This window comes from Planosporangium thailandense (assembly GCF_011947195.1).
In the GTDB taxonomy this organism is placed as follows: domain Bacteria; phylum Actinomycetota; class Actinomycetes; order Mycobacteriales; family Micromonosporaceae; genus Planosporangium; species Planosporangium thailandense.
Window position 1 is genome coordinate 115343 of record NZ_JAATVY010000015.1, and the last position, 42327, is coordinate 157669.

Below are 42327 nucleotides of genomic sequence, written 5' to 3' on the forward strand. Positions count from 1 at the left end.
GATCTGTCGCGTGCGGCGCGACGCGCCGACCTCGCCTCGGCGCTGACCGGTTGCCGGGTCATACCGCAGCGCGGTGACGGCCTCGGCGCGAGGTTGGCGAACGCCCACGCGGACGCCGGCCCGGCCACGGTCGTGCAGATCGGTATGGACACCCCGCAGGTCACGCCGGCGCTGCTGGGAGAGGCGCTGGACGCACTCGGCGCCGCGGACGCCGTACTCGGGCCGGCCGCCGATGGTGGCTGGTGGGCGCTCGGACTGCGCGACCCGGTGTACGCGGCGGCGCTGCGTGACGTGCCGATGTCCACCCCGCACACGGGTCGGCTCACCCTCGAGGCGCTGCGGGCCCGGGGGCTGAGGGTTGCGCCGCTGCCGGTGCTGACCGATGTGGACACCATGACGGACGCGCGGAAGGTGGCGGCGGCATCACCGGCCACCCGCTTCGCCGCCTCGCTCGGCGGCTTCTTCGACGATGCGCTGCACGGCAACGAATGCTGGCTGGTCGACGGCGGCGGCAACCGGGAGATGGTGCCGGTAAGGCGCTGGCGCGGTGCGCCCGAGTGCACCGAGCGCACGCTCATCGAGCGCTGCGGCGGCCCTACCCTCGACATCGGATGCGGGCCCGGCCGGCTGGCCGCCGCGCTGACCGCCCGAGGCGTCACCGCGCTGGGCATCGACACCTCGGCCGTAGCGGTCGACCTGACCCGCCGGCGCGGGGCCGCCGCGCTGCGCCGCGACGTGTTCGCGACCGTGCCCGGCGAGGGTCGGTGGCGGCATGTGCTGCTCTTCGACGGCAACATCGGCATCGGCGGCGATCCCGTCACGCTGCTGCGCCGCTGCGCCGACCTGCTGGAGGCTGGCGGTACAGCCCTCGTCGAACTGGACTCCCCCGGCACCGGGCTGTGGCGGGGCGCCGCGAGGTTGGAACACGTCGGTGCGGCCGGTCCGGCATTCCCGTGGGCCCGGCTGGGCGCTGACGCGGTGCACGCCGCGGCTGCCTGCGCCGGCCTGACGGTACACGGCCTGCGCTGCGCCGAGGGCCGCTGGTTCGCCGAGCTGGCGCGGCCATGAGACGAGCCGGTGCGGCCATGAGACGAGCCGGTGCGGCCATGCGACTCGTGTTCCGGTCGGTCAACCACGACGTGAGCGTCAGCGCCCGGCTCGGCCGCTGGCTGGGCGTGGCGTTCGCGTTGTGCTTTCTCACCGGACTGGCCAGCCACGCCGTCCAGCACACCGAGCTGCCCTGGCCGACGCGTCCGGTCGGCCTTTACCGGGTCACCCAGGGCGTGCACGTCCTGTCCGGAGTAGCCGCGGTGCCGCTGCTGCTGGCCAAGCTCTGGAGCGTCTACCCGAAGCTGTTCGAACGGCCCCGGCTTCGCACGCTCCCCGAGCGCGGCGCGGTCCTCGTGCTGATCGCGGCAGCGTTCTTCGAACTCGTAACCGGCGGCTTCAACGTCGCCAAGTCGTACCCGTGGAGCTTCTTCTTCCCCACCGCGCACTACGCGGTCGCCTGGATCCTGGCCGGCGGCTTGCTAGTACACATTGGATTGCGGCTACCGGCGATACACACCGGGCTCGCCACGCCGGTCGATCCGCGGCGGCGCGCGTTCCTGCGTACGACGGGGCTGGCGGCGGGTGCGGCGCTGCTGGCCACGGCCGGCGGCACCGTGCCGCTGCTGCGGCGGGTGTCGCTCCTCGCCTGGCGCTCCCCTACCGGCGTTCCGGTCAACCGCACCGCCGCCGCGGCGGGCATCAGCATCGGACCGGACTGGCGGCTCACCGTCGGATCCGCGGCGTTCACCTACGCCGACCTGCTGGCCCTGCCGCAGCATACGGCGACGCTGCCGATCGCCTGTGTGGAAGGCTGGAGCGCCTCCGCGACCTGGAGCGGTGTCCGCGTCCGCGACCTGCTCGCCGCCGCCGGCGTACCGGTCCACCGCCCGGTACGCGTCATCTCCCTCGACGAGGGCCGCTACGGCCGGTCGACCCTCCCCACCGCCCATGTCAATGATCCGCTCACGCTGCTCGCGCTGCGCATGAACGGCCGGGTGCTCAGCCCCGACCACGGGTACCCGTGCCGCCTCATCACCGCGAGCCGTCCCGGCGTGCTCCAGACCAAGTGGGTCAGCAGAATCGAGGCGGCATGATCCGGCGAATCCTCGTCCTTACCGGCGTCGCGGCGGCCGGCTACGGCGCGTCGCTGCTGCTTCCCCAGATCTGGGCGGTGCTGCCCTGGCTCGCCGGCGGGCCGCTGGTTCACGACCTTCTGGTCGCGCCGCTCATCGGCGGCGTCGGTGCGCTCGCCGGCCGCCGCCGCACCGTCGCGGCGGCGCTCGCGGTCAGTGGCACGCTGCTGCTGATCGCCGTGCCGCTGATCTGGCGACCGCGCCCGGCCGCGCCCAACCCCGGCCTGCTGGACCGGGACTACGCCACCGGTCTCGCGGTCATGCTCGGCATCGTGTGGGCCCTCGCCGCGCTCACGGCGCTGTGGCGCGCCATGGGCGGGTGGCCGACGACACCCCGTCGGTTACCGCGAAGCGGTCGAGAGGTCAGGAGAGCATCGTGAAGTCGGCGAAGTCGAAGCCCGGGGAGACAACGCAGGACACGAGAACCTCGTCGTCGGCGGCAGGTCTTCCGGATTGCCACTCGTCGGCGGGAACCAGGACCTGGGGTCGTTGTCCGGCCGCGATGTCCGGCCCGAGAACAACCGTCCTCGGATCAGGGTCCGGCGTCTCACCCGTCCCGCCGAGCTGGAGCACCAGCGGAGCGCCACGATGCCACAACCACAGTTCGGGAGACCGTACGCGGTGCCAGCGGGACTCCTGGCCAGGCTCGAGAAGAAAGTAGATGGCGGTGCAGCTCGCGCGCTCGCCGTGGTAGCCGGCCGGACTGAAGTACCGGTCGCTGGCCCACGTCTGGCGGTACCAACCGCCCTCGGGATGGGGCTCCAGGTCGAGCAACCGAGCGGTGCCGGGAGGCTCGGATGTCCCGCTCCTCGGCCCGCGCGAACCAGGCGGCGATCCCATGCGTGGCCTTCCCGTCGGAACCAAACCGACCGAGTGTCGCACCCGGCGGGCGGCTTGAACAGGTACCCGGGCCCACGATGTTGCCAAATGACAAACATCGATTAGTCCATGGAGATTTTTCTACATGCCTGCGAGGCTTCATGCACCTCCATTCAGGTACCACACCACCGGTGAGGAACCATGTCCCCCGACAGGAGCGTCAACCGCCGCGCCGCAGCCGGTCCCCGGCGCTGGCTCGCCCTGGCGGCCGCCTGCGCCGCGCTGGCCGTCCCGACCGTGGCCGCGACGCGGCCGGCGCCCGCGCGGGCCGCGTCGCGGACGCTGACGATCGCGACCAACGGCAGCGTGGACTCGCTCAGCCCCTTCCTGGCCCAGCGCGCCCTGCCCACCTACATCCACCGACTGGTGTACGACTTCCTGACCAACTACGACGCGCACGACTTCCACCCGGTCCCGGCCATGGCGACCGCGTGGTCGACCTCAGCCGACAAGCTGGTCTGGACGTTCACCATCCGCGACGGCATGACCTGGTCGGACGGGCAGCCGGTGACCGCCGACGACGTCGCCTGGACCTACCGGCTGATGATGACCAACCGGGACGCGGCCACCGCCAACGGCAACTTCGTCGCCAACTTCAGGTCCGTGACCGCGCCCGATCCGCGTACGGTCGTCGTCACGCTGAACCAGCCCCAGGCCACGATGCTCGCCCTCGACGTCCCGGTCGTGCCCCGGCACGTGTGGGAGTCGCACGTGGCCGACATCGGCACGTTCAACAACGACACCCGGTTCCCGGTCGTCGGCGACGGGCCGTTCATCCTGTCCGGCTACGCCAAGAACCAGTACATCGAGCTGACCGCCAACCCGACCTACTGGCGCGGCCGGCCGGCGTTCGACCGGCTGGTCTTCAAGTACTACAAGGACTCCGACGCCGCGGTCGAGGCGCTGCGCAAGGGCGAGGTGGACTTCGTCGACCATCTCACGCCGGCCCAGTACGACGCGCTGCGCACCGCGCGGCACACGACGCTCAACCGGTCCCCGGGCAAGTCGTTCTACGCGCTGGCCGTCAACCCGGGCGCCACGACCACCTCCGGCCAGGCGTTCGGCGACGGCAACCCGGCACTGCACGACCAGCGGGTACGCCAGGCGATCATGCACGCGATCGACACCGGCGCCCTGGTCCGCCGGACGTTGGGCGGCTACGGCGAGGCCGGCGGTGGGTACCTGCCGCCCATCTTCACGGCCAACCACTGGCGCCCCGACGCGTCTGCCGCGTACGCCTACGACCCCGACCGGGCCAACCGGCTGCTCGACGCCGCCGGCTACCACCGGGGCGCCGACGGCCGGCGGACCACCCCTGACGGCCGGCCGCTCACCCTGCGGCTGCTCGGCCAGACCCAGCGCCCGGCCGACGCGCAGAACGCCACCTACGTGGCCGAGTGGCTCAAGGCGGTCGGCATCGAGGTCACGACCAGGATCGTCGACCAGGGGATGCTGGGCGACATCGAGACCGCCGGCAACTACGACCTCGCGTTCGACAGCTGGATCACCAACCCCGACCCGGACTACGTACTGTCGATCCAGACCTGCGGCGCCCGCCCGGCCACGGCCGGCGCCACCTTCCCCGGCGACGACTTCATCTGCGACCCCGACTACGACGCGCTGTACGCCCGTCAGATCGCCGAGTACGACCCGGCGGCGCGGGCGGCGATCGTCCGGCAGATGCAGCAGCGGCTGTACGCCGACGCGTACATCGACGTGCTGTACTACCCGGACATCCTGGAGGCGTACCGGTCCGACCGGATCGCCGGGATGGACCGGCAGCCCCAGCCGCGCGGGATGTACAGCGGCCAGGACGGCTACTGGAGCTGGTGGTCGGCGAAGCCCGGGAAGCGTTCGGCGTCCCCCACCGGCCCGGCCGTGCTCGCCGGTGGCGTCGCCGCCCTGGTGATCCTCGGCGTCGGTGGCGGCCTCGTGGTCGCGCGCCGCCGTCGCGCGGCCGCAGACGACCGCGAGTAGGGGGTACCCGTGGCGCGGTATCTCGCCGCCAAGCTCGCCGGCGCGTCCGTCAGCCTGGTGGCCGTGGCGCTCACCGCGTTCTTCCTGTTCCGGGTGCTCCCCGGCGACCCGGTGCGGGCGCTCACCCGCGGCCGCCCGACCAGCGCGGCGCAGCTCGCCCAGCTACGCCACCAGCTCGGCGTCGACCGGCCGCTCGCCGCCCAGTTCGCCGACTACCTGCTCCGCCTGACCCACGGCGACCTCGGCACCTCCTACCAGTACAAGACGTCCGTGACCGGGCTCATCGGCGAGCATCTGTGGGCCACCGTGTACCTGGTCGGCACCGCCACCCTGCTGTCGGCCGTACTCGGCCTGCGCAGCGGCATCCGCAGCGCCTGGCGGCACGGAAGCGTCGGCGACCGGGTCCGTACCGGGGTCGCGGTCGTGCTCTGGTCGGTACCGTCCTTCTGGCTCGGCCTGCTGCTGATCGTCGTGCTCGCCGTCGGCGTGGGACCGGTACCCGGACTGTTCCCGACCGGCGGGGCGAGCACCCCGGGTACCCACGGCGCCGTCGCGGTGCTCACCGACCGGCTGACCCACCTCGCCCTGCCGTGCCTGACCCTGGTCGCGGTCATCTACGCGCAGTACGCCCTGACCATGCGGGCGTCCCTGCTCGACGAGATGGGCAGCGACTACCTCACCACCGCCCGGGCCAAGGGGCTGCGCGACGACCAGGTGCGGCGTCGGCACGCGGTACCGAACGCGCTGCTGCCCACCGTGACGCTCATCTTCGTCAACGTCGGCTTCGTGGTGTCCGGATCGGTGCTGGTGGAGACCGTCTTCTCCTGGCCCGGTCTGGGCAGCCTGTTCTACGAGGCGCTCAGCGTGCCCGATCTGCCCCTGCTGGAGGGGCTGTTCGTCGTCTTCTCCGCGGCGGTGATCCTCATGAACCTGCTCGCCGACCTGCTCTACCCGGTCCTCGACCCCCGTGTGCGTACGGCATGACGGCGGCCGACCCCGCACCGATGAGCCGGGGCGACCGGCGCCGGTCGCTGGTCCGGCTCGGCCGCGCGTACGCCCGCAACCGCGCCGGCGTCGCCGCCGCGTGCCTGTTGCTGGCGACCGTCGGCGCCGCCGTGGCCGCGCCGCTCTTCGTCGGCGCGGCCGACCTCAGCGCGGTCCACGCGCCGGGCGCCCCGCTCCGGCCGCCGTCGGCGCGCTTCCCGCTGGGCACCGACGGCTACGGCCGGTCCATGCTGGCCGTCACGGTCTGGGGAGCGCGGATCTCGCTGGCCGTCGGCCTGCTCGCCACGGTGGTGTCGGTCGGGATCGGCGCGCTGGTCGGCATCTGCGCCGGACACTTCCGCGGCTGGACCGAGACGGTGCTGATGCGCGTCACCGACTGGTTCCTGGTCCTGCCCACCCTGGTGCTGGCCGCGGCGCTGGCCAGCGTCCTGCCGCCGGGTACGGCCACGGTCGTGGTGGCCATCGGGGTCACCTCGTGGGCGACCACCGCCCGCCTGGTCCGGGCGCAGACGCTGACCGTCGAGGCCCGGCCCTACATCGAGCGCGCCAGGGCGCTCGGTGGCGACCACTGGCACGTGACGACCCGCCACGTGCTGCCCAACGTCGCACCGCTGGTCCTGGCGCAGACCACGCTCACCGTCTCCGGTGCGATCCTCGCCGAGTCCACGTTGGCGTTCCTCGGCCTCGGCGACCCGACCGCCGTGTCCTGGGGTACCACCCTGCAACTGGCCCGTCAGGTCGGTGCGGTCAGCGCCGGCGACTGGTGGGTGCTGCTGCCGCCCGGCCTGGCCATCGCCGGCGTGTGCCTCGCCTTCACGGTGTGCGGCCGGGCCCTGGAGGCCGTGCTCAACCCCCGGCTGGCCGGGCGGCGATGACCTACCGACGGCACTTTTCCACAGAGCTGCAACAGTAGACGAAAACTATTGACGACCATCGTTGCCGCTGCGGATAGTCGCCCTTGACACCCATCCCCGGGTACCCGACGAAGGAGGCACCATGCCCGGCAGGTCGTACCCGAGACTCGCCGCGGCCGCCGCGGCGGGCCTGCTCGCCGCCACCACCGGTGCCGCGGACGGCGCCGCCGCCGGCCCCCCGGCCGACGCGCGCACGGATCTCCACGCCTGGTCCACCCGGCACGACTTCGCCGCCGGTACCGCCGCCGGGGTCGCGATCCTCGCCGGCCTGCGCCCCGGCATCGTCGTCGGCGAGCCGGCCGGCACCGTCACCTACCACGACCCGTACCTGCACACCGACCGCGCCTACCAGTACGGCACCTGGACCTCGCCGGTACACCGGCTGGAGTTCGGCGCGACCGAACTGGTGTCCTCGTGGAACGCCCAGACCCCGGCCGGGACCTGGCTGACGGTCGAACTGGACGCCACCATGGAGGACGGCGCCCGCACCGGCTGGCTGGACATGGGCCACTGGGCCGCCGGCGACGCCGACATCCGCCGCGCCTCGGTCAGCCCGGACGCGCCGCCGTACGGCCGGGTCGACACCGACACCTTCACCGCCGCCACCGGCCACCGCGTACACGCGTACCGGCTGCGCGTCACCCTGTACCGCGCCGCCGGCACCCTCGCCACGCCGCGCCTGTGGCGGCTCGGCGCCGTCGCCTCCACGGTGCCCGACCGGTCGCAGGTGCCGCCCAGCCGCCCCGGGCCGGCGTCCCGGGCCGGGATCGAGCTGCCCGTCCCCGCGTACTCGCAGCGCATCCACGCCGGGGAGTACCCGCAGTGGGACGGCGGCGGCGAGGCGTGGTGCAGTCCCACGTCGACGGAGATGGTCGTCGAGTACTGGGGCCGGTACCCGAGCCCGGAGCAGCTCGCCGACGTCGACCCGCGCTACGCCGACCCCAGCGTCGACGTCGCCGCCCGGGGCACCTACGACTACGCCTACCAGGGCACCGGGAACTGGCCGTTCAACACCGCGTACGCCGCCAGCTACGGCCTGGACGCCGACGTGGTACGGCTGCGCTCGCTCGACGACGTGGAGCGCCTCGTCGCCGCCGGCTTCCCCGTCGTCACCTCGCAGGCCTTCGACGCCGGCGAGATCCCCGGCGTCGATTACCGCGTCGACGGCCACCTGTGGGTCGTGGTCGGCTTCACCTCCAGCGGCGACGTCGTCGTCAACGACCCGGCGTCGGACTCTGACGTGCAGGTCCGGCACGTGTTCCCCCGGCGCGCGTTCGAGAACGTCTGGCTGCGTACCCGGTGGACCCGCGCTGACGGCTCGACCGGCCACGGCTCGGGCGGCATCGCGTACCTCATCCGGCCGCACCTGGCGGCGCCGCCGCCGGTCGCCGCGCCGGAGGAGCGCCATGGCTGAACCGAGCGCCACGGCTGAACCGCTCGCCACGGCTGAACCGCTCGCCGACGCGCACACCGCGGACGAGGCGGTCCGGTTCTGCTCCGACCTCATCCGCATCGACACCGCCAACCGGGGCGGCGGCGACGGCGTCGAGCGCCGGGCGGCCGAGTACGTCGCGGAACGCCTCGCCGACGCGGGCTTCGACCCGGTGATCCTGGAGTCGGCGCCGGGCCGCGCGAACGTCGTCACCCGGATCGCCGGCACCGAACCCGGCCGGCCGGCCCTGCTCGTGCACGGTCACCTCGACGTCGTACCGGCCGACCCGGCGCAGTGGCGGGTACCGCCCACCTCCGGCGAGATCGCCGACGGGGTGATCTGGGGCCGGGGCGCCGTCGACATGAAGAACGCCGTCGCGATGCTCCTCGCGCTGCTGCGGTCCTGGGCCCGGCACGGTCGCCGCCCCCGTCGCGACCTCGTCGTGGCGTTCACCGCCGACGAGGAGGACACGGCCGCCTTCGGCGCCCGGTTCCTGGTCGACCGGCACGCCGGGCTCTTCGACGGCTGCACCGAGGCGATCGGCGAGTCCGGCGGCTACGCGTACCACGTCGATGCCGGCGCCGACGCCGACCCCGACGCCGGGGTCCGGCTCTATCCGATCGGCGCCGCCGAGCGCGGTACCGCCTGGGTGAAGCTGACCGCCCGGGGTACCGCCGGCCACGGCTCGCGCGTGCACCCCGACAACGCGGTGGCCGCGCTCGCGGCGGCGGTGGTACGCATCGCCGAGTACGAGTGGCCGGTCCGGCTCATCCCGACCGTGCGCGCCTGCCTGGCCGGCATCGCCGCCGCCCTCGGCCCACCCACCGGCGACCCGGCCGATCTCGACGAGACGGCTGCCGCGGCGCTCGCCGACGCCCTCGGCGCCGCGGCCGCCCTGGTGGCCCCGACCCTGCGCAACAGCGCCAACCCGACGGTCCTGCAGGCCGGGTCCACGGTCAACGTCGTGCCGGGCTCGGCCGTCGGGTACGTCGACGGCCGGGTCCTGCCCGGCCACCTGGCGGAGTTCGAGGCCACCCTCGACCGCCTGACCGGCCCGCGCGTGACGTGGGAGTACGCGCACCGCGAGCGCCCGCTCGACGCGCCCCTTGCCACCCCGACCGTGGCGGCGATGGCGGCGGCGCTGCGCGCCGAGGACCCGGCCGCGCACGTCGTGCCGTACTGCCTGGCCGGCGGTACCGACGCCAAACACTTCGCCGCCCTGGGCATCACCGGCTACGGCTTCACCCCGCTGGGCCTGCCTCCGGGCTACGACTACCACGCCATGTTCCACGGCGTCGACGAGCGGGTCCCGGTGGAGGCGCTCACGTTCGGCATCCGGGTCCTCGACCGGTTCCTGGCGGGGGTGGGATGACGATCCCGGTAAACCGCCCGGCCGTCCGCGCGCGTGACGTCGGGCTCGGCGCGGCCTGGGGCCCGACCGGGCCGGCCAACGCGATCACCGACGTGGCGGGGGTACGCGTCGGGCACACCACCCTCACCGCCGACGCCGGACCGGTACGGACCGGCGTGACCGTGGTCCTGCCGCGCCCGCACCGGGTGTTCGACCACCCGGTCTTCGCCGGCTGCCACCGGCTCAACGGCAACGGCGAGCTCACCGGCCTGGAGTGGGTCCGCGAGTCCGGACTGCTCACCACTCCGGTCGCGCTGACCAACACACACAGCGTCGGCGTGGTGCGCGACGCCCTGGTCGCCCACGAGGCCGCCCAGCGCGGGCCGGACGAGGAGTTCTGGACGCTGCCCGTCGTCGGCGAGATCTGGGACGGGCGGCTCAACGACATCAACGGCCAGCACGTCCGCGCCGAGCACGTGCACGCCGCGCTCGCCGCCGCCCGCGGCGGGCCCGTCGCCGAGGGCAACGTCGGCGGCGGCACCGGCGCGATCTGCCACGGGTTCAAGGGCGGCATCGGCACCGCCTCGCGCATCGTCGCCGACGAGCACGGCACCTACACCCTGGGCGTGCTCGTACAGGCCAACCACGGGGCGCGGTCACGGTTCACAGTAGACGGATGCCCGGTCGGCGCGCTGCTCGGTCCCGACCGGATCCCGCTGCCCGGCAAGGGCGCGACCACCGGACGTCGGCACGCCGAGGGATCCGGTTCCATCATCGGCGTCGTGGCCACCGACGCCCCGCTGCTACCGCACCAGTGCGGCCGGCTGGCCCAGCGTGCCGCCCTCGGTATCGCCCGCCTCGGCGCGGTCGGCGAGCACTACAGCGGCGACCTGTTCCTGGCGTTCGCCACCGGCAACGACGCGCTGCCCGGCGACCACGCCACCGACCCCGCTCCGCTGGCGGCGGTGCGGATGCTCCCCGACGCCCGGATCAGCCCCCTGTTCACCGCGGCGGTCGACGCCACCGAGGAGGCTGTTCTCAACGCGCTGCTCGCCGCCCGTACGCTGGCCGGCCGGGGCGGCGTCATCGCCCACGCCCTCCCCGCCGAACTGCTCCGACGCGTGCTGTCCGAGGACGGCTGGCTCCGTCACGGCTCCTGACGCCGTCAGCGGCGGAACTGGTCGGCCACCGTCCGCAGCCGTCGGGCCAGCTCCGCCAGCTCACCGGCGGCGGCCTCGGTGTGGGTCGCCCCGCCGTGCGTGGTCTCCGTCGCGAGGGCGACGCTCTCGATCGACCGCGCGATGTCACCCGACGACCGGGCGGCCACCTCGGCGCTCGTACCGATCGACCGGGTGGCGTCGCTCTGCACCTCGACGGCGGCGGAGATCTTCTGCTGGATCTCGTGGATGCGCCCGATGACCTCGGTGATGCGTCCGATGGCTTCGACCGCGCTGCCGGTGTCGCCGCGCATCGCGGTCACCTTGGCCTCGATGTCCTCGGTGGCGGCGGCCGTCTCCCGCGACAGCTCCTTGACCTCGCCGGCCACCACCGCGAACCCCTTGCCCTGCTCCCCCGCCCGCGCCGCCTCGATGGTGGCGTTGAGGGCGAGCAGGTTCGTCTGTCCCGCGATCGTCGTGATCATATTGACGACCGCACCCACCTCCTCGCTCGACACCCCGAGCCGCTCGATGGTGCTGTTGGTGCCCGCGGCGAGGTCGACCGCCTCACCGGCGACCCGGACCGCCTCGTCCACCGCGGCGCGGATCTCGGCGATCGACGACTGCAGCCCGCGGGTCGCGTCCGCCGTCGCGTCGATGCTGCCCGTGACCTGCTCCACGTTGACGGTGGCCGAACGGGCCTGGTCGGACGCGGTCTCGGCGCCGGTGGACAGCTGACGGCTGGTGTCGAGCAGGCGGGCCGACGCGTCGGCGAGAGCGTGCGCGCCGTCGCCGATCTCGGTGAGGGCGCCGCGTACGACCGCGACCACCTCGTCCAGGCTGGCGGCGATCTCGGTCAGCTCGTCGTGGCCGGTGACCTCGACCGCCACGGTCAGGTCCTTGGCGGCCACCGCCCGCGCCGCCCGTACGGTCGCGTTGACCCGGCGCGAGATCCGGCGGGCGAGCAGCACCGCCGAGCCGCCGAGCACGAACGCGGCGAGGCCGGCCGTACTGAGGATGAGCAGTTGCGAGTCACGCTCCGCGGCGGCGGACTGCGCGCTCGCCTGGTCCACCTTGTGCTGAAGTGCCGCCTCCAGCGCCGGCAGGGCCTTGTCGAACCGCTGGTACTGCTCGTCGAAGGCGGGGCGCGCCTCGGCCGCGGCCACCCGCCCGGGGTCGCTGTCGACCCGGCTGGACAGGGTGACCACCCGTTGCCCGGTCGCGATCATGCCGTCGACGGGGTCGTCCATCGCCGCGACCTGCTTGGCCAGGTCCGGTTCGAGGCGAGCCACCGTCGCCAGTCCGTCGCGCAGTGTGAGGACCCGAGCGCCGAGCTGGTCGAGGACGGCCTGCCGCTCGGTGCTGTTGCGGGTCACCAGGGCCGCGAACACATCACCACGGAAAGCGGTGCGCGCCGTGTCCGCCGACCGCACCGCGCCCACCGCGTCCGCCGCGTCGCGCGCGGTGCGCTGCGCCGCGGCCAGCCGGGCGTTACAGACGTAGCCGATGGCCCCGGCAACGAACACGAGCAGGAACCCGGCCACGGCGAGCGCCAGAATCTGCCGCCTGATGGTCAATTTCATGGCCCGCCCTCTCCGGCTTGCTGAAGCACATAAATTCGCAGGCACCGCTCAGATCGGTGCAGATCGCTCGGTGTTTAGGCCTAAGGTGGAAACTTCTGCTGCCGACAGGGTGCGTGGATCACCGCTCCGCTGACCTCAGGAGGGTCCGATGCGCACCTCGGCCTGGCTCGTCGGCCTCACGACGCTTGTCCTCGTCACCGGCTGCTCCAGCGCCGGGCAGTCCGGCCGGGCCGTCACGACCGGTGTCGCGGACAGCGTCCAACTGCCCGCCGACGTCCGCTCGGGCGGCACCCTGACCGTCGGATCGGACATCTCCTACCCCCCGATGGAGTCCATGGAGAACGGCAAGCCGGTCGGGTTCGACGTCGACCTCGCCGGCGAGATCGCGCGGCGGCTCGGCCTGCGCCTCACGTTCATCCACGTCCCCTTCGACTCGCTGCTCGACGAGGTGCAGGCGCACAAGATCGACGCGGCCATGGCCTCCATGACCGACAAGGCCGCACGGCAGCAGCAGGCGGACTTCGTCGACTACCTCAACGCCGGCAGCTCGATCGTCATCCGCAAGGGCGCGCCCACGATCAACGGCATGGCGGAGCTGTGCGGGCACACGGTGGCGGTGCAGACCGACACGATGTACGTGGACATGGTCAACGAGCAGGCCGCCAAGTGCCCGAAGTCGGCGCCGCTGCGGCTGGTCACCGCGGACGCACCCTTCGACGAGGTGCTGGCCGGCCGGGCCGACGTGGACATGGACGACTTCCCGGTCGCCGCCGCGAAGGTCGCGTCCACGCCTGAGCTGGCGATCTCCGGAGAGCAGATCGAAGCCGCGCCGTACGGCATCGCCATCGCCAAGGATCGCCGGGCGCTGACGAAGGCGGTACAGACGACGCTGTACCAGTTGATCCGCGACGGCTCGTACGACAAGCTGCTGCAGAAGTGGAAGCTGCCGGAGGGCTCGCTCAAGACGGGCGCCATCAACGGCGGCGCCTAGCCCTGATCGGGCGGCGTCCGCTGCTCACCGCGGCGCCGAGCGCCGTCCGAACAGGATGTCGAAGTCGCGCAACGCCACGGTGAACAGCGGCCGCCGGTCCCTCAGGTAGGCCAGCGGAGCGCCCGCCGGCACCCGCCACGCCGCATGTGCTGCCCGGATCGAGGCCCGACCGCGCACCGGGGTCACCGTGACCCGGTCGCCCAGTAGCTGCACCACCGACGCCCCGGCGGGCCAGCGCCCCAGCCGACGCGGCCCGGTCGAAATCCGGGCCTGCGCGATGACGCCCTCCCCCGTACCCGCCCGCGCGGTGAGACCGTCTCCGCCGTCGGCGGCGTCCGGGCTGAACTCCAGCTCGGCGAGCTCCTTCGGAATGCCCCACAGTTGCCGGCCACCGGCACGCGAAGCCGGGCTGTCCACCCAGATGTCGACGATGCTGACCCGCGGTCGGGCGCGGTCGCGGACCAGCACGGCCGACAGCAGCTCGCGGTACTGCAGCACGCCGCCCGGCCCGTACTCCACCCATGCGGTGCCGATGATCCCGTGACCGCCGATCGTCACCGGACGGACCGCCGCGGCGAGACCGGCGGGCAACCGGGGAAGCCGCGCGCGGGGCACCAGCCAGACCGAGACGTACATCTGTCCGCACAGGTGCCATGGCTCCGCCGGATATTCCACTCACCCATTCTCGCCGCCTGCCGCGGCTGGTTGGAACCTCCGGTGTCGGATCCAGCCAGCCGGGCGAGGTGCTGCCGTCAGCTGACGGGTTGCCAGAGGGCGGGGACGTTGGGGGGTTCCCAGCCGGGTAGTGAGGTGTGGGTCTGTAGGCACGTGTAGGTGCGGCCGTTGTAGGCGACGACATCACCGGCGTGGTAGAGGTGGTTGGGCTGCCAGGTGTCGGTGGTGCCACCGCCCGGCGGCGGCGTGGTGGGTGGCGCCGTGGTGGGCGGCGGCGTGGTCGGTGGCGCCGTGGTCGGCGGCGGGTTACCACCGCTGGCCCCGGTGAAGATCTTGGTGAAGTCGAGGGTGCTGCCGGCGACCCCGGAGCAGTTCGGCGAGACCCCTCCGCCCGGGCAGGGTTGATCCCGGCCGACGGACCAGAAGGCCAAGCGGCCGATGCCCTTGGAGCGGGACCAGGAGACGATGTCCCGGGCGTTGCCCTGGGTCACGACTTCGCCGCCGCTGTCGTTGAGACCGATCATGGGGGTGATACCGATGTTGCCGTAGCCGAAGTTGAAGCCGGCGTTGCGCGCCGCGGTCAGCGTGCCCTCGGCAGCGGTCTTGGCGGCGGCTGCCATGTCGCTCACCGCGTGGCCGTAGTCCATCGTCATGGCGTTGACGATGTCGACGTTCACCCCGTCGTTCCTGGCCGACCTCAGGAAGTTGCTGCCGTTGCCGTCCGGTCCGCTCTCCAGGACCGGGATGGTCAGCGAGATGCTCAGGCCCGGACTGTTGCGCTGCAGATTCCTGATCGCCTGGAAGCGACGGTCGATCGAGCCCTGGTCGGCGATGGCGGCACCTTCGATGTCGAAATCGAGGTGGTCCACGTGATACTTGCTGATCACGCTCTGGTAGGCCTGCGTCAACGCATTCACATCGGTACAGGACTGGCCGAGTTCAGCGCCGCCCGCACCGCCGAACGAGATGATCGTCCGGGCGCCCGCCGCTTCGGCGCGCGCGATCCGGGCGTTGACCGTGGAGTTGTCGATGCCGAGGCCGTCGCCCCAGATCGGGGTACAGCCACTTCCGATGACGAATGCCGCGGTATAGCTGGTCACCCCGCCCTGAGCGATAGCCGTGTCGAGCATGCCGGCACTGTTCGCGGACAGGTCGACGTACGGGGCGACGCTGTATCCCGGTGTGGCGTCCGCCGAACCGGCCGTCAGGGCCAGGGCCGCACCCGACCCGGCAAGTAGCGTCGCAACCGACGCGCCGATGATCATCCTTCGTCTTCGCATGACGTCATCCCCTCATGTCCTGGTCGGATGAGCAGAGCTGTTCGAGGTGTCGTGCCGCTTCGGTCAGGTGGTGGGTTGCCAGAGGGCGGGGACGTTGGGAGGTTCCCAGCCGGGTAGTGAGGTGTGCGCCTGTAGGCACTTGTAGGTGCGGCCGTTGTAGGCGACGACGTCACCGACGTGGTAGAGGTGGTTGGGCTGCCAGGTGTCGGTGGTGCCACCGCCGGGCGGCGGCGTGGTGGGTGGCGGCGACGTCGGGGGCGCCGTGGTCGGCGGAGGAGTCGGGGACGCGGTGCCCGGCGGGGGCGGCGTGGGACATGCGGCGCTACCGCCGTTGATGTCGTTGACCGCGTCGTTGAACAGCGTGGGAGTGCTGCCCGGCGCGAAGTCGTACAACGAGAACATCATGCCGCCGGCCAGGCCCTTGCAGTGCAGGTAGTCCGACTTGGCCTGGATCGACCGGGCCGACTCACCGCTCCAGAAGTTCGTGCCGTCGTAGTAGTACGCGGCCTGGGCATCGGGGTCCCAGAAGGTGTAGCCGGGATTGTCGATCGTGGCCTGGATCTCTTTGTACATCGCCACGCCGTGGACGTTGCCCGACAGCGGGTACGGCGCTGAGGGGCCGGTGGCGGACTGGTACTCGCCGTGGCTGTTGCCCGCCTGCACCCCGGTCCAGCCCCGGTAGTAGAACTCGAAGCCGACGGTCGTCTTGCCGGCCGGGAACCCGCCAGGGATGCCGTAGCCGGAAAGGCCCTGATTGTAGGCGGTGATCGCGGTGTCCACGTTGTACTTCCGGTTGCCCGGTGGCACCGGCGCCATCGGGTCGTTGGCCGGGCTGTACAACGGCGACTGGTGGTTGGTGACGGTCGGCTCCCAGAACCCCCCGTGCATGTCGTACGTCATGACGTTGCCGTAGTCCAGGTACTGGCCGATCCTGTCCGTCTCGACGTTCTTGATCTTGTCCTGGCCGGACGGGAGCGCCGCCGTCAGCAGGTAGTGCTTGCCGCCCAGCGCGTCGAGCTGGCTGCGGAACTCGGCCAGCAGGCCGGTGAAGTTCTGCTTGTCCGAGGGGCTGGAGTGGTTGCCGAGGTGACCGCCGCCGCCCGGATACTCCCAGTCGATGTCGACGCCGTCGAACAGGCCCGCGATCGAGCCGGGGCCGCCGTACCCGTCGACGACCGGCAGGTTGCCCCTGATGAACATGTCGATGCACGAGCTGACGAACCTGGCGCGGTTGGCCGGCTGGGCCGCGTCCGAGAAGTACTTCGAGTAGGTCCAGCCGCCGATCGACACCAGGATCTTCAGGTTCGGGTACTTCTTCTTCAGCTTCATGAGCTGGTTGAAGTTGCCGGCGACCTTCTGTCCCCACACGTCGCCGACCCCGTCGACGCTGTCGCCGGCGGCGTACGACTTCTCCATGTCGGCGAACGCGTCCTCGGCGCCGTCGCCGGCGTTGGGGTTCTGCTCGCCGGCTTCGCTGGAGTCCGCGGCCTTGGTCGCCTCGAAACACGTCAGGTTGACCGGATCGATGTTTTCGAAGTCGTAGTTGAGGATGTCGAGCTTGCCGGCCATCCCCATGGTGTCGAGATGCTTCGGGTAGAACCCGCTCTGGTAGATGCTCCACTGGTCGTAGTAGGCGATCTTGACGCCACCGGAGGTGCCCGCGGCGGCCGTGGTCCTCGCCATCGCCGCGCCGATTCCCACCACCCCCACTGCGGCGGTGAGGCTGGCGACGGTGCCGATGACGGCGCTGCGCATGCTGATCGCTTTCACTGTCGCTCCTCTCGGAGTCGTTCGGGCCACGTCCGCGAGCGTGCTTCGCTGCCGATCGCGGGCGAGCCGCTGGCGTGCCGCCGACGGCGCGGAGTCGCCGCGGTCAGCTGGTGGGTTGCCAGAGGGCGGGGACGTTGGGGGGTTCCCAGCCGGGTAGTGAGGTGTGGGTCTGTAGGCACTTGTAGGTGCGGCCGTTGTAGGCGACGACATCGCCGACGTGGTAGAGGTGGTTGGGCTGCCAGGTGTCGGTGGTGCCACCGCCCGGCGGCGGCGTGGTGGGCGGCGCCGTGGTGGGCGGCGGCGTGGTCGGAGGCGTCGTCGCCGGCGGCGGCTGGGGCGGGGTGGCGCCGGCGAACCGGGCGGTGTACCTCGTGAAGTCCCAGTCGTTCTGGGCCACGCTGCTGCACGTGCCGGAGGTCTGCTGGTTGTCCGGTGGGTTGCACTGGCGGTCGCGGTTGACCGACCAGAAGGTGTACCGGGCCAGGCCGTGACCCGTGGCGTAATCCAGCACCGTCTGGAAGTCCCGTTGGTAGAAGTACTCGGCGCTGTCACTGCGCCCGTTCATCATGGACACGCCTTCGTGGGCGTACGCGGTGGCGCTGTCCCAGCCGAACGTGCTCATCAGCAGCGAGTGGAAGGCCTCCAGCGCGCCGATCTGGGCCGAGGCGCCGTTGAATCCCCCGTCGAACGGCATGATCGAGTAGTTGTTCGGGGTGAAGCCGAGCGACTTCGCCTCGTTGAGCAGCTGCTGACCGAACCAGCCGGTACCGGCGCTGGTGCCGGCCGTGGTGACGGAGATGTAGAGGCCGGGGTTGTTGCGCTGCAGGATCTGCGCCGCGCCCAGCTCGTTGGCGACCGCTGCGGAGTTCTCGTACTCCGGCTCCTCGAGGTCGAAGTCGATCGCCTTCAGGCTGTACTTGTTGACGACCTGCTGGTACGCGTTCGCGGTAGCGGCGGCGTCGCCGCAGGCCTGGCCGAGTTTGGTGCCGTTGTAGCCGCCGATGGAGACACTGACGTCACCGCCGTTGCGACGGATGTTGTTGACGACCGCGGCGACCGCGGTATCGCCGGCCACGCTGCCGGTACCGTCCCAGGCGGGGCTGCAGCCACCGCCGGAGAGGATGAACGCCAGCTGGAACGTTTTCTGGCCGGTGGCGTTCATGACCTGGACCGGGTCGGGCGGATTGTTGTCCAGCGGCATCAGATACGGCGCGGACGCGTACCAGTTGGTGCCGAGTACCGCGGCGCTGGCCGAGCGCGCCTGCGCGACGGCGAACGTGGCGGCGCCCAGGGCGACGGTGGCCGTCGCGGCCAGGGAAATGAGTTTTCGGTGCTGCACAGCGCTCCCTCCGGTGATCGCCAGCCGCGGGTGCCACCCGTGTCGCTGGGCGGGGTGATGACGCGACTGTCCGGTCGGTGGTCCACCCCGGGCGGTGCGGAGGGCGCGTCGATCGCCCTGCGTACCGGTCGGTGACCGCCGACTGTAAACAAAGTTAATTGATTGAAAACGATGTATAGCAACAACGGGAGTTACTAGCAAGGGTCGATCGGGATTCGTGCGAGGAGCGCACGCCGGGGCGGCCGACAGCCGGCCACCGGGTTCACGAAGCGTGGTGGTGCGGGGTACGCGGCCGTGAGCGGCCACCATCCGCCTATCGGCGACCGTGCCCGCCTACCCGGTCGCCCGCTCGCCGTACGAGCGTCCCGCCGGCCGCCGTCCGCAGACCCGGCTCGGACCGAGTTCCTGCCGGTTTAACCCCTTGACGCCGACATCCGCAATTTCGCGCATTGCACCAAGGCACCCGTATCGACCAGCACCCACCGCGGCCGCGGCGCGTGCGCCAGCGGACGCTTCCCCCCGGGCGCGCCGCGCTCAATCGCCACTAGCTGCGGCGATGCACGTCGGGCCGGACCGGGCAAAGACGCAGATGTTGGATGGGCCGCCGAAAACCCGCCGAAATTTTTCGTCGACAGATATCTATTTCGGTGCCGAGAAACAGCTAATGATGAATTGAATCGCACCGTTCATTTGGCGGAAATCCTTAGCTAGGCTTCCCGGCCATGCGGAAGGTATTCACCGTGGTCTGGCTGGTCGGCTTGGTGCTGGCCGAGGGCGGCTCCTCGGGTGGACTCCGCTTCGCGGACACGGCCGGTCCGATCGCGCGCGCCGCCTCCTCCGGCGCTCCACTGCAGACGGTGCTGGCGGGCACGCCGTCCCCGTCGCCATCCCCCTCCGCGACGGCGTCTCCCGCGCCGTCGCCGTCACCGTCCCCATCGCCGTCACGCTCGACGGCTCCGACGGTCAAGGCGACCAGAGCGCCGATCCCACCCGCTGTGCTCAACGAGGGTCCGAAGTGGCTGATGACCAAGGTTCCCGCCGCAAGCCGGCAGGCTGTCGTGGTCGAGGCCGCTTCGACGGGCACCTCCTATGCCAAGCTCTCGGCCTTTCAGCGCACCACCGGCGGCGGCTGGCACCGGGTGCTGGGGCCGGTGTCAGCCAGGATCGGTTCGTCCGGCTTCAGTTGGAGCCACCGGGAGGGCGTGCCGTCCACCCCGATCGGGGTGTTCGCCCTGCCGCTGGCGTTCGGCTGGGCCAACCCGGGCACCAGGATGGCCTGGCGGACGGCGACCACCGATTCGGTGTGGGTCGACGACCCGACGTCGGCCTACTACGACACCTGGCAGACCGCCCCGGCCAACGGCAGGTGGAAGTCTGCCGAGCAGTTGCACATCCCGGTGTACCAGTTGGCGCTCTGGATCAACATCAACCCCAGCCACACCCCGAACGCGGGCAGCGCGTTCTTCGTGCACCTGGCCAACGGCGGGGCGACCGCCGGCTGCGTGGCCGTCGACGAGAGCAGCCTGCGGTGGCTGCTGGGCTGGATGGACCCGGCCGCCGGGCCACGGATAGTGATGGGGCCCGGCAGCACCCTCAACCAGTAGGGACGTTTTTCGCTCCGGCAGTCGGGCCACCGGGCAATGCGCACACGGCCACCGCCCGCGTGAAGCCCGGCGCCGTCAGTTCCTTGTGCATGACGATGCACGGGCGGCCGTGCTGGTTGTCGGCGCGGCGCCCGATCTCCCGCCAACCCAGGCGGCTCCAGAAGCCCAGGGCCGACGGGTTGCTCGCCAGCACCGCCAGCCGTATACCCTCCCGGGCGTCATTGCGGAACCGCTCCTCGACCATGCCGGCCAGCAGCCGGCCGACCCCCTTGCCGTGCAGGCTGCCATGGACCATCAGCAGTCCGATCCACGGTAGGCCGTCGCCGGGGTGACGGTCGAGCAGGCACAGCAGCCCGACGAGCCGCGCCTGCGCGTCACGGGCGAGCAGCACCTCAGCGCCGGCCGTGCCGGCTTCCTCGCGTAGGTCGGCTTCGACCTGGTCGCAGCGGATGTGCTCGGGGTCGTACTCGCCGGCGGCGCGCCAGTACTGCGGGTTGCTCGCGTAGAGGTCGACCACCTCGGCGATCTCCTCCGGCGAGAAGCGCAGCGGCGCGAGGGACAGCGCGGACATGGGGGCAAGGGTAGGCCACCCGCCTTGCTAGCAGAGCGCGGCGGCGGGTTCGGGCGTGGCCGCCGGCTCGGGAGCGCCGGTGCGACGTTCGATCGTGGGGGCCAGTGCCCCGACCGCGAGGGCGGCGACGACGCCGGCGATGGCGCTGAACCACCAGACCACGGCGGGGCCGGCGTCGGCGTACACCGTGGCGCCCACCGCCAGGGCGGCGAACCGGGCGAGGCCCCAGGTCCACTGGAAGCTGCCCTGATAGCGGCCGCGGGCGTACGTCGGGGCGAGGCTCGCGACGATCGCGCCGTGGATGCCGGCGGTCATCGCCTCGCCGACCGACCAGACCACGACGGTCGCGCCGAATGACCAGGCGCCGTGGGCCACCCCGGTCAGCGCGATGCCGACCGCCGTGATCGCGCTGCCGCCCACGTACACCGGGATCTGGCGGAACCGGGCCAGGACGTTCGTGGCGACCGGTTGCAGCACCACCACCAGAACGGCGTTGAGCGTGGCCATGAGGCCGTACGTGGTGGTGGACAAGCCGTGGTCGCGGATGGCCAGCGGCAGGCAGACCTCGGTGAGCGAGTAGATCGTCAGCGCGATGCCGAACAGCGGGAGGAGCACCCGCATCAGGGGATCCCGGAGAACCACCCCGTAACCCGACCCGCCCCGGGAGTCGGCGGCCCGGACGCCACGGCCACGGCCGCCCGGCAGCAGCGCGGCCACGATGAGCGCGTACGCCAGCGAGGTCACCGCGTCCACTGTGAACAGGAGCCAGTAGCCGTGGACCGCCAGGAATCCGCCGAGCATCCCGGCCACCGCCGTGCCGATGTTGACCGCCCAGTGGAGCAGGGAGAAGGCCGTACGCTGCGAATCGGCCGGCACCGTGTCGCCCATCAGGGCGCCGGCGGCCGGGCCGACCATCGAGCCCGCCCCGTTCAGGAGTATGGCCGCGACCGCCATCGTGGCCACGTTCGGCGCGGCGAACAGCAGGCCCTGTGCGAGCGCCGTTCCGATCAACCCGATCAGCATCGTGGAACGCCGGCCGATCCGGTCGGCGAGCAGGCCGCCGAGCGCCGGACCGATCAGGGTGCCCACCCCCAGGGCGCCCAGGACGTACGAGACCTGTGCGGTGGGGACGCCGCGCGATCCCAGGTAGAAGACCAGGAACGGGGTGACCACGTAGCCGAGACGATTCACCATGGTGCCGGCGAAGATGATCCAGGCCGCACGGGGCAGCCCGCTGAAGGTGGAGATCATGACCGGAATCGTGGATCTCGGGTACGCTCGTGACCATTGATTAAGCCCAGGCTGAATCCATGGAGCGACCGTGCTGTCCGAACTGGCCTTCACAGCCGACGACCTGGCCCTGACCCGGTTCGCGGTCTCACCGATGTGGGAGGTCATCGCCACCTACCGGCTCCTCGCGGCCGGCTCGGCACATCCCGTGCACGGCGGCTGGATGGATCAGGTACGGCCCCGGATCGCCGCCGCCGGGCTCGACTCCGGGCTGTTGGCCGAGCTGATCCCGGCCCACGGGTATCTCGCCGACTTCCTCACCCCGCCCCCGGACGAGCCGGCCCCCAGCCTCGACACCGAGCTTGCCGCCATCCGCGCCACCCCGGCCGATCAGATCCGCGCGGATCTGGACGTCCTCGACCGCGGCGGTCGCCGCGGACGGTCCCTGCACACGGATCCGCAGGACTGGCTGGACCGGCTCGTGGGAGAGATCGAGGCCTACTGGCAACTGGCGCTCGCCCCGTACTGGGCCAGAATCCGCGCCGTGCTGGACGCCGACGTGTTCCACCGCGCCAGGCAGGTGGCCGAACACGGCGCGAGCCACCTCTTCAACGAGCTGCACTCCGAGCTGAGCTGGGACGACAACACGCTGCGAATGGTGCGCAGGCAATGCGGGATCTCGCGGGCGACCACCGGTCCGGGACTGCTGATGATCCCGTCCGCCTTCGCCGTGCAGGTGTTCACCTGGTCCCGCCCGGCACAGCCGCCGCAGCTCGCGTACCCCGCCCGCGGCACCGGCACGCTCTGGGAGCGCCGGTCGACCGCGCCCACCGAGGCGCTCGCCGCCGTTCTCGGCCGGACTCGGACCGTCCTGCTCACGGAGCTGGAGGCGCCGGCCTCCACGAGCGAGCTCGCGCAGCGCACCGGCATCTCCGCGGCGGGTGTCTCCCAGCACCTGACCGCCCTGCGTGACGCGGGCATGGTCAGCGCACACCGTACCGGACGCTCGGTCCTCTACGCCCGCACGGCGCTCGGGGAATCCCTCCTGGCCGCCACCGCCTGAACTGGCCGCCACCGCCCGAACCAGCACGGTCGTCCGGTGGCACGGCGGCCTCCACAAGATCATTGCGTGGACGCCCGGCCTCACCTTGTCGTTCATTTCGCCGTAAATCGGTCGCCATAGCGTCGCCGATCATGAACGACCATGACCTTCGGGCCGCGAGTGTCACACGTCGCGGGCTCATCTTCGGCGCTGTCGCCGCCGCCGGACTCGTCGCGACCGGCCGCGCCGCAGCCGCCAGCCCCGGCCGGCAGATCGGATCCGGACCGGGCGCCAACCCCCTCGGCCGCTCCGTCGCGGCTTCCGGGGATCCGCTCACCTTCGTCGTCCCGACGTACCAGACGGCCGTGCCCGGAGAGTCCGTCGAGGCCGGCCGGGTCGACCACCCCGTGGCACCGGGAATCGTGCTGACCTCGTTCGACACCTTCGGCCGTACCGGTTGGCTGCGGGTCCATGTCCTGAACGTCGACCTGGGCAACGAGTACGTGAGCGTGGACCTCGTCGCCGACAAGATCAGCGACCCCCGCGCGCTGTCGCGGGCGGCCGACGCGCAGCACGCCGTCGCCGCCGTCAACGGTGACTACTTCGACATCACCGAGACCTACGCGGCCGAAGGCCCGGAGATCCAGAACGGACAGCTGCGCAAGGCCACGAGCCAGTCGTCGACCGTCGCGGCGATCGGCGCCGACCGGGTCGCCCGGCTCGCCGACCTCGTGGTCACCGGTACCGTCACGGTGGCCGGCACGCGGCGGCCGCTCGCCTCCCTCAACTCCATCACCGTGCCCACCGGCGGCATCGGCGTGTTCACCCCGCTGTGGGGCGCGGGCAACCGCACGCTCATCCAGGAGCCCGGCCCGTACACCGAACTGGTCGTCGCGGACGGCACGGTCACCGCGGTCAACCGCCAGCTCACCACGACGCCCGTACCGGACAACGGCCTGATCGTCCTCGGCCAGGGCGCCGCGGCCGGCCAGCTCGCGGCCACCCGGCCCGGTGACGCCGTCACCGTGTCCTTCGCGCCGCAGACCGACGCGAAGTCGCCCCTTCGCACGGCGCTGGGCAGCGGGTCGGTGCTGGTGCGAAACGGCGCGGCGATCGACTTCCCACCCAGCACCGGAAACGACACGCCCAAGCCCCGTACGGCCATCGCCTGGCTGGACGGCGGGCACCGGTTGCTCCTGGTCGCCGTGGACGGGTCGGCCAACTTCTCCGCGGGCCTGAGCTTCGACGACATGGCGAAGCTCCTGGTCCGCCTGGGCGCCACCGACGCGTTCATGCTCGACGGCGGTGGCTCCACCGAACTGGTGGCGCGGCACCCCGGTGACACCGGAGTCAGCGTCGTCAACACGCCGTCGGACGGCAACGAGCGACCCGTACCCAACGGCGTCGGCCTGTTCGCCCGGAAGGGCTCCGGGACCCTGCGCGGACTCGACGTGCGCCCCCGGGCCGACCGGGTGGTCCCGGGGCTCACCGTGGATGTCACGGCCGCCGGCTACGACGAGACCTGGGCTCCGGCGGCGATCGGCACGCACCCGGTCACCTGGACGGCCGACCCCGCCTCGTTGGGTACGGCGAGCGACGGCGTCTTCCATGCCAGGAAGCCGGGAGCGGGCCGGTTACGCGCCCGTTCCGGGTCCGCCTCGGGCGAGCACGACCTGCGGGTCATCGGCGACCTGCACCGGCTGGCCTTCACCGAGCGGGTGGTCACGATAGATCCGGGCGCGACGGCGCGCGTACGGCTGACCGGGTACGACGCCGACGGGTTCGACGCCCCCGTGGTGCCCCGCGACGTGACGCTCGACTACGACCACTCGGTGATCGACGTCAGAGCCGAGTCCGACGGCAGCCTCACCATCGCCGGCGGCACGAACGCGGACGGCAAGGCCACCACCATCACGGCGACGGTCCGCTCGGTAACGGCGAAACTGCCCGTGCTGGTCGGCCTGATCGACGTCCCGCTGGCCGAGTTCGAACCGAACGAGACCTGGACCGCGACCTCGGCGCGGGGCACCGCGTCGGTCGACTTCGTCGCGGCCCCGGACCGCCCGGGAGCCGGCGCGGGCAACCACTCCCTGCGCCTGACGTACGACTTCACCGGGCAGTCCAGCACCTCTGCGGCGTACGCGGTGGCGGGTCCCGCCCCGATCACCCTGCCCGCCGGGGCGAAGAAGCTCGCGCTGTGGGTCAAGGGTGACGGCCGGCAGCACTGGCTGCGCGCGCAGATGCGTTCCCAGGGCACCACCAACGTGCCGTTCACCTTCGCCCTCGCGGTCGACTGGACGGGTTGGCGGCGCGTCGTCGGCGACCTCCCCGCCGGCTTCTCCGACCCCGTCACGCTGGAGCGCATCTACGTCGTCGAAACCTCACAGACGAACAAGAACGCCGGTCAGGTGGAGTTCGACGGGCTGGCCGCACAGGTCGGCCAGCAACAGCCGGGCGTCACGGAGCCGCCGCAGCCGGATCCCTACGTGGTCGAGCAGGGCGGGGTTCCGGGCGGCCGGTGGACGTTCGCCGTCCTGTCCGACCTGCACGTCAGCGCGGCGGCCGGCCTGAACTCCTTCTCGGGGCGGCAGGCGGCGATCGCCCTGGACCAGGCGGTCGCGAGCAGACCCGACTTCATCCTCATCAACGGCGACTTCGTGGACAACAACAGCCCGGCAGACTTCGACCTGGCCAACGGGTTGCTGCGCGACCACGTCCCGAGCGACCTACCCGTCTACTGGACGCCGGGCAACCACGAGGCCGGACTGTCGGCGACCGGCGGGCTCGACGCCTTCCTCGCCAGGACCGGCCGGCCGAACCGGCAGGTCTTCGACCACAAGGGCACCCGCTTCATCCTGCTGGACTCCCACACCGGCGACATGCGCACCTCCGACTGGGACCAGATTCCGCTGCTGCAGTCGGAGCTGGCGAAGGCGACGAAGGATTCCTCGGTCACCGGCGTCGTGGTCTCCTTCCACCACCCGCTACAGGACCCGTCCGGGGCGGGCGCCTCGCAGCTGTCCGACCAGCTCGAAGCCGGACTCTTCAAGCGCTGGCTGGCCGACTTCCGGGAACGCTCCGGCAAGCCGGTCGCGCTGTTCACCGGTCACGCGCACACCGCGGCCGTCACGCGCGCCGACGGCGTACTCGAGGTCAGCACCCCGGCCGTGGGCAAGACCCCGTACAGCTCACCCGACCACGGCGGGTTCTTCGGCTGGATGCACGTCGGCGTCGATCCGCGACCCGCCCGCGTGAAGCCGGGACAGCCGAGCCCGGAGACCCGGGAGTGGCTGAAGGCCGAGAGCCGACCATTGATCGACGGGATCGAGCTGGCCGCGCCCGACCGGCTCACGGTGGGCGCCTCGGCCGTGGTGTCCGCGACGGGCGTCACCAGCGAGTTCGGCCTGAAGTTCCCGCTGCGCTTCCCCGCCAGCGTCACCTGGAGCGGCGGCTCCGGGCTCGTGGTCGCGAACGCGGCGTCCGAGGTGAAGTCGGCCGGCAAGAGCTCGAAGACCCTGGCCGTACTCGATCTGACCAGCGGCCGGTTGACCGCGGTACGTCCCGGGACGGTCACCGTCACGGTCGCCTCGGGTGGTCTGACCGCGTCGGCCACCGTCACCCTCACCAGGTAGGCGCGAAGCGGCTCCCGCCCCCACGTTTTCGGGGACGGGAGCCGCGACCGTCGCTTTCAGAACGTGTACGGGACCTTGGTCCAGGTCAGCACCTGGGAGCCGGGGCCGTTGACCGTGACCCGCAGGTAGTCCTTGGCGTTGCCGGAACCGTCCACGGTGACCCGCGTCAGGTTCGACACCGGCTTGCTGATGCCGTAGAAGGACAGCCACTTCGAACCGGCACCCAACGGGTTGTCGGTGTTGTAGACGTGGCTGTCGCCGTTGAACAGGTAGACCTGCCCACGGTACGCCGCCGACTCGCGGGCGATGGCCGCCACGATCGGCTGGAAGCCGTAGTAGTCGGTGAACGTCGGGTTGGACACCGTCGGGTCGAACATGTCGGCCTGCAGCATCAGTACCACGGCCCGTTGGTGCTCACGGCGGGCGTCGGCGAAGGTGTCGTGGATCTCCTGGATGGTCGCCGACGTACGGCTGAGCACCTCTGCCGTCTGCTCGGGGGTCGGCGCGGTGTTACCGGTCCACGGCGCGAGGCTGTTGTTGCTGCCGACGACGTCGGCGGCGGCGAAGCCGACGCCGGCCCGCTGCCAACGCACGTTCTCCGGCACGCCGAGGTCGGCCTGCGACTGCACGGGCGCGCTGTGCCGGCCCAGGGTACGGCCGGGCTGCGGGAAGAACACCTGCCGGACCTCGGCCAGCCGCTCCAACGGGTTGTATCCCCCGTTGTTGGCGCGGTGGCAGTCGGTCCACTCGTTGTCGCCCACGGTGTAGACCAGCGGGTCCTCGAACTGGTCGAAGTCGCTCCTGATCTGCTGGAAGTAGGTGTCGCTGCAGACGCTCGACCCGTCCTTGATGTCGCCGAGGTGGGTGACCCACTGTACGGCCGGGTCGGCGTTGATCTGCGCGACAGCCTTGGGGAAGTTGGCGATCGCGGTTGCGCCGTAAGGGATGTCGCCGATGACGGCGAAGGTGTAACCGGTGTCGGCCGACGCCGAGGCGGACGTGGTGATGGCGGAAAAGGACAGGGTCGCGGCCACGACGGACGAGGCCAGCGCAGCGAGATGTCGCCGCTTCATGCGCTCTCCTTGTTGCGAGGTGCCGGTCGGCTGTCGTACGACAGCCGAGTGGGATCTCGTCACAACCAAGTACCCGCGCCTGTCCGCTCGCATCCCGGCACATAGCCGGCGACCGACGCGCAGGTGAACAGTGACGTCGCGGCTGCCGGGCCGACGGATCAGCGCAGCAGCCAGCCGTTGTCGACGGCGACCCGCACCGCTTCGGCCCGGGTGCGGGCTCCGGTCTTACCGATCGCCGACGACAGATGGTTGCGGACCGTCCCTTCCGACAGGTGCAGGGCGCGCGCGATGTCGGCGACCGTGCCCCCGTCCCGCGCCGAGCGCAGTACGTCCGTCTCGCGGTCGGTCAACGGGGAGTCGCCCTGCGCCAGCGACTGCGCGGCCAGCACCGGATCGACCACCCGCAGCCCCTGGTGCACCCGGCGGACGGCATCGGCCAGTTGCCGGGCCGGCGTGTCCTTGACGACGAAGCCGCTCGCTCCGGCCGCCATCGCCTGCCGCAGGTAACCGGGCCGGCCGAAGGTGGTGACCATCAGGACCCGGCAGCCGGGCACCTCGCGGTTCAGTTCCCGCGCGGCTGCCACCCCGTCCAGACCGGGCATCTCCACATCGAGCAGTGCCACGTCGGCCGCGTGCTCACGGGCCGCGCCGACCACCTCGTCGCCGCGACCCACCTCGGCGACCACCGTCAGGTCCGGCTCCAGGTTGAGCAGCGCGGCCATCGCACCGCGTACCAGGGCCTGGTCATCGGCGAGCAGCAGTCGAATCACGAGGGCACCTCCACCCGTACCCGGAATCCCGGCTGGTCGTCGCGCCGGCCGGCGCTCAAGCTGGCGCCGAGCGCCTCGGCGCGCCGGCACAGCCCGGCCAGGCCCTGGCCGCCGGAGGCGACGGGGTCGGGGCCGACGCCGTCGTCGACGATCTCCACGCTGTCGGCGGTGAGCCGGACCTCGCAGCGGGTGGCCCGGCTGTGCCGGACGACGTTCGTGACCGCCTCGCGGATCGTCCAGGCGAACAGCTCCCGCAACCGGCTGGGCACCTCGTCCGCGGCGCCGGGGAGTTCGGCGGTGACGTGCGCGGCCGCGAGCGCGGAGCGGGCAGCGGCGATCTCTCCCGGCAGGGAGACACCGCGTACCCCCAGGGCCGTCGCCCGCACGTCGGAGAGCGCGTCGCGGGCCAGCGCCTCCAGGTCGCGTAGCTCGGCGCGGGCCTTGTCGACATCCACGTCGAGCAGTCGCTGCGCGAGCTCCGCCTTGACCGTCACCACGGTCAGCGAGTGGCCGAGGATGTCGTGCAGGTCGGCGGCGATGCGGGCGCGCTCGTTCGCCACGGCGAGGGCCGCGAGCTCCTCCTGCGCCCGCAGGAGGCGGCGCTGCCGTTCGATCGCCAGCCGGATACCCCAGGCGGCCACCGAGCCGAGCAGCACCGCGAGCCCGTAGCTTCCGTCCTTCCAACCGGGCACCAGGTAGGGCAGGCCCGCGCCGACGACAGCCAGCACCGCCGCCACCGGTACCGCCTGCCGTCGCGGCAGGTAGACGATCGCCATCGGCGCGACGTAGACCAGGCAGGCCAGGGCGTGGTGTCCGGCTCCCGGTACCTGCAGGACGGCGAGGACGAGCAGCGTGACCAGCGCCAGCCAGATCCTCCACACCATGCCCGGTTCAGGGTCCGCGGGCAGCGCGTGGCGGACGTGCCGCAGCAGCGTGAACGCGACGACGTACAGCACGGCGAACGCGGCCAGCGCCGCCAGCCCCACGTCACGTCGCCACCCGTCCGGCCGCGCCAGCAGCGCGGTCAGGTTCCCGTTGAGGAAGACCAGCCATACGGCAGCGGAGATCCACCCGTAGCGGGGCCACCTGGCGTTGGCGTCGCTCATGGCGGGAACGGTACCGGTCGCTCAGACCCGGGCGGTGTCACGCCGGAACCGCCACATCGCGCCGACGGCGAACACGGAGGTCCAGACCGCCACGTTGAGTACGCCCAGCCACAGCGAACCGTCGTGGCTCAGCGGGTAGCGGGCGATCTCGCCGACCCCGTACACGGGGGTGAACTTCGCGATCGTCGCGAAGACGTGGCCGAGCTGGTCCACCGGCACGAACAGGCCACCCGCGAACGACAGCACGCCCAGGACCGGGCCGAGGATCTGCATGACGTTCTCGCTGGGCAGCAGGTACCCCATGAACAGGCCGAAGGCCGCGAAGACAAGCGCGCAGACCCAGGCCAGCAGACCGCACTCGATCCACGCGTGGACGGGTAGCCGCGCGCCGATGGCCCCGCCCACCGCGAACGCGACGATCACCGAGACCAGCCCGATCGTCATCGCCAGCACGAGCTTGACGGCGATGTACGCCACCGGCCGCAACGGCGTGAGCCGCAGCTGTCGGCTCCAGCCGGCGGCACGCTCCACGGAGACCATCGCGCCGCCACTGGTGGTCGCGAGCATGGCCCCGTAGACGGCCATACTGACCATGATGTAGCCGGTGACGTTACCGGCCCCCACGCCGGTGCCGCGGTACTTGGCGTTGTTGCCGAACAGCAGCAACAGCACGGCCGGCATGACGAACGTGAAGATGACCGTGCGCCGGTTGCGCAGCATGCGACGCAGTTCCAGGCCGACCAGGGCGGGCGAGAAGCCCCCGAGCGGCGGCAGGGTGCGAGCGGGCGTGGCGGTGGTCATCGGCTGCTCCCGTTGTCGGTTGCGTCGTCTGCGGTCAGGGCGAGGAAGGCCTGTTCCAGGTTGCGCGAGGTGATCTCCAGGTCGCGGGCGTCGGTGCGGGTCAGCAGGTACCGGGCGACCGCGTCGGCGTCGCGGGCGTGCACGACGACGGTGTCGCCGCGGACCTCCACGGAGTCGACGCCGGCCAGAGCACGCAGCGCGGCCTGGTCCGCGCCCGGCAGGGTGGCCCGCACCGTGCGGCCACTGGCCAGCGCCTTCACCTCGGCGGCGGTGCCGTCGGCGACGACCTCGCCGCGCCGGACGAACACCACCCGGTCCGCGTACGCGTCGGCCTCTTCCAGATAGTGCGTGGCGAAGATGACCGTACGGCCGGATCGGGCGTCCTCCCGGATCGCGGTCCAGAAGTCGTGGCGGCCGCCGACGTCCATGCCGGTCGTCGGCTCGTCCAGGATGAGCAGTTCCGGGTTGGGCACCAGCGCCATGGCGAAGCGCAGCCGCTGCTGCTGACCCCCGGAGCACTTGCCGACGAGGCGGCGCCGGATGTCGGAGATGCCGGCGCGCTCGAGCGCCTCGTCGACCGTGCCGCCGCCGCGGCCGAACAGCGTCGCGGTCAGCTTGACGGTCTCCTCGACCGTGTAGTCCTTGAGCAGCCCGCCGGTCTGCATGACCGCGGAGACGAGGCCCAGCGCGACCGCGTCGCGCGGCCGGCGGCCGTACACGCGGACCTGCCCGGCCGTCGGCGCCGACAGGCCGAGCACCATGTCGATGGTGCTGGTCTTGCCGGCGCCGTTGGGGCCGAGCAGCGCGACGACTTCGCCGGGACGGATCTGCAAGGTGATGCCGTTGACGGCGGTCACCGTCCCGAAGCTCTTGACCACCCCGTCCAGGTCGACGGCGAGGTGGTCGGAGGGTCGGGTGACGGGCGCGGTATCGGCGGTGATGACCATGTTCTCATCCTGGCCAGCCGATGCCGTCCGTCGATCGTCCGCTCGTCACGTCCGCACCATGACATCTGTCAGGGGTGTGAGCGATCCCGCGGCCCGGTGAAACCACGATCACCCGGCCGGACCAGGGCGACGCGGGCGAAGAACATGTGGTCCACTGTGCGGCGTGCCTCCGACCGCGACACACCCGCCACCGCGCGGCGCCTCCATCCGCGTCGCCCGACTGGTGACCGAGGCCCTGTCGCCCGCCGTGCTGGTCGCGGCCATCTCGATAGCGGTCGCCTGGCACAGCCGCTCCCCGGTCTGGGGTGTGGTGACCGCCGGCTTCGCCAGCGCGGTCCCCTTCCTGTACGTCCTGCGCGGGATCCGCCAGGGTCACTACGACGACCACCATGTCCGTGCCCGGGAGCGCCGCCCGCCGGTCATCCTCTTCGCCGGGGCGTCCGTGGTGGTCGGGCTCGTCGCGATGGCGGTGTTCCACGCGCCGCGCGACCTCGTCGCGCTGGTGGTGGCCATGCTGGCCGGTCTGGCGCTGGCGCTGGCGGTCACGGTGGTCTGGAAGGTCAGCTTTCACACCGCCGTGTCGGCCGGCACCGTCACCACCCTGGCGTTGGTGTTCGGCCCCTGGCTGTTGCTGTCCTGGCCCGTCGTCGCGCTCGTGGGGTGGTCACGGGTGCGGCTCGGCGACCACACCGTGGCCCAGACGGTCGTCGGCGCGGTCCTCGGCGCCGTCGCCGCCGGAGCGGTCTTCCCACTCGTACGCTGATCCCCCGCGCCCGTCGCCCTGCTGACCGACGCAGGATCATCCGAACGAGGGGGTGATCCGATATACGTGTCGATGTGAGACTTGTACTCATGATCGATGTCCCGCCCGCCGCGATCAGGATCGAGAGATCGTGACGACCCTCGTTGTGGACGGGCTGACGGCGGGGTACGCCGCCGGCGCGCCGGTGCTGCGCGACGTGTCGGTACGGGTCGAGCCGGGACGGGTCCTGGCCGTCACGGGACCGTCCGGGGCCGGCAAGACCACGCTGCTCCGCGCGATGGCCGGGCTGTTGCGGCCCGAGCACGGCACGGTGACCGTGGACGGCGCGCCGCTGCGCGACCGGGACCACGCCGTCGCCGCGCGGGTGGTGTTCATCCCGCAGGGCAACGGCCTCGCCGCGATCCTGACCGCCGCCGAGAACGTCCAGGTCGCCCTCATCGCGCAGGGTGCGAGCCCGACGGACGCCCGGCGCACCACTCTGGACGCACTGGACCGGCTGGGCCTCGCGGGCCAGGCCGACCAGCTCGTCGAGGAGCTGTCCGGCGGACAGCAGCAGCGCACGGCGACCGCCCGGGGGCTGGCCCTGCGCGGCGCCGTCCTGCTCGCCGACGAGATCACCAGTGAGCTGGACGCGCAGAACCGGCAGAAGGTGATCGACCTGCTGCACGAGGAGGCCGCCCGGGGCGTCGCCGTCGTGATGGCCACCCACGACCCCGAGGCGGCCGCCAGCTGCGACGCCGAGCTGCATCTCGTGGACGGCCGCGCCGAACTGGTCCGCGGGTACGCCGACCTCCCGGCCGGCGCATGACCCGCTCGACCCGGTCGATGTCCATGGTCCCGGTGGCCCTCGGCGCCCTTCGGGCGCGGCGCGCCCAGACCGCTGTGCTGCTGCTCATCGCGGCGCTGGTGACCGCAGCGGCGGTGGCCGCTCCGTTCTTCGTGCTCGCCGCGAGCGAATCCCTGGCTGCCCACGACGTGTCGCTCGCACCGGCCGGGCAGCGGCTGGTCACCGCGTCCCGCGCGCTGTCGGTGTCGGACGGGTCGGCGCCGTTCGACCAGTACCGCTCCGACATCCGCCGCGACCTCCGACTTCCCGGCTTCGACCAGGTGACCGGGGCCACCGCGGACGGGGTGGTCACCGGACCGGCCGGCAGCGCCGCGTCCCCCCTGGCGGCGCGCGACGACGTCTGCGCGCAGGTGGTGCTGCGGGGCGGATGCCCCACGGGCACCGACGACGCGCTGGTATCCACCCAGACCGCCGCGGATCTCGGCGTCGGGGTCGGCGACCGGGTCCGGTTCACCACGCCCGCCCGCGACACCCCGCTGGTGCTGCGGGTCAGCGGGCTCTACCAGCCGCGCGACCCCGCCGCGCCGTACTGGGGCGCGGGCGGCCTGCTGGCGACCGCGACCAGGCCGGCCGCCTCCGCCGCGGCCGACAGGCCCAGGGGAACCCCGGACGCGGTGTTCGTCACCTGGGACGGCCTGCGCGCTTCCCGGGTCGCCGACGCCAGGTACGCCGTCGACCACATCGCCACCCCGGCCGGGCTGAACGCGCTCACCGCGGCGGACATCGGCCGGGCCGTCGACGACGGGGCGGCCAGGCTCAAGGCCGACGGGTACCAGCTCGACACCGACCTCCCCCGCCTCGTCGACCGGGTCCTGACCGACCAGCGGACGATCCAGCTCGGCGTACCGCTGGGCGCGGGGCAACTGGTGCTGTTCGGGTGGTACGCCCTGTTCCTCGCGGTCACCGCGGAAGCGACCGCGCGGCGGGCCGACATCGGCCTGCTCAAGCTGCGTGGCCTGCCTCGACGCCGGATCTGGTCGCTGGCCGGCCTGCAGAGCGCGCTGCCCGTGCTGGCCGGCCTGCTCCCCGGCGTACTGCTGGGCTACCTGCTCGCGCGGGCGCTCGCCGGTGGCGTCGCCGACCCGGGCCAGCGCCGGCTCGCCGTCGCGCTGGCCGCCGGCGCGGCGGCCGTCGCGGTCCTCGGCGGCCTGCTCGCCGCGCTGATGGCCGAGCGGCGCACGGTCCGCGCCGACGTGGCCGAACTGCTGCGCCGGACGCCGCGCCGCCCGAAGCCCGGCCGGCGCCGGATCCTGCGAGCCGAGATGGTCGACCTCGCGCTCGCCGCGCTGGCGCTGGCCGCCGTGTACCAGGTGCACTCGGCCGGGCAGGGCAGCGGTCTCGTGGTGCTCGCGCCCGGACTCGTCGCGTTCGCGGCCGGGCTGCTGGCCGCGCGGCTGCTCCCGCCGGTGGCCGCCCGGGTGGCGCGGGCCGGCCTGCGCGGCGGCCGCCTGCGCGCCGCCCTAACCGGCACCTACCTGGCCCGGCGCCCCGGGTTGGGCCGGCTGTTCGCGCTCGTCGCGATCGCGTCCACGCTGGCCGGGTACGCCGCCCTGGCCTGGGGCACCTCGGCCGCGGCCCGGCACCAGCGGGCCGTCCTGGAGGTGGGCGCGGACCGGGTGCTCACCGTCGCGCCGGTCGCGACCGGCAGGCTGCTCTCGGCGGTACGGCAGGCCGATCCGTCCGGGCGGTACGCCATGGCCGCGGTGCAGACGGCCACGAGCGCCGTGCCCGCCGTGCTCGCGGTGGACAGCACCCGGCTGGCCGCGGTGGCCGCCTGGAGCCCGGGGTACGGGTCGGTGCCGGACCGGCTCGCCACCCTGCTGCACCCGCCGGCGCCGGCCCCGGTCCCGGTGGTGGCCGACCGGCTGCGGTTCACCGTGACCGTGAACGCGCTCGGTCCCGGGTCGACGTATCTGACCGCGATCCTGAGCGGCCCGGATGGCCGGCGGGTGCTGGCCGGTTACGGGCCGCTGGCGGTCGGCCGGCACGACTACGAGACGGCCGGTACGCCCTGTGCCACCCCGCCCGGCTGCCGGCTGGACGGCTTCGCCCTCACCGGCGCGGCGGCGGTCGCGGGTCGGCCCCTGGACGCGCCGGCCCCGGGCCTGGATCTGGTGCTGCACAGCTTGTCCGGCGCCGGCCTCGCCGACCGTGACCGGTGGCGTCCGAGCACCGATCCGGTTTCCGTGGGCCCGGTGCTCCACAGTGACCCGAGCGGGCTGCACGTCACGCTACCGGCCGGCGACTCGTTCACCGACGGCGTCCGTCGGGATGGGCAGATCCTCCTGGTCGACGCGCCGACGCCGGTACCGGTGGTGCTCGCCGGACAGCTCCGTGACGCCGGGTTGGTCGGTGAACCGGCGGTCGGGCTGTTCGCCTCCACCGCGGTGCCGGTCCGGGTCGCCGCGCAGGTCCCGGTGCTGCCCCGGCTCGGTCGGGCGGGCGCGCTGGTCGACCTGGACTACGCCGACCGACTGGTCGACGACGGCAACGGTCCCCGGGTGTCGCAGGTGTGGCTGGCCGCCGGCACGCCGGCGGCCGTGGTGGACCGGCTGCGCGCCGCCGGGCTGCGCGTACTCGAGGACGAGACGGTGGGCGGGCGGGCGGCCCGGTACGCGGGATCCGGGCCGGTGGCGGCGCTGCGCTTCCAGCTCCTCGGTGCGGTGCTCGCGGTGATCCTGGCCGGGGCCGGCGTGGTGCTGGTCGCGGCGGTGGAGCGCGACCCCCGGGCCGAGGAGCTGACCGCGCTGCGTCACCAGGGCCTGCCGGCGCGGGCCGCCCGTGCGAGCGCCTTCGACGGGTACGCCTGGTTGACCGGTGCGGCGCTGCTCGCCGGACTGCTGGTCGCCCCGGTGGACCGGCTGGTCACCGGAGCCGTCCTGCCGCTGTTCAGCGACGACTGGCGGGTACTGCCGCCGCCTCCGCTGCTGGGGCCGGGCGCGCTGCTGGTGGCCGTCGGTTGCGCCGTGGTACTGATCGGCGCGGCAGCCGGCTTCGCCGGATACCAGCTCGCCCGGCGGGTGAGCCGATGATCGCGCTGGTCCTCGCCGCGCTGCGGGCCCGACCCGGCCGGGCGCTGGCGCTGTTGCTGCTGACGGTCGCCGCGGTGGCGGCGGCCGTGGCCGGGCCGGTGTTCCTCGCCGCGGCCGACCGGTCGACGATCGCCGACGAGGTCGCCCACGCCACGCCGTTCGAGCTGACCCTGCAGGCGCGCGACACCATCGACCTGTGGCAGGAACGCAGCCGCACGTTCGAAAAGGTCGGGCCGCAGCTGGTGTCCGGCCCCGGCCTGACCCCGGTGTTCTCCGCGGAGTTCGGCGCCTATCTGGACGGGCCGACCGGTGGCGGCGGTACCCGGCTCACCTTCCGGGAGGGGGTCTGCGCGCACCTGCGGATGGTCGAGGGGCGGTGTCCGGCGGGCACCGGCGAGGTGGTCCTCAGCCGGGCCACCGCGGCGCGGTTCGGCATCCACAACGGACAGCCGGTGGTGGAGCACGAGAGCGTCGTCACCCGGGACGGGCCGGCCCCCACCGGGCCACCGGCGACCCTGGCCGTCGTGGGCATCTTCGAGATCGGCGATCCGAGCGACCGGTACTGGGCGGACCAGCACTACTTCGACCCCACCCAGGGCGGCGACGACGCGTTCCGGGTCGGCGAGCCGGTGTTCACCAGCCGCGGGACGGTCGAGGCGCTCCGCCACCACAACGAGCTGCAGAAGGTGGACGCGCTGCTCGACCCGGCGACGCTGACTCCGGCGCGGCTGGCCGCGGTCCGGGCCACGATGTCCGCCGTGCGGGCGCGCGCCGAGCAGAGCCCGATCCCGATCGGCAGCGGCCAGAACCAGATCCAGCTGGGCACCGGCCTCCCCGACCTGCTCGACCGCATCGACGCCGACCGGGCAGGCGTGCGCGAAGTGGTGCCGCTGGCCGCGATACCGCTGGTGGTGCTGGCCTGGATGGTGCTGCTGCTGGCGGCGGGCGCCGCCACCGACGCCCGCCGCGGCGAGGTCGCCCTGCTCAAGCTGCGCGGTACCGGCCGGGCCGGCCGGTGGTGGCTGGTACTCGGGGAAAGCGCGCTGGCCGTGCTGGTCGGCGCGCCGCTGGGCTATCTCGTCGGGTACGCCGTGGTCGCGGCGACGGCCCGGCTGCTGCTGCCGGGCGCCGGCCCGGTGACGCTGTCCGGGCACGCTCTCGGCTGGGCCGCCATCGGGGTGCTCGGCGCCGTGGGCGTCACCCTGCTCGCCCAGCGCCGTCCGTTCGCCGCACCGGTCGCCGAACTGCTGCGCCAGGTACCGAGCCGGGGCGGCGGCTGGCGCGGGCAGGCCCTGGAGGCCGTCCTCTACCCGCTCGCGGTGGCCGCCGTCGTGCAGCTGAGGGCCAATCCCGGCCCGCTGACCGGCGTCGCGCTGTTCGCGCCCGGCCTGGTCGTGCTCGCGGTCGCGCTGCTGGCGGCCCGGCTGGCCGGACCGGTGATCGGCGCGATCGGACGCCGGGCCATGCGGCGGGGCCGGCTCGGGGTCGCGCTCGGCGCGCTGCGGCTGGCTCGCCGGGCCGGCGCCGCGCGGCTGCTGGCGCTCCTCGTGATCGCCGTGGCCCAGCTGTGCTTCGCGGTCACCGCCGCCGGCGTGGCGCAGCGGGCGACCGCCGATCGGGCCGCCGTGGAGCTGGGCGCGGCGCGGGTGCTGACCGTGCTGCCGCTGCCGCGGACCGACCTGCTCCGCGCCGTACGCACGGCCGATCCGACGGGCCGGTACGCGATGGCGGCGGCCACTGTGCCGGCGGTCAACGACGGGGACCCGCCGACGCTGGCCGTCGACGCGACCCGCCTGGCACGCGTCACGACCTGGCTGCCCGAGTTCGGCCCGCTGACCGCGGCGCAAGCGGCCGACCGGCTACGGCCGAAGGGTGGGTTCGACCCGATCCTGGTACGCGGCCCGTCGATCGGCGTGGAGGCGACCGCGACCGACGTACCCGCGGAGCGGCAACCGCACCTGGTGGTCCATCTCGCCCCGGTTGCCGGCGGCCCGTCGCAGCCGGCCGACCTCGGTGTGCTGGTGCCCGGCCGGCACCGGTACAGCGCGTCCATCGCGGACTGTCCGGGCGGCTGCCGGCTCGTCGGTATCGAGGTCGCGCTGTCGGCCAGCACCGACGTGGACCTCGTCCTGCACGGCCTGTACCAGGGTGATCCGGCCACCCCGATCGACGCCGGGCTGGTCCAGCCTGGACGGTGGCGGGCGCCGGCACCGGGCGCGGCGACCACGGTCCCGACGCTGACGCCGGGGCCGGACGGGCTCGCGGTCAGTCTGCGCCTGGGCGGGCTGAAGGCGGACCCCTGGATCATGCCGACCTACGGGGTGTACCCGCTGCCCGTGGTCACCGCCGGTCCGCTCACCGGCGACGTGCTGGGCGGCCCGGACGCGACACCGCAGCGGGTACGCACCGCCGGCACCCTGGCCGTCCTGCCGCAGCTCGGCCGCCGCGGTGTGCTGGTCGATCTGGAGTACGCCGAGCGGACCGCCCGCGACTCCGGGACAGCGGTCGAGCCGCAGGTGCTGCTCGCCGCTGACGCACCGGACGGGCTGGTGGACAAGCTGCGCCAGGCCGGCCTGACCGTCGTCGGCAGCAAGACCGACGCCGACCGGGTGCGCTACCTGCAACGCCAGGGTCCGGCCACCGGGCTGCGCTTCCACCTGCTCGCCGGAGCGCTCGCGATTCTGCTCGCGCTGGGCGGGCTGGCGCTGGTCGCCACCGTCGACCGGCGGACCGGTGGGCAGCTGCGCGCGCTGTGGGTACAGGGTGTGCCCCGCCCGACCCTCGCAGCGGCGAACCGGTACGGGTACACCGGGCTGGTCCTGGCCGCACTGCTGCTCGGACCGCTCGCGGCCGGCGCCGCCTGGCTGCTGACCGGCCGGTCGATCCCGCTGTTCGCCGACCGGGCGCAGACCGTTCCGCTCCCCGGCTGGCCGGCGTGGCCGCTGCTCGCCGCCGGCTGGGCCGCGGCCGGCCTGGTGCTGCTCGGATCCGCGCTGGTAGCCGCGCGGATATCGGCGGCCGAGCTCGACGACGGCGGCCGGGACTGACGGAATGCGCGGGAAGTTCGAGGCGGGGAGGGAAACGTGACGGGACTGGCGGTCGCCTGCCGGCGGGTCGTGCACATCTACCGGGCTCAGGCCGGCGACGTGGTCGCCCTGGCCGGCGTGGACCTGTCGATCAACCCGGGAGAGATGCTGGCCCTGGTCGGGCCGTCCGGCTCCGGCAAGTCGACCCTGGTCGCTCTGCTCGCCGGTCTGATGCGCCCGTCCGCGGGCCGGGTGAACATCGGCACCTACGACATGGGAAAGCTGTCCGACACCGAGATCTCGCGCCTGCGGGGCACCGAGATCGGCGTGGTGCTGCAGGGCGCGGCGCGCAACCTGCTCGGGTACGCCAGCCTGCACCGCAACATCTGGCTGGCGCAGCGGCAGGCCGCGCGTACCTCGGGCATCCGGCTCGACGACCCGGACCGCATCCTCGACCTGGTCGGGCTCGGCGACATGGGCCGTGCCAAGGTCGATGAGCTGGCTCCGGGGGCACGGCAGCGGGCCGCCCTCGCGGTCGGCATCGCGGCCGGGCCGGGCCTGCTGCTGGTCGACGAGCCGACGTCGCAGCTGGACGTGCGTGGCCGGGACGAGGTGCTCGCAGTACTCGAAACCGTGAACCGGGAGCTGGGTACCACGATCGTGGTGGTGACCCACGACGGCGAGGTGGGCGCCCGGCTCGGCCGGGCGGTGACCATTCGCGACGGCCGCGTCGGCGCGGAGGGCCGCGACGGGGAGGACTTCGCGGTGGTGGCCGGCGACGGGACCGTCCAGCTGCCCCCGGAGGTGCTCGGGGCGTTCCCGCCGGGCACCCTGTTCAAGGTGGACCACGAGGACGGGACCGTGTCGTTGGTGGCCGGCGGGGCACACCGTACGCTCACGGGGCCGGACGCCGCGGATCCCCCGGCCTGACCGGCCGGCCGGAAATACCTCAAGGCCCCGGTCCATCGACCGATTTGCTAAGCCGACGCCATCCTCGCCCGGACCGCAGGAACTAAAAGACCAGCGTCTGCCGGGCCAGACCGGGCACGATCGGAGTGCACGCGGTGAACGCTTCCCTGCCGACCTCGTTGCGGGACGGCATCCTGGCCGCGGTCGGGCAGGCCATGATCGCCACCGACCTCACCGGACGGGTGCTGTACTGGAACGCCGCGGCCGAGAAGCTGTACGGGTACGAGGCCGCGCAGGCCGTCGGCCGGGAGCTGAGCGATCTCATCATCCCCGCACCGGGCCGCGCCGCGGTGGCCGACCGGTGGGCCCGCGTGCGCGACGGCGAGACCTTCAACGGCGACTGGCAGCTGCGCGACAAGGACGGCCGGATATTCACCGCCTACCTCACGTCGACGCCGATCCGTGACGACAGCGGCCAGGTGGTCGCGCTCCTCGGCGTCTCCTACGACGTCTCCACCCGGCGACTGCTGGAACGGCAGGCCCGTCACCTCGCCGCCATCGTCGAGAACTCCGACGACGCGATCGTCGAAATCGACTCCGACGGCGTCATCCGCACCGTCAATCCGGCGGCCACGGGCATCACGGGGTACGAGCCCGACGAGCTGGTCGGCCGGGACTTCGAGCTGCTGATCCCGCCGGCGGAGCGCGCGCGGGTCGAGGCGTCGCGGGCCGCGGCACTGGCCGGCCGGTCCCCCGGCATCCTGTCCACGAAGTTCCTTCGCACGGACGGCTCGGTGGTCGACGTGGCGGTGCGCCTGTCGCCGGTCCGCGCCGAGGACGGATCAATCATCGGAGTCAGCGCGCTGTCCCGGGACATCACCGCGGAGCTGCACGCGAAAGAGGAGCTGGCCGCCAGCGAACGGATGTTCCGGGCCCGCTTCGACCAGGTGGGCCTCCCGCAGGCCTCGATCTCGTTGTCCGGGCACTTCCTCAGCGTCAACGACGCACTGTGCCGGCTGCTCGGCCGGCGGCGCGAGGAGCTCGAGGGCGCCCCGCTGCACCGGTTCCACCACCCCAGCGACACCGGCGCGGGAGAAAAGCACATCGCGGCCATGCTGGGCGGTACGGTCGACACGGCCACCTGGGAACGCGTCCTGCAGGCGCGGGACGGCTCGGCTGTCCCGGTACTGATCCACTCCGCGGTACTCAAGGACGCCGACGGCACGCCGTACGGCGTCGGCACCTTCCTGCACGACCTCCGCGATCTCCGCGCCGCCGAGCAGGCGCTGCGGGAGTCGGAGGCCCGGTACCGGGCCATCGCCGAGACGGCGCAGGAGGGCATCTGGACCATGGACACGACCGGGCGCACCCTGTACGCCAACGACAAGCTGGCGGCGATTCTCGGTGTGCCCCGTGAGGAGATCTACCGGCGGCCGGTGCCGGAGCTCGTCGGCGCGGCGAACGCCCGCATGATCGCCGATCGGATACGCACCCGCGCCGCGCGGGGCGCCGAGGAGTACGAGGTGAACTATCCGCACCCCGACGGCGGGGCGCGGATGCTGCGGGTGAGCGCCAGTCCGCTGCGTGACGACACCGGCCACGCCGGGTCGCTGGCGATGATCGCCGACGTGACCGGCGCCCGCCGGGCCGAGCGCGAGCTGCAGCGCCGGGCGCTGCGCGACGAGCTGACCGGCCTGGCCAACCGCGCGCTGCTGACCGACCGGCTGGACCGGGCCGTCTCCCGCAGCGCGCGGACCGGCTCGCCGCTCGCCGTCATGATGATCGACCTCGACCAGTTCAAGCTCATCAACGACACCTGGGGCCACGAGGCCGGCGACCAGCTGCTCAAGCGGGTCGCGGAGCGGCTGCTGGTGGTCGTGCGGGCCGAGGACAGCGTCGCCCGGTTCAGCGGCGACGGGTTCGTGGTGGTCTGCGAGGACACCGACCAGGACCGCGCCATGGAGATGGCCGACCAGCTCGTGACGGCGTTTTCGGAGCCGTTCGCGCTGGACGGGCAGCGGCTGCACGTACGCGCGTCCGTCGGCGTCGCCGTGTGCCCGCCGCACTCGGCGCCGGACCTGGTCCGGTTCGCCGAGGCCGCCATGTACGACGCCAAGGCGCGCGGCCGCAACCGGGTCCAGCTCTTCGACGCCGCGCTCGCCACGGAGTCCGCCGACCGGCTGGCGCTGACCAACGACCTGCGTGACGCCCTCGTCGGCGACGAACTGGTCCTGCACTACCAGCCCGTGATCGACCTGGCCACGGGCCGGGTACGCGGCGTGGAGGCGCTCGCCCGCTGGCACCATCCGGGCCGCGGTTCGGTGTCCCCGGCCAGGTTCGTCGCCGTGGCGGAGGCGACCGGCCTCGCGCCGGCGCTCGACCGGTGGGCGCTCGACCGGGTCCGCCGCGACGCCGCCGCGCTGCGGGCGGCGATGCCC

The 42327-nt window shown here is 72.7% G+C and carries 32 protein-coding genes and 1 pseudogene (1 of these 33 running past the window's edge); 20 read left to right on the forward strand and 13 right to left on the reverse strand.

All coding sequences use genetic code 11. The features are described 5' to 3' along the window. The 4 genes and pseudogenes from HC031_RS33265 to HC031_RS20310 all read left to right on the forward strand — a co-directional run. Positions 1-447, forward strand: a pseudogene (locus HC031_RS33265) (TIGR04282 family arsenosugar biosynthesis glycosyltransferase); its annotated part reaches 171 nt to the left of the window's first position; the annotation flags it as partial. Positions 448-522: 75 nt separating this feature from the next. Continuing rightward, positions 523-1068: a class I SAM-dependent methyltransferase gene (locus HC031_RS32580; RefSeq protein ID WP_240942741.1), complete on the forward strand. Its 546-nt coding sequence runs from the start codon at positions 523-525 to the stop codon at positions 1066-1068. A 38-nt stretch (positions 1069-1106) separates the two neighbouring features. Continuing rightward, positions 1107-2144 carry a molybdopterin-dependent oxidoreductase gene (locus HC031_RS20305; protein ID WP_167926947.1) on the forward strand — a complete coding sequence of 346 codons (1038 nt, stop codon included), beginning with the start codon at positions 1107-1109 and terminating at the stop codon, positions 2142-2144. Then, positions 2141-2563: a hypothetical protein gene (locus HC031_RS20310; RefSeq protein ID WP_205862999.1), complete on the forward strand. Its 423-nt coding sequence runs from the start codon at positions 2141-2143 to the stop codon at positions 2561-2563. The genes HC031_RS20305 and HC031_RS20310 overlap by 4 nt, the downstream gene beginning before the upstream one ends. Here the strand turns inward: HC031_RS20310 and HC031_RS20315 are convergent. Then, positions 2547-3023, reverse strand: coding sequence for a cupin domain-containing protein (locus HC031_RS20315; RefSeq protein ID WP_167926948.1), 477 nt, complete (start codon positions 3021-3023; stop codon positions 2547-2549). The two genes, HC031_RS20310 and HC031_RS20315, sit on opposite strands and share 17 nt — an antisense overlap. Before the next feature lie 180 nt (positions 3024-3203). On the opposite strand from HC031_RS20315, the gene HC031_RS20320 reads away from it, so the two are divergent. The 6 genes from HC031_RS20320 (at position 3204) to HC031_RS20345 (ending at position 10901) form a co-directional block, all read left to right on the forward strand. Next, complete coding sequence (locus tag HC031_RS20320) at positions 3204-5039, forward strand: ABC transporter substrate-binding protein (protein ID WP_167926949.1); 1836 nt, start codon at positions 3204-3206, stop codon at positions 5037-5039. Positions 5040-5048: 9 nt separating this feature from the next. Continuing rightward, positions 5049-6023, forward strand: a complete 975-nt coding sequence (locus tag HC031_RS34450) for an ABC transporter permease subunit (RefSeq protein WP_167926950.1) — start codon at positions 5049-5051, stop codon at positions 6021-6023. Beyond that, on the forward strand, positions 6020-6919 hold the full coding sequence (locus HC031_RS20330) for an ABC transporter permease (RefSeq protein ID WP_167926951.1): 900 nt from the start codon (positions 6020-6022) through the stop codon (positions 6917-6919). Before HC031_RS34450 ends, HC031_RS20330 begins: the two co-directional genes overlap by 4 nt. A 121-nt stretch (positions 6920-7040) precedes the next feature. Beyond that, positions 7041-8372, forward strand: coding sequence for a C39 family peptidase (locus HC031_RS20335; RefSeq protein WP_167926952.1), 1332 nt, complete (start codon positions 7041-7043; stop codon positions 8370-8372). Next, positions 8365-9762 carry a M20/M25/M40 family metallo-hydrolase gene (locus HC031_RS20340; protein ID WP_167926953.1) on the forward strand — a complete coding sequence of 466 codons (1398 nt, stop codon included), beginning with the start codon at positions 8365-8367 and terminating at the stop codon, positions 9760-9762. Before HC031_RS20335 ends, HC031_RS20340 begins: the two co-directional genes overlap by 8 nt. Next, the gene (locus HC031_RS20345) at positions 9759-10901 is read left to right on the forward strand and encodes a DmpA family aminopeptidase (protein WP_167926954.1); all 1143 of its coding nucleotides are present in this window, start codon (positions 9759-9761) and stop codon (positions 10899-10901) included. The genes HC031_RS20340 and HC031_RS20345 overlap by 4 nt, the downstream gene beginning before the upstream one ends. Before the next feature lie 5 nt (positions 10902-10906). On the opposite strand, the gene HC031_RS20350 is transcribed toward HC031_RS20345, so the two are convergent. Next, positions 10907-12481 (reverse strand): methyl-accepting chemotaxis protein, encoded by a 1575-nt coding sequence (locus HC031_RS20350; protein ID WP_167926955.1) that lies wholly within the window; start codon positions 12479-12481, stop codon positions 10907-10909. Between the two features lie 148 nt (positions 12482-12629). Between HC031_RS20350 and HC031_RS20355 the strand changes: the two genes are divergently transcribed. Further along, on the forward strand, positions 12630-13472 hold the full coding sequence (locus tag HC031_RS20355; RefSeq protein WP_167926956.1) for an ABC transporter substrate-binding protein: 843 nt from the start codon (positions 12630-12632) through the stop codon (positions 13470-13472). Between the two features lie 24 nt (positions 13473-13496). Here HC031_RS20355 and HC031_RS20360 read toward each other — a convergent pair whose 3' ends face one another. The 4 genes from HC031_RS20360 to HC031_RS20375 all read right to left on the reverse strand — a co-directional run bounded on the left by HC031_RS20360 (position 13497) and on the right by HC031_RS20375 (position 18536). Continuing rightward, a complete protein-coding gene (locus HC031_RS20360) occupies positions 13497-14147 on the reverse strand; it encodes an acetoacetate decarboxylase family protein (protein WP_338090753.1) in 651 nt (216 codons plus the stop codon). A gap of 77 nt (positions 14148-14224) precedes the next feature. Next, a complete protein-coding gene (locus HC031_RS20365) occupies positions 14225-15427 on the reverse strand; it encodes a carbohydrate-binding protein (RefSeq protein WP_167926957.1) in 1203 nt (400 codons plus the stop codon). Positions 15428-15490: 63 nt separating this feature from the next. Then, positions 15491-17197 carry a glycosyl hydrolase family 18 protein gene (locus tag HC031_RS20370; protein ID WP_338090754.1) on the reverse strand — a complete coding sequence of 569 codons (1707 nt, stop codon included), beginning with the start codon at positions 17195-17197 and terminating at the stop codon, positions 15491-15493. Positions 17198-17300: 103 nt separating this feature from the next. Beyond that, on the reverse strand, positions 17301-18536 hold the full coding sequence (locus HC031_RS20375) for a carbohydrate-binding protein (RefSeq protein WP_338090755.1): 1236 nt from the start codon (positions 18534-18536) through the stop codon (positions 17301-17303). 722 nt (positions 18537-19258) lie between these two features. Here HC031_RS20375 and HC031_RS20380 point away from each other — a divergent pair. Further along, positions 19259-20140, forward strand: a complete 882-nt coding sequence (locus tag HC031_RS20380; protein ID WP_167926958.1) for a L,D-transpeptidase family protein — start codon at positions 19259-19261, stop codon at positions 20138-20140. Here the strand turns inward: HC031_RS20380 and HC031_RS20385 are convergent. Next, on the reverse strand, positions 20130-20711 hold the full coding sequence (locus HC031_RS20385) for a GNAT family N-acetyltransferase (RefSeq protein WP_167926959.1): 582 nt from the start codon (positions 20709-20711) through the stop codon (positions 20130-20132). The two genes, HC031_RS20380 and HC031_RS20385, sit on opposite strands and share 11 nt — an antisense overlap. A gap of 27 nt (positions 20712-20738) precedes the next feature. Continuing rightward, a complete protein-coding gene (locus tag HC031_RS20390; protein ID WP_167926960.1) occupies positions 20739-21962 on the reverse strand; it encodes an MFS transporter in 1224 nt (407 codons plus the stop codon). A gap of 70 nt (positions 21963-22032) precedes the next feature. On the opposite strand from HC031_RS20390, the gene HC031_RS20395 reads away from it, so the two are divergent. Next, entirely contained in the window at positions 22033-23004 is a 972-nt protein-coding gene (locus HC031_RS20395; protein ID WP_338090756.1) for a helix-turn-helix domain-containing protein, read from the forward strand. Positions 23005-23135: 131 nt separating this feature from the next. Next, positions 23136-26615, forward strand: a complete 3480-nt coding sequence (locus HC031_RS20400; protein ID WP_167926961.1) for a phosphodiester glycosidase family protein — start codon at positions 23136-23138, stop codon at positions 26613-26615. A gap of 56 nt (positions 26616-26671) precedes the next feature. On the opposite strand, the gene HC031_RS20405 is transcribed toward HC031_RS20400, so the two are convergent. From HC031_RS20405 to HC031_RS20425, 5 genes are all read right to left on the reverse strand, one after another. Beyond that, positions 26672-27688 (reverse strand): metallophosphoesterase family protein, encoded by a 1017-nt coding sequence (locus HC031_RS20405; RefSeq protein WP_167926962.1) that lies wholly within the window; start codon positions 27686-27688, stop codon positions 26672-26674. 158 nt (positions 27689-27846) lie between these two features. Further along, entirely contained in the window at positions 27847-28458 is a 612-nt protein-coding gene (locus HC031_RS20410; protein WP_167926963.1) for a response regulator, read from the reverse strand. Next, on the reverse strand, positions 28455-29564 hold the full coding sequence (locus HC031_RS20415) for a sensor histidine kinase (protein ID WP_167926964.1): 1110 nt from the start codon (positions 29562-29564) through the stop codon (positions 28455-28457). Before HC031_RS20415 ends, HC031_RS20410 begins: the two co-directional genes overlap by 4 nt. Positions 29565-29585: 21 nt before the next feature. Continuing rightward, positions 29586-30365 carry an ABC transporter permease gene (locus HC031_RS20420; RefSeq protein WP_167926965.1) on the reverse strand — a complete coding sequence of 260 codons (780 nt, stop codon included), beginning with the start codon at positions 30363-30365 and terminating at the stop codon, positions 29586-29588. Next, on the reverse strand, positions 30362-31312 hold the full coding sequence (locus HC031_RS20425) for an ABC transporter ATP-binding protein (protein WP_167926966.1): 951 nt from the start codon (positions 31310-31312) through the stop codon (positions 30362-30364). The genes HC031_RS20420 and HC031_RS20425 overlap by 4 nt, the downstream gene beginning before the upstream one ends. A gap of 163 nt (positions 31313-31475) precedes the next feature. Here HC031_RS20425 and HC031_RS20430 point away from each other — a divergent pair, with 163 nt between their 5' ends. From HC031_RS20430 to HC031_RS20455, 6 genes are all read left to right on the forward strand, one after another. Continuing rightward, the gene (locus tag HC031_RS20430) at positions 31476-32075 is read left to right on the forward strand and encodes a phosphatase PAP2 family protein (protein ID WP_338090757.1); all 600 of its coding nucleotides are present in this window, start codon (positions 31476-31478) and stop codon (positions 32073-32075) included. 130 nt (positions 32076-32205) lie between these two features. Continuing rightward, a complete protein-coding gene (locus HC031_RS20435; protein WP_167926967.1) occupies positions 32206-32883 on the forward strand; it encodes an ATP-binding cassette domain-containing protein in 678 nt (225 codons plus the stop codon). Then, positions 32880-35954 carry an FtsX-like permease family protein gene (locus tag HC031_RS33980; protein ID WP_167926968.1) on the forward strand — a complete coding sequence of 1025 codons (3075 nt, stop codon included), beginning with the start codon at positions 32880-32882 and terminating at the stop codon, positions 35952-35954. The genes HC031_RS20435 and HC031_RS33980 overlap by 4 nt, the downstream gene beginning before the upstream one ends. Continuing rightward, on the forward strand, positions 35951-39001 hold the full coding sequence (locus tag HC031_RS20445; protein ID WP_167926969.1) for an ABC transporter permease: 3051 nt from the start codon (positions 35951-35953) through the stop codon (positions 38999-39001). The genes HC031_RS33980 and HC031_RS20445 overlap by 4 nt, the downstream gene beginning before the upstream one ends. 36 nt (positions 39002-39037) lie before the next feature. Beyond that, positions 39038-39910 (forward strand): ATP-binding cassette domain-containing protein, encoded by an 873-nt coding sequence (locus tag HC031_RS20450; protein ID WP_167926970.1) that lies wholly within the window; start codon positions 39038-39040, stop codon positions 39908-39910. Between the two features lie 134 nt (positions 39911-40044). Then, a partial coding sequence (locus HC031_RS20455) for a PAS domain S-box protein (RefSeq protein WP_167926971.1) occupies positions 40045-42327 on the forward strand: 2283 nt, incomplete at its 3' end.

Coding starts and splice junctions, on each gene's coding strand:
- HC031_RS20445 (WP_167926969.1), top strand. CDS start 35,951: ATGATCGCGCTGGTCCTCGCCGCGCTGCGGGCCCGACCCGGCCGGGCG.
- HC031_RS20400 (WP_167926961.1), top strand. CDS start 23,136: ATGAACGACCATGACCTTCGGGCCGCGAGTGTCACACGTCGCGGGCTC.
- HC031_RS20350 (WP_167926955.1), bottom strand. CDS start 12,481: ATGAAATTGACCATCAGGCGGCAGATTCTGGCGCTCGCCGTGGCCGGG.
- HC031_RS20425 (WP_167926966.1), bottom strand. CDS start 31,312: ATGGTCATCACCGCCGATACCGCGCCCGTCACCCGACCCTCCGACCAC.
- HC031_RS20345 (WP_167926954.1), top strand. CDS start 9,759: ATGACGATCCCGGTAAACCGCCCGGCCGTCCGCGCGCGTGACGTCGGG.
- HC031_RS32580 (WP_240942741.1), top strand. CDS start 523: ATGGTGCCGGTAAGGCGCTGGCGCGGTGCGCCCGAGTGCACCGAGCGC.
- HC031_RS20310 (WP_205862999.1), top strand. CDS start 2,141: ATGATCCGGCGAATCCTCGTCCTTACCGGCGTCGCGGCGGCCGGCTAC.
- HC031_RS20320 (WP_167926949.1), top strand. CDS start 3,204: ATGTCCCCCGACAGGAGCGTCAACCGCCGCGCCGCAGCCGGTCCCCGG.
- HC031_RS20315 (WP_167926948.1), bottom strand. CDS start 3,023: ATGGGATCGCCGCCTGGTTCGCGCGGGCCGAGGAGCGGGACATCCGAG.
- HC031_RS20330 (WP_167926951.1), top strand. CDS start 6,020: ATGACGGCGGCCGACCCCGCACCGATGAGCCGGGGCGACCGGCGCCGG.
- HC031_RS20340 (WP_167926953.1), top strand. CDS start 8,365: ATGGCTGAACCGAGCGCCACGGCTGAACCGCTCGCCACGGCTGAACCG.
- HC031_RS20335 (WP_167926952.1), top strand. CDS start 7,041: ATGCCCGGCAGGTCGTACCCGAGACTCGCCGCGGCCGCCGCGGCGGGC.
- HC031_RS20380 (WP_167926958.1), top strand. CDS start 19,259: ATGCGGAAGGTATTCACCGTGGTCTGGCTGGTCGGCTTGGTGCTGGCC.
- HC031_RS20355 (WP_167926956.1), top strand. CDS start 12,630: ATGCGCACCTCGGCCTGGCTCGTCGGCCTCACGACGCTTGTCCTCGTC.
- HC031_RS20305 (WP_167926947.1), top strand. CDS start 1,107: ATGCGACTCGTGTTCCGGTCGGTCAACCACGACGTGAGCGTCAGCGCC.
- HC031_RS20385 (WP_167926959.1), bottom strand. CDS start 20,711: ATGTCCGCGCTGTCCCTCGCGCCGCTGCGCTTCTCGCCGGAGGAGATC.
- HC031_RS20420 (WP_167926965.1), bottom strand. CDS start 30,365: ATGACCACCGCCACGCCCGCTCGCACCCTGCCGCCGCTCGGGGGCTTC.
- HC031_RS20405 (WP_167926962.1), bottom strand. CDS start 27,688: ATGAAGCGGCGACATCTCGCTGCGCTGGCCTCGTCCGTCGTGGCCGCG.
- HC031_RS20390 (WP_167926960.1), bottom strand. CDS start 21,962: ATGATCTCCACCTTCAGCGGGCTGCCCCGTGCGGCCTGGATCATCTTC.
- HC031_RS33980 (WP_167926968.1), top strand. CDS start 32,880: ATGACCCGCTCGACCCGGTCGATGTCCATGGTCCCGGTGGCCCTCGGC.
- HC031_RS20365 (WP_167926957.1), bottom strand. CDS start 15,427: ATGCGAAGACGAAGGATGATCATCGGCGCGTCGGTTGCGACGCTACTT.
- HC031_RS20415 (WP_167926964.1), bottom strand. CDS start 29,564: ATGAGCGACGCCAACGCCAGGTGGCCCCGCTACGGGTGGATCTCCGCT.